At 37.7% G+C, this 56,873-nt stretch carries 46 protein-coding genes, 1 tRNA gene, 3 rRNA genes and 1 pseudogene (2 of these 51 cut by a window edge); 35 read left to right on the top strand and 16 right to left on the bottom strand.

All coding sequences use genetic code 11. From position 1 onward, the window contains the following. The 8 genes from IPK35_21585 to IPK35_21620 form a co-directional block, all read left to right on the top strand. Positions 1-246 carry the final stretch of a gliding motility protein GldL gene (locus IPK35_21585; GenBank protein MBK8055793.1) on the top strand. 342 nt of this gene lie to the left of the window's left edge, so the window shows 246 of its 588 coding nt (coding positions 343-588); the start codon falls outside the window, past its left edge; its stop codon occupies positions 244-246. Positions 247-295: 49 nt separating this feature from the next. Continuing rightward, positions 296-1,846, top strand: coding sequence for a gliding motility protein GldM (gene gldM, locus IPK35_21590; GenBank protein MBK8055794.1), 1,551 nt, complete (start codon positions 296-298; stop codon positions 1,844-1,846). Positions 1,847-1,866: 20 nt separating this feature from the next. Beyond that, entirely contained in the window at positions 1,867-2,682 is an 816-nt protein-coding gene (gldN, locus tag IPK35_21595) for a gliding motility protein GldN (GenBank protein MBK8055795.1), read from the top strand. 300 nt (positions 2,683-2,982) lie between these two features. Then, positions 2,983-4,518 carry a bifunctional phosphoribosylaminoimidazolecarboxamide formyltransferase/IMP cyclohydrolase gene (gene purH, locus IPK35_21600; protein MBK8055796.1) on the top strand — a complete coding sequence of 512 codons (1,536 nt, stop codon included), beginning with the start codon at positions 2,983-2,985 and terminating at the stop codon, positions 4,516-4,518. Positions 4,519-4,532: 14 nt separating this feature from the next. Further along, positions 4,533-5,264, top strand: coding sequence for a type III pantothenate kinase (locus IPK35_21605; protein ID MBK8055797.1), 732 nt, complete (start codon positions 4,533-4,535; stop codon positions 5,262-5,264). Further along, positions 5,248-6,594, top strand: a complete 1,347-nt coding sequence (locus tag IPK35_21610) for a hypothetical protein (GenBank protein MBK8055798.1) — start codon at positions 5,248-5,250, stop codon at positions 6,592-6,594. Before IPK35_21605 ends, IPK35_21610 begins: the two co-directional genes overlap by 17 nt. 36 nt (positions 6,595-6,630) lie before the next feature. Then, positions 6,631-8,040: a hypothetical protein gene (locus IPK35_21615; GenBank protein MBK8055799.1), complete on the top strand. Its 1,410-nt coding sequence runs from the start codon at positions 6,631-6,633 to the stop codon at positions 8,038-8,040. Positions 8,041-8,415: 375 nt separating this feature from the next. Beyond that, on the top strand, positions 8,416-9,855 hold the full coding sequence (locus tag IPK35_21620; protein ID MBK8055800.1) for a hypothetical protein: 1,440 nt from the start codon (positions 8,416-8,418) through the stop codon (positions 9,853-9,855). 238 nt (positions 9,856-10,093) lie between these two features. Here the strand turns inward: IPK35_21620 and IPK35_21625 are convergent, their stop codons facing one another. The 3 genes from IPK35_21625 to dnaN form a co-directional block, all read right to left on the bottom strand. Beyond that, positions 10,094-12,412 (bottom strand): hypothetical protein, encoded by a 2,319-nt coding sequence (locus tag IPK35_21625; GenBank protein ID MBK8055801.1) that lies wholly within the window; start codon positions 12,410-12,412, stop codon positions 10,094-10,096. 100 nt (positions 12,413-12,512) lie between these two features. Next, positions 12,513-13,094: a nicotinate-nucleotide adenylyltransferase gene (locus IPK35_21630; GenBank protein ID MBK8055802.1), complete on the bottom strand. Its 582-nt coding sequence runs from the start codon at positions 13,092-13,094 to the stop codon at positions 12,513-12,515. Positions 13,095-13,101: 7 nt separating this feature from the next. After that, entirely contained in the window at positions 13,102-14,214 is a 1,113-nt protein-coding gene (gene dnaN / locus IPK35_21635) for a DNA polymerase III subunit beta (protein ID MBK8055803.1), read from the bottom strand. Positions 14,215-15,060: 846 nt separating this feature from the next. On the opposite strand from dnaN, the gene IPK35_21640 reads away from it, so the two are divergent. The 14 genes and pseudogenes from IPK35_21640 (at position 15,061) to IPK35_21705 (ending at position 27,524) form a co-directional block, all read left to right on the top strand. Then, complete coding sequence (locus IPK35_21640; GenBank protein ID MBK8055804.1) at positions 15,061-15,555, top strand: c-type cytochrome; 495 nt, start codon at positions 15,061-15,063, stop codon at positions 15,553-15,555. Positions 15,556-15,571: 16 nt separating this feature from the next. Beyond that, a pseudogene (gene nosZ / locus IPK35_21645) lies at positions 15,572-17,561 on the top strand (Sec-dependent nitrous-oxide reductase). Positions 17,562-17,706: 145 nt separating this feature from the next. Further along, positions 17,707-18,720, top strand: coding sequence for a nitrous oxide reductase accessory protein NosL (locus IPK35_21650; GenBank protein MBK8055805.1), 1,014 nt, complete (start codon positions 17,707-17,709; stop codon positions 18,718-18,720). Between the two features lie 9 nt (positions 18,721-18,729). Further along, a complete protein-coding gene (locus tag IPK35_21655) occupies positions 18,730-19,980 on the top strand; it encodes a nitrous oxide reductase family maturation protein NosD (protein ID MBK8055806.1) in 1,251 nt (416 codons plus the stop codon). After that, on the top strand, positions 19,977-20,687 hold the full coding sequence (locus IPK35_21660) for an ABC transporter ATP-binding protein (protein MBK8055807.1): 711 nt from the start codon (positions 19,977-19,979) through the stop codon (positions 20,685-20,687). Before IPK35_21655 ends, IPK35_21660 begins: the two co-directional genes overlap by 4 nt. Beyond that, complete coding sequence (locus IPK35_21665; GenBank protein MBK8055808.1) at positions 20,684-21,451, top strand: ABC transporter permease subunit; 768 nt, start codon at positions 20,684-20,686, stop codon at positions 21,449-21,451. Before IPK35_21660 ends, IPK35_21665 begins: the two co-directional genes overlap by 4 nt. 4 nt (positions 21,452-21,455) lie before the next feature. Beyond that, positions 21,456-21,752, top strand: a complete 297-nt coding sequence (locus IPK35_21670) for a hypothetical protein (protein ID MBK8055809.1) — start codon at positions 21,456-21,458, stop codon at positions 21,750-21,752. A 42-nt stretch (positions 21,753-21,794) separates the two neighbouring features. Beyond that, the gene (locus IPK35_21675) at positions 21,795-22,178 is read left to right on the top strand and encodes a group III truncated hemoglobin (GenBank protein MBK8055810.1); all 384 of its coding nucleotides are present in this window, start codon (positions 21,795-21,797) and stop codon (positions 22,176-22,178) included. A gap of 53 nt (positions 22,179-22,231) precedes the next feature. Continuing rightward, entirely contained in the window at positions 22,232-22,678 is a 447-nt protein-coding gene (locus IPK35_21680; GenBank protein MBK8055811.1) for a cytochrome c, read from the top strand. 60 nt (positions 22,679-22,738) lie between these two features. After that, a complete protein-coding gene (locus tag IPK35_21685; protein MBK8055812.1) occupies positions 22,739-24,076 on the top strand; it encodes a cbb3-type cytochrome c oxidase subunit I in 1,338 nt (445 codons plus the stop codon). 57 nt (positions 24,077-24,133) lie between these two features. Continuing rightward, positions 24,134-24,934 carry a CbbQ/NirQ/NorQ/GpvN family protein gene (locus tag IPK35_21690; GenBank protein ID MBK8055813.1) on the top strand — a complete coding sequence of 267 codons (801 nt, stop codon included), beginning with the start codon at positions 24,134-24,136 and terminating at the stop codon, positions 24,932-24,934. Positions 24,935-24,965: 31 nt separating this feature from the next. Then, entirely contained in the window at positions 24,966-26,729 is a 1,764-nt protein-coding gene (locus tag IPK35_21695) for a VWA domain-containing protein (protein MBK8055814.1), read from the top strand. Further along, the gene (locus IPK35_21700; protein MBK8055815.1) at positions 26,722-27,300 is read left to right on the top strand and encodes a cytochrome c oxidase subunit 3; all 579 of its coding nucleotides are present in this window, start codon (positions 26,722-26,724) and stop codon (positions 27,298-27,300) included. The genes IPK35_21695 and IPK35_21700 overlap by 8 nt, the downstream gene beginning before the upstream one ends. Next, positions 27,297-27,524, top strand: a complete 228-nt coding sequence (locus IPK35_21705) for a cytochrome C oxidase subunit IV family protein (protein MBK8055816.1) — start codon at positions 27,297-27,299, stop codon at positions 27,522-27,524. Before IPK35_21700 ends, IPK35_21705 begins: the two co-directional genes overlap by 4 nt. A 246-nt stretch (positions 27,525-27,770) precedes the next feature. Here the strand turns inward: IPK35_21705 and IPK35_21710 are convergent, their stop codons facing one another. The 3 genes from IPK35_21710 to IPK35_21720 form a co-directional block, all read right to left on the bottom strand. Further along, positions 27,771-28,130: a hypothetical protein gene (locus IPK35_21710; protein ID MBK8055817.1), complete on the bottom strand. Its 360-nt coding sequence runs from the start codon at positions 28,128-28,130 to the stop codon at positions 27,771-27,773. Next, positions 28,127-28,678, bottom strand: a complete 552-nt coding sequence (locus IPK35_21715) for a LacI family DNA-binding transcriptional regulator (GenBank protein ID MBK8055818.1) — start codon at positions 28,676-28,678, stop codon at positions 28,127-28,129. The genes IPK35_21710 and IPK35_21715 overlap by 4 nt, the downstream gene beginning before the upstream one ends. Positions 28,679-29,369: 691 nt before the next feature. Beyond that, complete coding sequence (locus IPK35_21720) at positions 29,370-29,951, bottom strand: sigma-70 family RNA polymerase sigma factor (protein MBK8055819.1); 582 nt, start codon at positions 29,949-29,951, stop codon at positions 29,370-29,372. 221 nt (positions 29,952-30,172) lie between these two features. Between IPK35_21720 and IPK35_21725 the strand changes: the two genes are divergently transcribed. Beyond that, positions 30,173-30,254, top strand: a tRNA-Leu gene (locus IPK35_21725). A 93-nt stretch (positions 30,255-30,347) separates the two neighbouring features. Here the strand turns inward: IPK35_21725 and IPK35_21730 are convergent. From IPK35_21730 to IPK35_21745, 4 genes are all read right to left on the bottom strand, one after another. After that, complete coding sequence (locus tag IPK35_21730; protein MBK8055820.1) at positions 30,348-31,325, bottom strand: group II intron reverse transcriptase/maturase; 978 nt, start codon at positions 31,323-31,325, stop codon at positions 30,348-30,350. Continuing rightward, positions 31,309-31,740 (bottom strand): hypothetical protein, encoded by a 432-nt coding sequence (locus tag IPK35_21735; protein ID MBK8055821.1) that lies wholly within the window; start codon positions 31,738-31,740, stop codon positions 31,309-31,311. Before IPK35_21735 ends, IPK35_21730 begins: the two co-directional genes overlap by 17 nt. Positions 31,741-32,271: 531 nt before the next feature. Continuing rightward, complete coding sequence (locus IPK35_21740; protein MBK8055822.1) at positions 32,272-32,703, bottom strand: Hsp20/alpha crystallin family protein; 432 nt, start codon at positions 32,701-32,703, stop codon at positions 32,272-32,274. Between the two features lie 29 nt (positions 32,704-32,732). Then, entirely contained in the window at positions 32,733-33,164 is a 432-nt protein-coding gene (locus IPK35_21745) for an Hsp20/alpha crystallin family protein (GenBank protein ID MBK8055823.1), read from the bottom strand. 294 nt (positions 33,165-33,458) lie between these two features. On the opposite strand from IPK35_21745, the gene gcvT reads away from it, so the two are divergent. The 8 genes from gcvT (at position 33,459) to IPK35_21785 (ending at position 44,247) form a co-directional block, all read left to right on the top strand. Beyond that, a complete protein-coding gene (gene gcvT / locus IPK35_21750; protein ID MBK8055824.1) occupies positions 33,459-34,568 on the top strand; it encodes a glycine cleavage system aminomethyltransferase GcvT in 1,110 nt (369 codons plus the stop codon). Between the two features lie 27 nt (positions 34,569-34,595). Beyond that, the gene (locus tag IPK35_21755; GenBank protein MBK8055825.1) at positions 34,596-35,099 is read left to right on the top strand and encodes a hypothetical protein; all 504 of its coding nucleotides are present in this window, start codon (positions 34,596-34,598) and stop codon (positions 35,097-35,099) included. Positions 35,100-35,568: 469 nt separating this feature from the next. Further along, a complete protein-coding gene (locus IPK35_21760) occupies positions 35,569-36,939 on the top strand; it encodes a 2-oxo acid dehydrogenase subunit E2 (GenBank protein ID MBK8055826.1) in 1,371 nt (456 codons plus the stop codon). A 26-nt stretch (positions 36,940-36,965) separates the two neighbouring features. Then, entirely contained in the window at positions 36,966-39,089 is a 2,124-nt protein-coding gene (locus IPK35_21765; GenBank protein ID MBK8055827.1) for a PD40 domain-containing protein, read from the top strand. A gap of 634 nt (positions 39,090-39,723) precedes the next feature. Then, the gene (locus IPK35_21770) at positions 39,724-40,275 is read left to right on the top strand and encodes a YraN family protein (protein MBK8055828.1); all 552 of its coding nucleotides are present in this window, start codon (positions 39,724-39,726) and stop codon (positions 40,273-40,275) included. Positions 40,276-40,505: 230 nt separating this feature from the next. Next, a complete protein-coding gene (locus IPK35_21775; protein MBK8055829.1) occupies positions 40,506-41,384 on the top strand; it encodes a hypothetical protein in 879 nt (292 codons plus the stop codon). 26 nt (positions 41,385-41,410) lie between these two features. After that, positions 41,411-41,704 (top strand): hypothetical protein, encoded by a 294-nt coding sequence (locus tag IPK35_21780; protein ID MBK8055830.1) that lies wholly within the window; start codon positions 41,411-41,413, stop codon positions 41,702-41,704. Positions 41,705-41,859: 155 nt separating this feature from the next. Then, the gene (locus tag IPK35_21785; GenBank protein MBK8055831.1) at positions 41,860-44,247 is read left to right on the top strand and encodes a glycoside hydrolase family 95 protein; all 2,388 of its coding nucleotides are present in this window, start codon (positions 41,860-41,862) and stop codon (positions 44,245-44,247) included. 211 nt (positions 44,248-44,458) lie between these two features. On the opposite strand, the gene IPK35_21790 is transcribed toward IPK35_21785, so the two are convergent. Both IPK35_21790 and IPK35_21795 read right to left on the bottom strand, forming a co-directional pair. Further along, positions 44,459-46,531, bottom strand: a complete 2,073-nt coding sequence (locus IPK35_21790) for a S9 family peptidase (GenBank protein ID MBK8055832.1) — start codon at positions 46,529-46,531, stop codon at positions 44,459-44,461. Between the two features lie 55 nt (positions 46,532-46,586). Next, positions 46,587-47,444, bottom strand: a complete 858-nt coding sequence (locus tag IPK35_21795) for a hypothetical protein (protein MBK8055833.1) — start codon at positions 47,442-47,444, stop codon at positions 46,587-46,589. Between the two features lie 108 nt (positions 47,445-47,552). Between IPK35_21795 and rfaD the strand changes: the two genes are divergently transcribed. The 4 genes from rfaD to IPK35_21815 all read left to right on the top strand — a co-directional run bounded on the left by rfaD (position 47,553) and on the right by IPK35_21815 (position 52,199). Next, positions 47,553-48,524, top strand: a complete 972-nt coding sequence (gene rfaD / locus IPK35_21800) for an ADP-glyceromanno-heptose 6-epimerase (GenBank protein ID MBK8055834.1) — start codon at positions 47,553-47,555, stop codon at positions 48,522-48,524. Between the two features lie 20 nt (positions 48,525-48,544). Beyond that, on the top strand, positions 48,545-49,309 hold the full coding sequence (locus tag IPK35_21805; GenBank protein MBK8055835.1) for a prolyl oligopeptidase family serine peptidase: 765 nt from the start codon (positions 48,545-48,547) through the stop codon (positions 49,307-49,309). Between the two features lie 23 nt (positions 49,310-49,332). Next, the gene (locus tag IPK35_21810) at positions 49,333-49,788 is read left to right on the top strand and encodes a DinB family protein (protein MBK8055836.1); all 456 of its coding nucleotides are present in this window, start codon (positions 49,333-49,335) and stop codon (positions 49,786-49,788) included. A 125-nt stretch (positions 49,789-49,913) separates the two neighbouring features. Beyond that, the gene (locus IPK35_21815) at positions 49,914-52,199 is read left to right on the top strand and encodes a TonB-dependent receptor (GenBank protein ID MBK8055837.1); all 2,286 of its coding nucleotides are present in this window, start codon (positions 49,914-49,916) and stop codon (positions 52,197-52,199) included. A gap of 879 nt (positions 52,200-53,078) precedes the next feature. Here the strand turns inward: IPK35_21815 and rrf (IPK35_21820) are convergent. The 4 genes from rrf (IPK35_21820) to IPK35_21835 all read right to left on the bottom strand — a co-directional run. Then, positions 53,079-53,187, bottom strand: a 5S ribosomal RNA gene (gene rrf, locus IPK35_21820). 178 nt (positions 53,188-53,365) lie between these two features. Further along, entirely contained in the window at positions 53,366-54,406 is a 1,041-nt protein-coding gene (locus IPK35_21825; protein ID MBK8055838.1) for a T9SS type A sorting domain-containing protein, read from the bottom strand. A gap of 395 nt (positions 54,407-54,801) precedes the next feature. Next, a 5S ribosomal RNA gene (gene rrf, locus IPK35_21830) occupies positions 54,802-54,909 on the bottom strand. A gap of 145 nt (positions 54,910-55,054) precedes the next feature. Continuing rightward, positions 55,055-56,873 (bottom strand): 23S ribosomal RNA (locus IPK35_21835) (it continues 1,036 nt past the right edge of the window).

Genomic DNA, 56,873 nt, shown 5'->3' on the forward strand with positions numbered 1-56,873 from the left:
CAATCCATGTCCAAAAGTCTTGGCTCATTGAAAGCACTACAGGAAGTGGATTTTACACAAACCGGCGATCAACTTAAAGCTATGAATAACTTTTATTCAAGGATGAATGATGCCATGAATTCACTAAATGCAAGTGTAGAAGATACTAAACAGTATCAGGCGCAAATGTCAAGCCTGAGCAAAAACCTGACGTCACTCAATGCGGTTTACGGAAATATACTTTCAGCATACAATGTTAAAAACTAACATTAATATTGCTTGAATTGTAATTTTTTAATATTAAAAAGAATAAAAAATGTCAATACCTAAGGAACCGCGGCAGTTGATGATCAACGTGATGTACCTAGTTCTGACCGCGTTATTGGCACTGAATGTTTCCGCAGAAATATTTAATGCCTTTGAGATGGTAGATAAAGGCCTGGTCAAAGCAAATGATGCCCTAGATGCATCCAATAAGGATATACCTGCACAGATTAAAAAAAGTGCAGAAAAAGGCCAACAATTTAAAACATATGCTGATAGAGTAGATCAGGTCGCTTCTATTTCAAAAGAAGGATCAGACTATGTTAATGGTATCAAATCCTTTTTGGTGGAGAGTAGTGGAGGATATGAAGAATTTGAAGGAAAACAAGTACTCAAAGCCCAGCGTGATTATGATGTGACCACAAGACTTTTGGTTGATCAGGGAAAAGGAGAGGAATTGAAAAACAAAATGATGGAGATCAAGGATAAATTTCTGGCTTTAGTAGATAAAGAAGATCAGGCAGCTTTTGCCTCAAAAATACCAATTGCCATTGATGAAGAAACTTGGCAAAAATCTACCAATAAAAAGAAAAATTGGTCGGATTTTACTTTTGGTCACATGCCTCTTGGAGCGTGTATGCCCATTTTTAGTAAATTTACCAACGATATCAAAAGCTCAGAAGCCACAGTATTGAACTATCTGGCGAGCAAAGTTGGGCTGACAGAAGAAGTAGTTTTGGATCAGTTCAGAGTCGTGTCTTCTCCTAAAAAATCATATGTGATAAAGGGAGAAAAATTTGAAACCGAAGTTTTCCTTTCAGCTTCTGCAGGTAAAACAAGTAATACAGGTGTAAAAATATCTGTCAATGGCGCAAACTTGCCGGTAAATGAAGAGGGAGCTGCTAAATGGGCTACCACAGCAGGAGAAGTGGGAGTTAAAAAATACGAAGCAGTAGCCAACGTTTTTAATCCGGTAACTAAAGAAACAAAATCCTTCAGACAAACTTTCGAGTATGAAGTAGGAGAAAGGTCAGTGACTATTTCAGCAGCAAAAATGAATGTATTTTATCTGGGCGTTGATAATCCTGTAGAGGTTTCTGCAGCGGGCGTACCTTCAGCCCAGATCAAAGTATCCATGACTGGAGGGGAAATCAGCAGAAACGGTGACGGCACATACACAGTAAGACCTTCCGGAGCTCAGGGATCTCAGGCTGTGGTATCTGTTTCGGCGCCAGGGATGAGTGGTTCAAAAACTTTCAGGATAAAAAGAATACCAGATCCAAAACCACTCTTGGGAGGTAAAGAACAACCTATTAAGATCGGTAATGGGACATTTAAAGGATATAGTGCGTTGATACCAATTTTGGAAAATTTTGATTTTGAAGCTAAATGTAATCTTGGTGGTTTTACCTTAGTACGTGTACCAAAAAGATTAGACGCTGAGTTTGCGCCAAACCGAGGTGCAAGAATTGAAGGTCAGGCTGCTACATTGCAGAGTAAGGCAGTACCGGGTGACAGATTTATTTTTCAAGATATCAAGTGCAAATGCCCTGGTGATGCCGTCGACAGAAACCTTGGACAGTTGGTCTTTGACATTCAATAATTTTAAACACTATTTGTACAATGAAAACTCTAATAAATATCAAATCTGTACTAGCGGCATCATTATTCCTTTCAGGAAGTATGATGGTCGCTCAGACTCAGTTAGCAAAACCTGCACCTGTACCATCTGAAGTTAAGACAGAGTCATCTGTACCTTCTGAAGATATTTTTGTGGATGATATCATCCGCAAGCGTATTGTGGTTGAAAATAAAATCATGGACCTTCAGCCAGTCAGAGAAGCAGATATTGCATGGGAAAGAAGAATTCAAAGAGTCATAGATACCAGAGAGAAGCTCAACCTGCCTTTCAGAAGTCAAGAACTCAATCTATTCAAGGTTTTCCAGCAAATGGTATATGAAGGCAAAATTACAGCATTTACTGATGAGTTTTTTAAGCAGGTTCTCTCACCTGATGAGATAAAAGGTAAGATGTCCAAGCTTGATACACTTATTGATCTTAATCCTGATACTTATGAAGAGCAAATCAAGATTGTTAAAAATGATATCAACTGGGAAAAAATAGAACAGTACAGGGTTAAGGAAATCTGGTTTTTTGACAAACAACGATCTGTAATGGATGTGCGTATATTAGGTATTGCACCTCTATTTGCCAGTGATAAGGATAAGGAAAACGGTATACAGCCATATCCGTTATTTTGGGTCTATTTCCCGGAAGCCAGAGAGCCGATGTCAAAATTTAGAGTGTATAATGAAGAAAATGATATGGCACCTATGTCGTGGTCAGATTTGTTTGATGCACGCGTTTTTTCAAGTTATATCTATAAAAAATCAAACGTCCTGGATTTCAGATTAAAAGATTTTTACACCAGATCCTGAGGATACCAGTAATAGAGCAGGTATCGATATGCTGATGCAATCAGAAAAAATTAAAAACGAACTACTCAATATAGAGCATGATCTCTGGGAGTATTAATCTCATGAAATATATAAATGGGAAGTTGTCTTGGCAGCTTCCCATTTTTGTTTTAGGTAGTTACGTATTATGATAAAAAATAATTTATACTTAAAGTAAATTTGATTGCAAAAATTTAGAATTTTAATTGACACATTTTCAATGAATTAATATCAAATTTTTTCACAATCTAATTTCTTTTGACTATATTTAACTTAACTTAAATTTCAGCAGTGAAAAAACAAATAAAATCTGCCCTTATTTCGGTTTATTACAAAGATGGGCTTGAAGATATTATAAGACAACTGGACGCCCTGGGTGTGACTATCTATACTACAGGAGGTACCCAGACCTTTATTGAGTCATTAGGTGTTGGTGTGCAACGAGTAGAGGACTTGACTGGCTACCCATCTATCCTCGGTGGGAGAGTGAAAACATTGCACCCAAAGGTCTTCGGTGGTATATTGGCCATGCGAGAAGATGATCACATCTCTCAATTGAAGACTTATGATATTCCGGAGATAGATTTGGTTATAGTAGATCTCTATCCATTTGAAGAGACAGTTCTAAGAACATCTGAGGAGGCTACCATCATCGAAAAAATAGACATTGGCGGTATATCTCTCATCAGGGCTGCAGCAAAAAACTTTAAGGATGTAGTTGTCATCCCATCCAAGGATCAATATCCATACTTACTAAACATTCTAAAAGAACAAAACGGATTTAGTGAGTTGGGTCAACGAAAGTATTTATGTGCGGAAGCATTCAAAATTTCTTCGCATTATGATACTGCAATTTACAGCTACCTGGCGGATGACAGTCAGAAAGCAGCATCATTTAAGCATAGCATACTACAGCATGAGTCTTTAAGATATGGTGAAAATCCCCACCAGAAAGCCATGTTTTTTGGAGATTTTAGCAAAATGTTTGATAAACTAAGCGGCAAAGAACTTTCCTACAATAATCTGGTGGATATTGATGCAGCAGTAGCATTGATGAGTGAATTTCAGAATGATAAACCTACATTTGCCATTCTCAAACATACAAATGCCTGTGGTATAGCTACCAGAAACACGATATTTGATGCCTGGAGTGCTGCTTTGGAAGCCGATCCGGTATCTGCATTTGGTGGTATCCTTATTTCCAATCATATCATAGACTTAGCTGCGGCAACATCCATTGACAAGATATTTTATGAAGTCCTGATAGCACCTGATTTTACTGAAGAGGCTAAAACGCTGCTGACAGCAAAATCCAAACGTATTTTGTTACAGCAGAAGTCATATGGACTACAGCCAACAACATTCAAAACACTACTGAATGGTGTCATCTGTCAGGATAGTGATATGTCTACTGAAGATACGTCATCAATGGAAATCAAGACCGTAACAACTCCGTCCCCCTCTGAATTTCAGGATCTTGTTTTTGCACTTAAATGTGCCAAACACCTAAAATCCAATACCATCGTGCTTGCAAAAAATAGTCAGTTGCTTGGTATGGGCTGCGGACAGACTTCAAGGGTAGACTCTTGTAAACAAGCCATAGCCAAAGCATATCAATATGGCTTGGATCTTAATGGAGCAGTGATGGCATCTGATGCATTTTTTCCATTTCCTGACTGTGTCGAATTAGTAAGTAAAGAAGGTATCAGAGCTGTTGTTCAACCGGGAGGTTCTATTAAGGATCAGTTGAGCATCGATTATTGCAATGAAAACGGTATGTCGATGGTTTTTACAGGAATTCGTCATTTCAGACATTGATACCTCAGGATGCAATGCAATTAGTAGCAGATATAGGAAATACAAGACTTAAGCTGGCCATTTTTAAAGATAATGAGATAATATTTCATCAAGTTATAGAAAAAGAAGGTGCGCTCCAACTCTTAAATTCAACTTTGAAAACGCATCATGTATCTGCAGCCATTTTGTGCAATACTTCAGAAGTATCAAATGAGGTAGTCTCTGCATTAAGCGCACTTCCTATATTCATACATCTGGATCATAATACACCTGTCCCGATTAAGAATGAATATGCAGTTCCTGAATCGTTGGGAAAAGACAGATTAGCAGCAGCTGTCGGTGCCTGGAAGTTGATGCCTTCCAGATCAGTCCTGTTTTTTGATATGGGTACATGCATAACGATGAACTTTATAAATTCTGAAGGTAGGTTTTTAGGAGGTAATATAAGTCCGGGTATCAGAATGCGACTTAAGGCCATGCATTTTTTTACTGATCGCTTACCCTTAGTACCGATGGAGTTACCAGATGAGCTGCTTGCAAAAGAAACTGTTAAATCTATCCAAAATGGAGGAATAAAAGGAGCGTTGAGAGAAATTGACTCGTTTATAGAAGAAATAAGAACAGAATATGGCGAAATTGTGATAATTTTAACAGGCGGAGATGCAAATTTGTTTGTAAGTTACACAAAAAATAAGATATTTGTCGCCCCGTATCTTGTTCTGCAAGGTTTAAACGAAATATTAAATTATAATGTTAATAAGAATTAGTGTTTTTTTGGTCATCATTTTATGTGTCACCTCCCTTCCAGGATATGCACAAAAGAATGACAATAGTCCATATTCCAGATATGGTATAGGTGACCTGACAGACCCAAATTTAAATCATACCAGACAAATGGGAGGTTTGGGAGCATCTTTTATGGATGGATTTCACATCAACCCTGTGAATCCTGCAAGTTATGCATTTCTCAATTCCACCGCTTTTGATGTGGGTGTTTTTGCCAAAAGAACAGAATTAAAAGATAGTAAAGCAACAAATGCTTTTTGGAGTGGTAATCTGGAGTATTTATCTCTTGCTTTCCCACTTAGAAACCCTATCAATGAGATCTATGACAATGTAAAGAGAGATTATAAACTCGCAATGGCTTTTGTCTTAATGCAACACTCTTCTGTAGGTTATGACATCGCTGCTACAGATTCAACATTAGCAGGACAAAACTTTATCAGAAATTATCAGGGTACAGGTGGTTCATACAAAGCTATGTGGGGAAATGCTATAAGATACAAAAATCTGTCTTTGGGAGTGAATCTTGGGTATCTATTTGGAAAAATGAGATACGAAAACAGAGTACAATTTGACAATACAGAATATGCCTATTCGGATCTTTATGGCAATGACTACAATATGCGTGGTTTTCTGTGGAGTGCCGGCATGATGTATTCTGACATTTTAAATAAAAAAGCATTAGAAAGCAATAGAGCCATTGCTTTAAAAAGAATTTCACTTGGATTTCATGCCAATTCCGCAACATCATTCAATACAGATTATACTGTCAATCACATATTGTTACAACAGTTGCCCGGCAATATTTTTAATACAGATACTATAAGGTTGGAGGATTCTATTGCTGGAAAGGGTAAGCTACCTGCAGAATTTGGGATTGGAGCCACTTACTATTCAGGAGAAAAATTTTCGATAGGTTTCAATTACAATACAGCACTTTGGACCAATTACTTCAATGAAGCAAATGGCGATAAAAAAGGAGCCCTTAAAAACACTCAAAGAGTCAGTGTAGGTGGTCATTTCAGACCTGATTACAAGTCCTTCGACAATTTTTTTGAAAGGGTTTATTATAGATATGGTGTATATTATGCATCAGACCCAAGAGTGGTAAGGGGAACACAAATCGAAACATATGGTATAACTTTTGGCTTTGGCTTGCCTTTTGTTTTTCAGAGGAAAGTATCTCATATGAACCTTGGCTTTGATCTTGGCATGAGAGGCAACAACACTCCAATATCTGAAAAATTTGTTAAAATTTCCCTTGGTGTAACTTTTAACGACGATGAATGGTTTTTAAAACGAAAATATAATTAATTTCACAAAAACAATTAACTAAAACACCTGCTTATTATGAACAAACATTTATTTTCTCTGACCTTACTTGTAATTGTGGCTGTAAATATATCTTACAGTCAGTGTGAAACCTGGGTAGGAAAACCAACACAGACAGACGCAGAAAATGCACACTCTATTTATAGGCAAGCACTGAAAGCAAAAGATTACCCAACGGCTTTTGAAAACTGGCAAACGGCTTATAAACTTGCCCCTGCTGCTGATGGTAAACGAGATTATCACTATACAGACGGAGTGGTCTTGTATAAAGATCTTTTGACAAAAACGACTGAAGATAAAGTGAAAGCCGAATATCACAATAAAATTATTCAACTGTATGATCAGGCGATAGCATGTTATACCTCAAAAGCGATCACTACTAAAAACGCCACGGATGAAGAAATGAAGTGGAGGATAGGATATTTGTATGGTAGGAAAGCAGCAGATATGTTCTACATCATCAACGCTCCTTATGAAGACGTGCTTGTTGCATTAGATAAGACCATAGAGTATTCAGGTGACAAGACAGAGTACACCATCTTTGACCCTTATGCACGAATTGTTGTATATGAGTTTAAAGAAAAGAGATTTCCTAAGGAAAAAGCAGTTTCAATATATAAAAGAATGCAGGAAATAGCTGAATACAATATCTCCAACAATGAGAAATTGTCAGAAGGTTATCAGCAAGCAAAAGCAAATATGGAAGGTACTTTTTCTGAAATAGAAAAAGACATCTTTGATTGTGCATACTTCAAAGAGAAACTCATACCTGAATATGAAGAAAATAAAGAAGATGCTCAGACCTTAAAAAGAGTACTTGCAACTCTGAAATCACAGGGATGTGCCAATGATGACCATGATATCATAAGACTTGATGCTGAGTGGAAAAAATATGCCACCACAGAGAATGCAAGACTTCAGGCCGAGTTTGAAGCCAACAATCCTGCAGCCGGCGCAAAAGCTGCATATGATGCAGGAAGATATCAGGAGGCCATCACTAAGTATAGACAAGCCATCGAAAGCGCCACTGACAATGATACAAAAGCTACAATGATGTTTGCTGTGGCTTCAATCGAATTTAGAAAACTCAATCTATACAGTCAGGCAAGAAGTACGGCTTATTCAGCTGCAAAATTAAAATCAGGTTATGGAAGGCCTTATCTTCTGATAGGAGATATGTATGCTAAAACCGCAAGATCCTGTGGTGATGCCTTCAATCAAAGACTTTGTATACTAGCAGCAATGGATAAATATAATCAGGCGAAATCTGTTGAACCTTCGATTGCGGAAGAAGCAAACGATAAGTTATCTCACTTTTATGGGTCAGTTCCTGATAAATCAGAAGCATTCATGCGAGGATATTCAGAAGGTCAGTCTCTCAACTGTGGTTGTTGGATCGGAGAGTCAGTGAGACTCCGTGTCAAATAAATAGTTACTACAACAGCATAAAAAGGGTAGTTTGATTACAGACTACCCTTTTTTATTTTGTGGTTAGAATATGTTTAAATTTTTATGTTTGAGCAAAAGTGAGGAAATTTAATTTTGGACAATGCATATTTTGCAGTCGTTGCCGGTCAAGACGATTTTCTAAAAAAATGCCTTGATCGGGACAGAAGCATCACGATAGCTCAAGCGTAGCTTGACACTGTACGGCGAAAAATATAATACTGGCTAAAATATAATTTACCACTTGTAGCCAAATGATAGCAGTTTAAATGTACTCTTAATTGTTATGATTGCGACTTTCTTGTTTATGTGACATGCTATTAATATTTTTGTCTTAAATTAAAAAATGATAAAATTATGTCAAAGGAAATAATAAGATTTTTATCCGTGGTTTCTTTTATTTGGATCGGTTCATGTACGCCAAAAGTAACTGAAGTAAAACCTGCTGAAACTTCAGTGGTCACTCCTGTAAAAAAAGAACCCAAAGGCCCATGTATCACTTTTGATGATTTAGAGCCTCACGAGAAAGAGACGGCTGAAAATTCCTTTGTTCTTTATAAAGATTTTTTAAAAGCAAAAAACTATCAGGAAGCTATGCATTACTGGAAAATAGCCTACGCAATGGCACCTGGTTCCAACGGAAGGGCGAAAAACCACTTTGAGGATGGTGCGTCTTTATACAAACAGTTGCATGATAATACCAATGATATGTTTCAGAAACGAAAATATGTTGATACAATCATGTCTATTTATGACAAAAAGAAGCAATGCTTTGGAGATGAGGCGTATATCAATGGCATCAAGGCATTTGATTATTATTACAATTATCCTGGCTATGTGGATGATGAGGCCATTTACAATTTATTTAAATCCAATTTTGATATCAAAGGGAAAAATGCTGATTATTTTGTGGTAAATCCGTTTACAAAGTTACTTTTTGACAGAGTCGTGGAGGGCAAAGTTTCTCAGGATGAGGGTAGGAAATATGCTGATTTGATATTCAAAACTGTAGAAAATGGATTATCGACATGTAAAGGGAAAATATGCGAAGCATGGCATGTAATTGATGAATATGCACCTGCAAGATTAGAGGGATTGGAAGGATTGGATGGATTTTACGGATGTGAGTATTATACAAAAAAATATTATCCCATGTTTAAGGCCAATCCTGACAGTTGTGATGTCATCAACATGGTTTATGCCAGACTGCTGAGAGGTGGGTGTTTAGGTACAGATGCTAAAGTCACAGAACTCAAGCAGGTAAAAGCAACCAAATGTTATGTAGCACCACCTGCATTGAGTTGTGCCGCTCAAGGAAATGAAGATTACTCACAGGGAAAATATTCGAATGCTGTAGAATCATATCAAAAATGTATCGATCAGAGCAATGATAATGATACCAAAGCTAAATATATGCTTCTGATCGCAAAAATTTATTACAGAGATTTGAGAAATTTTGCAAAATCCCGAAAATTTGCTCTTGATGCTGCAAAGCTAAAGCCAGGTTGGGGAGAACCATATATGCTGATAGGCAATCTCTATGCATCCAGCGGACCTATGTGTGGTACCGGGAGAGGATGGGAGAGTCAGGTCGTCACCTGGCCGGCAATAGATATGTGGAATAAAGCAAAGAGTGTAGACCCTTCAGTCGCTCGGGAGGCCAGTGCACTGGTAAGCAGATATTGGCAATTTATGCCATCGAAGGAAGATATATTCTTCAGAAACCTTAAAGCCGGAAGTAGTTATTTTGTGCCTTGTTGGATTCAGGAAAGTACATCCATCAGAACATCTGATTGATAGCCTTTCGGTTGTCAAAGTCTTATCTGACTTTGATGGAACCTATGGTACAGTCTTTGACCGGTTGAAAAGAGATACTCTCCGGTCATGAGACCGGCAGATAACTGACCTAACGTCTAAGACTTTGGACAACAGCATTTTTCCTGATACTGAATAGACAATGGAATTCAAAACTACGCTTCCTGATTTTCAAGAATTTTGGTGTTCTTAAAATATTGAACCAAATAAAGGTAACCCACTACCGTACAATCAGAATTTTTGTCACATAGGCATCTGGTGATGCAGATATGTTTTCACTGGCGCTAAAGACAAGGTAAACTCCTGATGCGGCATTTACTCCATTGTAGTCTTTGCCATCCCAGATAGCCTGACCACCCAGTGCTTTTGTTTCATAGACCAATTTGCCGCTGATATCTGTGATTTTTACATTGGCATCTCTGACCAATCCTTTGATGGCTATAGGTCCTTGATAGTCCGGTCTGACAGGATTAGGATATGCATATACATCGTCAGTATGAGTACGTGACCAACCTGATGTTTGGGTTTTATAAGATTGGATGCCTGCTGGTGTGATGATAAACATTTCTCCGGTTGCCGGATTAAAACCAAGATCAGAAATTTTATTGTCTATCAGCGGACTGTTTTTTGTATCAAATTTCATTTGAGCTGTGATGCCATCAGGGGATTGGACAAAAATGCCATTTCTGGTACCAAGCCATTTTCTGTTGGCTCCATCCACCTCGATACTCAGGATATCTTCATCTCTGAGTAGAGGTGCCGGAATTCCTTCGACCACCACTTTTCTTGTATTGCCTTTACAGTTTTCACCAAAAGGGTCGCCGCAGTCAAATATTACAGGCCCCTGATCGGTACCGACCCATACACTTCCATCATGATCTACCATGATACTATTGACCTTGGAGCCTTTGATTTCACTGTTGGTTCTGCTGATAAACCGCATTTTGTCATCAGTAGGATCGGCAATCTTCGGGCCTTCATTATAGACCAGTACTCCACCTCCTACACCAGCTACTACGATCCATTTGTTGCCCGATTTATCTATGGCTATTTCAGCCAGAGACTTAGGGCCGGGCACCTGAAAACTATGCCATGTATCCTCTTTTGTTTTTACAACTAGGGGCTTTTCTGCCCCAAAGTTAGAGATCCACAAATGGCTGTTTTTGTCAAATGTTAGTCCGGCAATCCTGGTCCTGGCTTCATCACCGATGACTTTACCAAGGATGCTATTGTCTTTATTCCAGTGTTTTATCTGTTTTGTTTCTTCATTATAAAGCATGATACCATTAAAGTAGCTCCCCAGGTAAACTTCTGGTGCAGAAGGATGAGGAGCAAGAGAGAAAAGATGAAAAAACTCCTTATTAAAAATATCAGGTATCTCTTTATCTCCAAAATTTTGCCATTGATTGTCTTCCAAAGTGTAAAATCCGTACCTGTTAAATTTGTAGGTATAATCATCTGTTACACCTCCTGAACCAAAGTATGCTTTATTTTTTTTAAACCTTACGTGACTTGCCTCATTGCTAAATGGTACATGATACTGCAGTCTTTTGCATGATCCCGTGGTTTTGCCTTCGGTATAGCGGATAGGATCCCACATGTCGGCATACCATACCCGACCTTTTTCATCCTCTACAGCATATACTCCTCTATTGACACAATCCGGAGCCCTTTCGGATTTGATTTCATCCTGATTGATAAATATTGTTTTTGTATTAAAATTTTTTTCGACACCCACCATGATCTGTGTGCCATCATCGGAGATATATTTTATCACTTCTGATGCATCAGGAGGAGTATATACAACTTTAAATTTTCCATCTGATTCCGATTTGTACACCTTATTTTCGATCAGTGCATATAAGCTATTAAACTTGACCGCCAGTGATCTGACATCATATGACTGAGGCAAACCTTTATCGGGCGGTATTTGTTGCCAAATGCTAAAATCCGTAAGATTGGTACCTCTCCTTGTTACACTATAAAGACCTTCTTCTGTACCAGCATATACCATTCCATTGAAAATGGCTACCGACAAGACTTTGAGCTGTGTAAATGTGGTCGATGGGAATTCCAATTTTCTAAGATCTAATCCTAAAACTCCGAAATCTGTCGCAATAAATGCATCCCCGGTATCTGAAATGAAGATATCATTTATTGTTTTACTACCCAGGATGGAAGTATTGAGTTTTATAAATGGAAGATTGTATATTTCACTTTCACTTTTTATGACATCTATTGTATTGTCGACGTATACTATGATCAATTGTTTGTTGGCTTTGTCGTAATACAGCTGACTTACATTTACGTCTGTGATGCCATCTTCTTTAGATATAAATTTTACTGAAAGGTCATCTTTTGAAATTGTAAACATCCCTTTATCTGATGCATAGATGATGTTTTTGTCGCTTTGAGTGACTCTTTTACCTTCCCTATAGGAAAGATGAGACCTCCACTGGCCGATAGAAAGATTGGACTGAGCAAATGTGGAGACCGACCCAACTATCATCAAAAAAAGAAATAAAAAGCGGTAGGTCATAAAGTGGACGAGGTTTAGTTTAAATAGTTAAATCATAATGTAAAAATGATAAGTTTTATTGTCTATTTTTACTTAAGTATAAAGATTCTTAGCAAAAGTATTATGCTTTTCTATACATCTGAGAGTGTTGCAGATAGTCGAATACAGCATCCGGAACGAGATATCTGATAGATTTTTTGTTTTTTAAAGCATCTCTGATAAATGTGGCTGAAATATCCAGGAGTGGTGCTTCTACGACTTTAATATTTTCCAAATGGTTATATTTTGAAATATCCGAATCCGATCGTTTGTACACAAATATTTCATAATCACGGAGAAGTTTTTCGGCATTTTTCCATTTTTCGATACTTTCCAGACTATCTCCACCCATGATCAGAGCAAAGGTTTTGTCGGGATATTTTTCTTTTAGAAAAGCAAGGGTATCAATAGTATATGAAGGCGTCGGCAAAAAAAACTCTACATTGGAAGCTTTTATTTTGGTATTGTCTCCTATAGCAAGCTGCACTAAATGAAATCTGTCATTATCATTTGCCAGAGAAGTTTTGTTTTTCAATGGATTGTGCGGACTGACCACCATCCATATCTGGCTTAAGTCGGTATATTCTGCCAGATGGTTGGCTATGATCATGTGCCCAACATGTACTGGATTGAATGAACCAAAAAACAAGCCAACCTTCGTCATACACGGATTAGTTACCCATCATCACCGGCATCACCAGCATAAGAAGGTTTTCATCAGCTTCCTGATCGGTCGGTACGAGGATACCGGCACGGCTTGGGGTAGAAAGCAGCAACTTCACTTCATCGGTTTCAAGGACCATCAGCATCTCACTCAAAAACTTAGCATTGAAGCCAATGGTCATGGGATCGCCTGAGTAGTTGCAACTCAATTGTTCTGTGGCTTCATTGGAAAAATCAAGATCCTGAGCAGAAATGGTCATGCTCTTTTCAGTAAGGTTGAGCAGTACCTGATTGGTCGATTTATTGGCATAAATGGCGATCCTTTTGAGGGAATTCAGGAAATCTTTTCTATTGATGAAAGTTTCAAAAGGATTTTCCACAGGAATGACTGCATTGTACTCCGGATACTTGGCATCTATCAACCTGCATATGATTTTTGTACGGCCAAAGCTGAAGAAGATATTGGCCTTGTTGAAGCTGATTGTCACATCACATTCTTCAGAAAAGGCATTTTTGATCAGATTTAGTCCCTTTTTGGGCACTATCAGTGATCTTGCTATATCTGTTTTAAGGTTGCCAACTGTATATTTTACAAGTTTGTGGGCATCGGTGGCTACAAAGTGCATTTTTGTAAAATCAATCTGGATCAACACACCTGTCATAGCGAGTCTGAGCTCGTCATTACTAGTTGCAAAAACAGTATTTAGTATGCCTTTTTGTATTTTTTTTGAAGGCAAAGTGAGAGTCTCGACATCATCTTCCTCAGGAGGTGTAGGAAAGTCATCAGCCTGATCACCAGACAATTTATATACTCCAAATGCTGACAATATCTTCACACCTCTATTTTCGTCCACGGCGATAGTGATTGGTTGTTCCGGCAATGCTTTTAACGTTTCAAGCAGCATTTTGGCCGGTATGGCGATGATACCATCCTCATCAGATGTCACATCTACGTGAGTAACTATGGTGGTTTCAAGGTTGGTGGATGTGATGGTGAGCACATTGTCCTTTACATCAAACAAATAGTCTTCCATAATCGGAAGGACAGGATTTGGGTTGATGGCTCCGGATGCTATATTTAGTTGTTTTAATAAATCTGCTGATGATACTTCAAATCTCATTTTGTCCTCTTTTTAGTTTGCCGACATGACCATTATTCTGTATGTAACGTAGAAGAAAGGGAAATGTCTTCATTTTAGGCCACAAATATATGCATTATCTATAAAATACCATAATCATTTGAAACAGAATGTTTGGTTTTTATCTTTGAATGATCAGCAAAGCAAATAGCAGCCTAAAAACATTCACAACATCAATCTTACACTCGACCTGAATATAAATACCGCTTATAATTTTCAATAAGAAAAATCTTCTTTATAGACCCTAAGTTTTATAGGTCTATATAATTCAATGGTAATTGTTCAAATGTCCTGATTAAAAATACTTTATGACACACTTCGTGTTACCGCTTTGGGTATACATTAACTTCGTCCTTCATCAAAATCAACATGTTGTTTTAGTCATTCTTCGCAAACCAGTTTATCTAAGAGTTTAAATTTTGTTTTTGGATAATAAAATGAACTTATATTGAGAGAAAAAAGGCAAATTGTGCATTCCTCTGCGGCAGATGTGCAATTCGACCTGCCTGACTCCGAACTTAAATAAATTTTGCTTTAAAATTCGTCAGGCGGTCAAAAAATTTAACCAATTTTGCTGCCAAAACAAGACATTTTATCGCTAAAGGATAAATTTTAAACATACTCTAAAGTTTACCTAACCAAATCACACTATGTCCTGATCCTTTATCACCCGATCTGTCAATTCTATTTCATTTGGTTCGCACTCAGATTCCAAATCCATTCCGGAAATTGGTCAGAAGATAAAGAAACTTTCATTCTTTATGACTACAATCATAAATGATTTTATATGCAAATCCCACCTTTGTGCCAAAATAAAATCATTCAAAAATGCGAAACTTTAAAATTCTTTTGGCCTTTGTTGCATTTAGCTTTTTTATAGCTTGCGGTGGAGGCAATCAAAAAACAGAAACAACTTCTGAAACTCCTGCAGCATCTGCGACTGAAACTCCTGCAGCCGATGCCACAAGTTATGATCCCAAACGCGGAGAAGGAAAATTTGACGAAACCAACGTTAAGGTCGATGCCACATTAAATGCGACAATGGCAGCCGCAGGCGAAAAAGCAGCGGGAGTCAAATGTACATCATGCCACAAAATGACAGATGAAAGATTGGTAGGGCCAGGCTGGAAAGGAGTCACTCAAAGACAAACACCGTACTGGATTATGAACTTCATTACCAATCCTGATCCAATGATCGATAAGGATCCTGAACTTCAGGCTCAATTGGAACTTTGTCTCGTGCGTATGCCCAACCAAAGCCTTGCTGACGAAGAAGCCAGAAATATTCTGGAATTTATGCGTAAAAACGATGGTGTAAAATAATAAAAACCAAATATTTATGAAAACCAATAAAATAATTTTATTAGCCCTTGTGGCCTTCATGACCATGTTTATCATGTCATGCCGCCCTAAAAACGCTGGTACAGCAGTAAAAGGAGATTCTGCTGTAAAGTCTTTTGTAGCTCCCGGCCAATATGATGAATACTATAACTTTGTGAGTGGTGGATTTAGCGGTCAGATGTCTGTTTACGGCCTGCCTAGCGGAAGATTATTCAGAGTGATACCGGTATTTTCTGTAGACCCTGAAAAAGGTTGGGGATATAGCGAAGAGACCAAACCAATGCTAAATACTTCACATGGATTTGTTCCCTGGGATGATCTCCATCACGTAGAGTTGTCTCAGACTACAGGTGAGATCAATGGAAAATGGGCTTTTGCCAATGCCAACAATACTCCGAGACTGGCGAGGGTCGATCTCAAAACATTTAAAACTGCTGAAATCATAGAATTGCCCAATAGCGGTGGAAACCACAGCTCCCCTTTTGGTACTGAAAATTCTGAATATATTGTAGCTGGTACTAGATTTAGCGTGCCCTCTGACTATGCTGACGGTGATGTTCCAATTGATTCTTACAAGAAAAATTTTAAGGGACACATCAGCTTTGTAAGTGTAAACAAAGAATCCGGTCAGATGGATATTGCATTCCAATTGAAAACACCGGGTGTCAATTTTGACCTTGCACGTTGCGGTAGAGATAAATCTCACGGATGGTTTTTCTTCTCTTGCTACAATACTGAACAAGCCAATACGCTCCTTGAAGTCAATGCGTCACAAAAAGATAAAGACTTCATCATGGCTGTCAACTGGAAAAAAAGCTGAAGAATATCTCAAGGCCGGTAAAGGTGTAAAACAAAAAGTAAAATATGCCCATAATGTTTGGGATGAACACTCTCATACAGCTACTTCTACTATCAAAAATGAAGTAACCGTTTTGGATGTTGCTGCACTGAAAGACATTTGTTATATGATCCCATGTCCTAAATCACCTCATGGTTGTGATGTGGATCCTACTGGTGAGTACATCGTAGGTAGTGGAAAATTAGCGGCTGTGATTCCTGTGTTCAGCTTTGATAAACTTCAGAAAGCCATTGCTGCAAAAGCATTTGACGGCGAATACGAAGGTATTCCTGTAGTAAAATACGAAGAAGCTTTATACGGAGAGGTTAAAAAACCAGGTCTTGGACCATTACACACTGAGTTTGATGGTAAAGGATTTGCTTATACTTCTTTCTTTGTATCATCTGAAGTGGTCAAATGGAATATCAAGGATCTTGCTGTGGTCGATAGAGTACCGACATTCTACTCAGTAGGACACCTTTGTATCCCTGGTGGAAATACAAGAAAACCATCTCCAAAATATCTGATTGCTTACAATAAAATCACAAAAGACAGATATCTGCCTACCGGACCTGAATTGACTCAAAGTGCACAATTATTTGACATCAGCGGTGAGAAAATGCAAATGATACTGGACTTCCCAACCATAGGAGAACCTCACTATGCACAGGCAGCACCTGCGGACATCATCAGAAATAATGGTCAGTTGAAAATTTATCCAATTGGTGAAAACAAACACCCAAGAGTCGCCAAAGGAGAAGCTGAAGCCAAAGTGGTGCGCGAAGGCAATAAAGTACACGTTTACATGACTGCTATCAGGTCTCACTTTGCACCGGACAACATTGAAGGTGTGCGCATGGGCGATGAAGTGTATTTCCATGTTACCAACCTTGAGCAGGACTGGGATGTTCCTCACGGATTTGTTATCAAAGGAGCCAACAATGCAGAATTGCTGATCATGCCGGGCGAAACCACCACCTTAAAATGGGTACCTGACAGAGTAGGTATCTTCCCGATGTATTGTACTGACTTCTGTAGTGCGCTCCATCAGGAAATGCAGGGATACGTAAGAGTATCTCCGGCAGGAAGTAAAACACCTTTGACATTCCACGTAGGAAAGCAGGCTCCTGCTGAAAAACCTGTTCAATAAAACTGGTTTTAACAGTTTATAACTAAAAAAAGGGGGCAGCGGGAATCATCTCTCTGCCCCTTTTTTTTGATAAAAAAGATTTAACTTTCAAAACAACAATTCTTACTTTTTGAAACAATCTTTTTAAAAATTTAAATACATAATCATGACATCTTTATCTAAATCATCAGTCATCATGCTGATACTGGCTGGTATTTGTATTCTTTCAGCGGTTTATTTTCCTATCTGGCGTATAGAACTGGATGCACCACAATATCCTGAAGGTCTTGCTTTGCTGATTTATGCTAATAGACTCGGTGGAGAAGTCGAAATCATCAATGGTCTGAATCACTATATCGGTATGAAAACACTGCATGCAGAGGAGTTTATTGAGTTTACAGTCCTGCCTTATATCATTGGCTTTTTTGGAATATGGGCTATTGTAGTTGGTTTGTATTTTAAAAGCAGAAGGTCAGTGTTGATTTTGTTGATTACATTCGCACTTTTTGGTATATTGGCCATGTACGACTTTTGGCGATGGGAATACGAGTATGGTCACAATCTGGATCCCACAGCTGCGATTATAGTACCGGGCATGGCATATCAGCCACCATTGATAGGATTCAAACAATTGCTCAACTTTGGGGCGTTTTCTATTCCGGACCTAGGTGGATGGATGATGTTAACTGGCGGTGTTTTAATAGGATTGGTGTATGTTTTGGAAGCCGGATTACTCAATAGATTTTTTAAAAAAAATATCAAAACTATGCTCTGGATCCTTCTTTTAGTAACTATGATGTCCTGTAGTCCTGATGGTCCAGAACCTATCGTATTACACAAAGATACTTGTGCCTACTGTAAAATGAATATATCCGAGGGCCACTTCGCTGCTGAACTTATCACCAAAAAAGGTCGCGTTTTCAAATTTGATGATATCTCTTGCCTGATCGAATTCAAAAAAGAGAACCCTGACAAAGAAGTCAAGAGCCATTATGTACACTATTATCCCGGAAACAATGAGTTGATACCAGCAGAAACTGCCCATTACATTAAAGGTGGAACACTCCGAAGTCCCATGGCTGGAAATATAGCAGCTTTTAAGACCGAAGCAGAAGCTAGTGAGCACATACAAAAACTGAATGCAGAAAAAACTGACTGGAACACTCTTTTCAAAGATTAAATAATATTAATGTCGTTTATCGTACATAAAATAATTCTCTTGTTTTTACTACTTGTCACCATGACACAAGTGGCAATGAGTCGCATTATCCATGTAGGTCCCGGCAAAGAGTTCAAAAATATCAGACCTGCATTGCTTGTCGCAAAAGACTATGATACCGTTTATGTGTATCACAGCCAGTACAAAGAAGGGAATATCGTCATCAACAAAAAGATAGTGATGATAGGTGTAGAACTGCCTGTCATAGACGGAGATAAAAAATATGAAGTAGTATCTATAAAATCAGATGATGTAGTTTTTAAAGGATTTCAGGTCCAAAACTCAGGATTTGCTACCCTCAATGATCCGGGCGGTATCAAAGTCTATGATGCATCTGGTGTTGTAATCGAAAATAATGTATTGGACAATAACTTTTTTGGGATTTACATTCAATTTGGGAAAAACTGCATCATCCGCAATAATCGGGTAAAAGCTTACGGTGTCGAAGAACAACAAATAGGAAACGGAATCCACTGCTGGAAATCAGATAGCTTACAAATCATCGGCAACTATATACAGGGCCACAGAGACGGTATTTATTTTGAATTTGTGACTCACTCCATCATCTGGCGCAATATTTCAAAATTTAACATCAGGTACGGCCTGCATTTCATGTTTTCCAATGATGATGCTTATATCAATAATTTCTTTGAAGCCAACGGTGCCGGAGTAGCAGTGATGTACACCAAAAATGTCATCATGTATAGCAATACCTTCAAAAACAGTACGGGTGATGCGTCTTATGGTATCCTGCTCAAAGAGATTTCGGATGCAGAGATAAGAGGCAACAGATTTATCAATAATACTTCAGCGCTTTTTCTGGAAGGAGCCAATCGGATACTGATCCACAAAAATGTGTTACAAGGCAACGGCTGGGGTTTAAAGATTCAGGCCAACTGCATGGATAATACCATCACAGAAAACAATTTTACCGGCAACACTTTTGACGTCAGTACTAACGGTTCTTTGGTGCTCAATACTTTTAATAACAACTACTGGGACAAATACGAAGGATATGATCTGGATAAAAACGGCATTGGAGATATACCCTTTCATCCGTTGAGCCTGTACTCTGTCATCATCGAAAACAATCCTATAGCCATGTTATTGTACCGGAGTTTTATGGTCACTTTATTGGAGCGAACAGAAAAGCTCATCCCGAGTATCACTCCAGAAAATTTCAGGGATGACAGGCCTGTTTTAAAACCTTATGATTTATGATCCAACTCAATAATATATATAAAAGTTTTGGCAAAACGCAGGCCTTGAAAAATGTCTCGATGCATCTGTCAGCAGGCAAATGTTTCGGACTGATCGGTCCTAATGCCTGTGGCAAAACCACCATCATCAAGAGCATTCTTAGTATGGTGGTACCCAGTGCAGGAACTATCCTGTTTGATGACAAAAATATCCAAGGTGAAGTCAGCTATAAAAATCATATCGGCTACATGCCACAGATAGGCAGATATCCTGAAAATATGAGTATCAAACAAGTGATCGATATGATCAGAGACATCAGAGGATATCAGGGCGTAGAAGACAGAGAGTTGTACGATGCATTTGGTATTGAACAATTTGGTGATAAAAAAATGAGAACATTGTCCGGCGGTACTACGCAGAAGGTGAGCGCCACTTTGGCCTTTTTGTTTGATCCGCCTGTACTTATCCTGGATGAACCCACTGCAGGTCTTGATCCCATATCATCAGAACTATTGCGCGAGAAGATCATCAAAGAGCGTGAAAACGGTAAGCTTATCTTGATCACTTCGCATTTACTCAGTGAGTTGGATGACCTACTGACAGATATCATTTTTATGCAGGAAGCAGAAGTTCTGTTCAATAAGTCCGTTGATGCCCTTTTTGAAGAAACTGGGGAGGAAAGAGTATCCAAAGCCGTCAGCAAACTTCTAAAAATAAAAAGAGCATGAAGGGAATAACGAAGTTTGTGATTGCTGATATATTAAAAAATCGTATTATCCTGTTTTATGCATTGATATTGGGAGTATTTTCCTGGAGTATCTTCAGCCTTGAAGACAATACATCCAAGGGTATCATGTCCCTCCTTAACATTATACTGCTGACGGTACCACTTGTCTCTATTATTTTTTCAAATATCTACATGTACAATAGTGCCGAATTCATAGAACTGCTCGTAAGCCAGCCGGTAAAAAGATCAGCTATCTGGACTTCGCTGTTTATCGGCCTTGCCATAGCGCTCAATGTATCATTTCTGGTAGGCATAGGTATTCCTGTGTTGCTGTTTGTTCCCTTTATGACTGGTATGACCGTCATCGTCACAGGTATGCTGATCACGACTATATTTGTATCCATCGCCATGCTTTGCTCCATCCTTATGAGAGACAAGGCACGTGGCATAGGGCTTTCGATCATGATATGGTTGTTTCTTTCGCTTATTTATGACGGATTGGTGCTATTTTTTATGTTTCAATATGCAGACTATCCCATCGAAAAGCCCATGGCTATATTTTCAGCGCTAAACCCGATAGACTTGGCAAGAATTCAGGTACTCCTTCAGGTGGATGTCGCTGCACTCATGGGATATACAGGTGCGATATTCAAAAAAATGTTTGGAACCATGACAGGGTATCTGATATCTCTGATAATGATGCTACTTTGGATTGTGATTCCATTTTTGATTTCATTAAAATTATTCAATAAAAAAGACCTTTAATACGATGATAATTGAGGAAATACAGGAAAAATTAATGTCCGCCTCCAAGCCGGTAGCGAGACTTTATTACAAGAGCGGAGATGTGAAGACCATTTTCATCGGCTTTAAGAAAGATATGGTATTGGATCAGCATAAGACCCATCTACCTGCTCGACTGACAGTGATCACCGGCAAAGTGACGTATGTACAGGCAGGTGAATCGACACCATTGAACCAATACGAATACAAAGATATACCTGTAGATATCATGCATGAGGTGCATGCTGATGAAGACAGTTTGTGCATGTTGATACAAGGATAAAATTAAAACAAAAGATGTTTTCGGCATATAAAATCAAATTAAATGAAGAAAAAAGATATTGTTAATCGAGCCGATATAGAAATACTTGTCAACAATTTTTATGACAAAGTCATGAAGGATGATCTGATAGGTCTTATGTTTGATCATGTAGACTGGACAAAACACTTGCCTTTGATGTATGATTTTTGGGACAATGTACTTTTTCACACAGGCAATTATACCGGCAATCCCATGGGAAAGCACATGATAGCTCATGCCCGAAACCCTATGACGGCTGTTCATTTTGACAGATGGTTACTGCTCTTTTTTGAAACTGTAGACGAAGGTTATTCCGGCAACAATACACAATTGATCAAGGAAAGGGCCAAGAGCATTGCTACCATCATGCAGATTAAGTTATTTGGTAACGAATTAATTTTAAAATAAAACAAAACTCAATAAGGCAATTTTGCCAATTTAACCAATCAAAACTTTTCATTATGTTATCAAAAAGTCAGGCAAGAACATTTTTTCTTGGAGGCACTATTGTGTCTTTTGCTGTTTTTCTTGGATTGTCATGGCATAGTTTAAGTACTGAAGTGCCAAAACAAACCAATGAAGAAAATTTAACTCCGGAAGTTGTCAGAGGCAAACAATTGTGGGAGAGTAACAACTGTATGGGGTGTCATACTATTCTTGGTGAGGGTGCGTACTATGCGCCGGAACTTACACGTGTTATTGACAGGAGAGGTGATGCTTATGTCAAGACGGTACTAATATCTAAAGTACCTTGGGCCCCAAGGGGTCGCAAGATGGTCGCCTATGCATTTCCAGAAGATCAGGCCAACGACCTTGTGGCTTTCTTTAAATGGATTAATGAAGTGGATTTAAATGGTTTCCCACCAAAACCAAAATATAAGATGACACAAAATACTGATTCTAAATAATTCGTGCAATATCTTAAATTGATAAATGCACATTTTAATAACCAACTAAAAATAAATAAAATGAAATATAAATCACAAAAAGTTGCATACTGGTTTTTTGCACTTTCCATGTTATTGTTGTCTCTTCAGATTATATATGGGTTTATAATGGGATTTGCTCATATGGGATACGACAATCTTCATGATTTCATACCATTTAACACAGCACGTGCTGTACATACCAACCTTCTCGTGGTTTGGTTACTATCAGGGTTTATGGGTGCCGCCTATTACATCATACCGGAAGAGGCTGAAAATGAATTGGTGAGTGTAAAGTGGGCCTATATCCAGCTTATATCTTTGGCCGTAGTCGGAGTAGTTGCGATCATAGGATATCATTTCAATTACTGGGAAGGTCGAAAATTTTTGGAGATACCAAGACCTTTGGATTATTTAGTCGTAGTCAATGTTCTCCTATTTCTCGGCTTGATTCTGGCAACTCTTTTCAAAGGTAAAAAAAGAACCACTACTTCTTTGGTACTCACCATGGGATTGTTTTTCGCTGCCTTACTGTACCTCCCGGGTATGATATGGTTTGACAATCAGACTATGGATTCATTCTTCAGATGGTGGGTAGTGCATCTTTGGGTAGAAGGTGTATGGGAACTTATCATGGGTGGTATTTTGGCATTCTTGCTGATAAAAATTACAGGAGTGGACAGAGAAGTAATCGAAAAATGGCTTTATGTCATCGTCGGTTTGACATTCATCTCAGGTATATTGGGTACAGGTCACCATTATTACTATATAGGCACACCAAGGTATTGGCTGATCATCGGAGGTATATTTTCTGCTTTAGAACCATTGGCATTTTTAGGAATGGCACTTTTTGCCATAGCTATGTACCGCAAGGGTGAAAAGAAACATCCTAATAAAATCGCATTAATGTGGACGCTGGGTACAGCCATAGTTTCATTTGTAGGAGCAGGATTACTTGGATTGGCGCATACACTTCCACAAGTCAATATGTGGACACATGGCACCCTTGTCACTGCTATGCATGGGCACCTGGCGTTCTGGGGAGCCTATGGCATGATTGTGCTGGCCATCATTTCTTATACTATGCCCAATATGACCGGTCGCAAATTTTATGACTCTAATAACGGGTTGATGGCATTTTGGCTGTCAAACATCGGAATGATAGGTATGACCACCGCTTTTGCAGCAGCAGGTGTGGCGCAGGTGTATCTGGAAAGGATCATGGGTATGGATTTCGGAGAGGCTCAAAAGGAAATTGAGGTTCACTTTATGATTCTGGTATTGTGCGCATCGCTGTTTACAGTAGGCATTGTATATTTTATATATGAATTTATAAAGTATGGCCGACCTACAGACGAAGCTTTAGAACCACATCAATAACCACTACAAAAGCCACCATTTATGATGGTGGCTTTTGTTTTAAAAAATAAATATAAAATGGTATTAGAAGAAACTTTGCCCAAAACAAAGGCACCATATTACAAACAAACAGGAAAAGAACTTGAAATTTTTGACAAAGTGTGGGCCAACAGGTTACCATTGTTGTTAAAAGGCCCGACCGGCAGTGGAAAGTCTAGATTTGTCGAATATATAGCTCATCAATATCAAATACCGTTGATTACCGTGAGCTGCCATGAAGAAACTTCAGCTACTGACCTTATAGGAAGGTTTATCATAAAAGGAGCTGAAACTGTATGGATAGATGGACCATTGACCATTGCTGTCAAGAGCGGATCTATTATGTATTTGGATGAAATTGCCGAAGCCCGTCCGGATGTCATTGTAGCAATCCATTCTTTGACTGATCACAGAAGGCAGTTGTACATTGATAAATTAGGTCAGACAATTGAAGCACATGAAAATTTTTTGCTGATAGCTTCATTTAATCCCGGATACCAGCGAGGATTTAAAGAATTAAAACCATCCACGAGGCAGAGATTCGTTTCTATACCTTTTAATTATCCTGAAAACAAATTGGAATCAGAGATACTCAGCAATGAGACGGGTATTGATACTGCTACAGCAAATAAGTTGGTCAATATCGGTACCAAAATAAGAAATCTTAGAGAATTAGGGTTGACAGAAACGGCGTCTACCAGGTTACTTGTTGATGCGGCTAAACTTATAGTCAGTGGATTGCCTAAAAGACTTTCCGTAAGGCATGCGATCATAGAACCACTCACTGATGATCCGGATATTTCCCAAGCTCTGGCAGATGTTTGTGATTTGCTGATATAGAAGTGATTTAAAAAAATATTAATAACTTAACATGGATCTGGACGAAATTCTTTTTACCAAATTTTCAAAATATTTCAAGAAAAGAAATAAAGAGAAAGATCCGTTATCGTACAGAAGGGTCTATCTTCAGGATATCATTTCAAAACTGACCCTTATATCGAGGGCTTTTACAGGAAATAACATTGAAATATTTCCGGCAGAAATGGAAGGTGGTTATAAAGACCTTAACTTTTTTCTTCCCAAGTCCATGGACATCTTTGAAGACCCAAAAGATAACCTGAAGTTTTATTTTTTCAGGGTAGTCTATCTGACCATACAGCAAAAAGAATCATTAAACTGGTCGAAAGATGATATCGATCCCGATCTGGTCACATCAAGAATCAAAGCAAAGGAAGCATCCATACAAGTGCTTCATATTATGGAAAAAGACTACCCGCAAGTGATGGACATTTACCAGAACATGTTTTCATTTCTAGTCAATAATACAAAAGATCATGACCTCCCTTTGTATTGGCTTTATGGCAAATGGATGAAAAACAGCATATCTGCTGATGGGACAAAATCAGAAAATGGTATACCTGCAGCTTATACAAAACCTGAATCTATAAAGCCTGAAACTATCCTTAAAGCAAGGGCTGTTGAGGAAATCAAAAGCATTCAGGTGGACAAAAAACAACAGGAAGACTATGTACTTACCCACAATTTTGAAAAAGTGGAAACGGCGGAAGAGTTTGATGGTACTTGGAGGGATTTTGATGGAGATGACGACCTTCAGGATCATCAGGAAGCCTTGGAAGAGTTAAGTATGAAACTTACAGTAAGGGTTGATGATCAGGTACATTCGGTCTATCAGGCAGACTTTATTGAGAATACTTCCATCGCAGAAAGCTCTGACAAAACCGACCATCATAGCTTTGTTTCATTACCGGAATGGGATTACAGATCCAAGTCCTATAAAAAAGACTACTGTAAGGTATTTCCTACTTTTTGCATGGAGAAAAATGCAGCATACTACACTACTACTATTAAAGAGTATGGCAAGGAACTCACAGCAATGCGCAAAATGCTCACAAATTACAATAATAAAAGAAAACAATTAAGGCGGCAGACCGATGGACAGGAATTTGATTTAGACGCAATAACTGATCTTTATGCTGATGTTCATTCAGGCAAAACACCTTCTGATCGTATTTATTTATCATCTCAAAAGAAAGAAAAGGATCTTTCAATCCTGCTATTGCTGGATAGTAGTTTGTCGAGTGATGGCTATGCTGCAGGAAACAGAGTCATTGATGTGGAAAAACAGGTATCTATTATTTTTGGAGAAATATTGAATGAATTTTATGTTGATTTTTCAGTTGCTGATTTCCACTCATCTACCAGAAACTTTATTACATATCGCACTTTAAAGGATTTTGATGAATCATGGAATAGTGGCAAAATGAATATCGGGGCATCACAACCATCAGGATATACTCGAATAGGAGGAGCACTGAGATATGCAACTGCGCTCCTCAATAATCGACAAACTTCCAATAAATGGATCATTCTGCTGTCGGATGGAAAACCCAATGATTATGACAAATATGAAGGAAAATATGGTATTCAGGATGTAAAACAAGCTCTGCGTGAAGCCAATGAGTCTCATGTCAATTCGTATGCTCTGGCTATAGAAGCACAGGCTAAATACTATTTACCTCAAATGTTTGGACAAAACCATTACCAGATACTTTCATCACCCCAGGAATTAATTTCTTCCATGGTAAGATTGTTTGAAAAAATTAACCATGGATAGTAGTCAAAAAGCAAATTTTTTCTATCCACCCGGTGGAATTCTCATATGGATCATAGTGTTTCTGGAGCTTACTGTATTTTTTGCTGGTTTGATTGTAATGAAAAGTATGTCTCACGATCAGTTGGATATGTTTAAGCAATCAACATCTGAACTAAACTTAGTCGCAGGATCAGTCAATACCAATATTCTCTTGATTGGCGGTTATCTCATCACAAAGTCTTTAAGCAGCCTGGATAATCAAGAGGTGACAAAACATAAAAAATATCTTCTCGCTACCATCATCAGTGGCTTGGTTTTCACCTTCATCAAAGTGATTGAATACAGTGAAAAAATCTCACATGGTTTGACAATTTCATACAACACTTTTTATACATTTTACTGGTTGATTACTGCATTTCATTTGCTTCATGTATTGGCTGGTGTTGCCATTCTTATGTATTTCTATTATAAAGATACTGATCAAAACAGAAAGGAATATTCTGAAAATTTAGAGGCCGGAGCGGTTTTCTGGCATATGTGTGACTTAATTTGGGTATTGGTATTTGCTGTTATTTATTTATACTGGAGATGAAGCTGACAAATTTTGTAATTTTGATTATATTGATATTATTGACATTCTTGTCGGTATTTTCTGTTCAGTTTGATCAGGTGCCTGGACTATTGCTTGTTACAGCAGGTCTAAAGTTTATTATGATCTCATTCTATTTTATGGAGATAAAGGATGCAAATATTGGCTGGAAAACGATTATTTTTGGATATATTTTATTGTTCAGTTTAGTATTCTTACTAATATGATTAATTGCATCTTCATTTAAGCTGTAACATAGTATCTTGAAAATCAAAAACAACATTTATAAAAAGATTTGGTGTATTAGTTTTACTTTATCACCTTCAAAAATCAATGTCAACTACACATTTCATTAAAATGTAATAAATGTCATAGTTGTAGTGAAATGTATTGGTTAAATTAAGGTCACAACTGTTGGGTTAACCCAACAGTTTCCAATCAACCGCAAGTCTGTGTTATTTGACAAAGGTGTATTAGTCAGAATCAAAATCTACTAATTCAGAACTTACAACAAGGTGGTCAATTTCTGAGCGATCTGTTTTGTTTTTTATGTATTTCAAAAGAAAAGAAGAAGCTGTTATACCTAACTCATAACCCGAATATCTTATATGAGAAATTTTAGGAAACAGCTGAGTAGTTAAAACACCATCACTGATTGTAATTAAGCTAATATTTCCGGTAATCTGTCTGTTTTTCAAAAGAATCGGATAGGTAATTAATAATAACTCGTCATTCATGATAAATATTCCATTGTATGGGGTACTTCTCAATTTATTTTCAAGCTTATTTAGATCGGGTTCATTAAATACAATATCATACTCCGAAAAAATCACATTATGCTCTTTTTATCCTTTTTGATGAGGAATTCTGTTGCGCGATAAGCGGCAGTTTTGTTGTCAATAGACACTGTTGAATAAGGAGCAACATAATCGCTGGAATTATCAATAATCACAAATGGAATACTGGCATCAGTTAATTGTCTCAAATGATCTGTGTAACTGCTGGCCAGACCAATAAGGACACCATCTACCAACCAGCTCATACAATGATTAATTATTTCTTTTTCTTTGTTTAAATCGAGATCTGAAAAAAATACAATCATTCCATAGCCCTCCTTTTTTAAATGTTCATTTATGGCATCCAACAAGTTTGGTATAAAGAACATATTATATGATGGCAATATCACTGCAATGAGTCCTGAGCTTCTTTTCCTGAAAAATCTGGCGTGTAGGTTAGGTTGATAATTAAATTCTATGGCAGCAGCTTTTACCCTTTCTCTGGTTTCAGGCTTGATGTCAGGGTGATCTGCCAATGCTCTGGATACAGAAGAAGGGTTAAGAGAAAGCAATTTTGCTAATTCCTTAATGCCGAGGCGTTTCATTGGGGTTTATTGTTATGATCCAAGTATAAACGGACACTGACTCAAAAATAAATATTCATCAAAAGATTCAGTGCCATATTTTTTAGTCAAAATAAATTTGCGAGCAAAATTGATTTGATTTATCTCTTCTAAAATTTAAAATATTAGAGTTTAAATTTTTACCATTTGGCTCTCAGCGGAATATTTAAACATTCTATTTAAAATCAAACTCTCCGACTATTCAAATACTTTAATTATAATTTTGTAAAATTAAAAATTGTAAATCATTAATAAGTACAATTGATGAAAATATTTTATTATTATTTTGACTCAATGTAAAATATAAGTCTAAAGTTGACAAAATACCTGCTATAATATAATGTAAAACTAAACTCCAATGAAAGGCATGAAATTAAAATGAATATAGTATTCTATAGTATTCTATTAATCTATCTATGTATTTATAGCCTTTATACCAAATAATAGATGGTTGATTAATTAATAAATCGATTGCGGAACCGATTGCAGAAAAATTTAGACTTTTAAGAAGCTTAGGATCTAATTATGGCTTGATGCAGTACAAATACCATTATGTGATATTAGAAATTTTTCCAATAAAAAGGAGCGGCAATACATGATTACCACTCCTTTTCTGACAAACAAAACTAATTTATTTGGCTTATACGCCATCTTTTTGAAGGAAATGCAACGATTATTGAATTACCATCTCTTCTTCTGTAACCATTTTTCGGAGATTGATAAGCGCATATCTCATTCTACCTAAAGAAGTATTAATGCTTACTCGTGTCATCATGGATATTTCTTTAAAACTCATATCTGCATAATGACGCAGGATGACTACTTCCCTCTGTTCATCGGGAAGTTGATCGATAAGATCACGAATTTTAGTGTGCACCTGACTCTTGATGATGGATTTTTCCATATGATCATCTTTACACTCCAAAACACTAAAGATATCGAAAGTCTCCGTATTGGAAATTTTGGACATTCTTTTGGATTTGCGGAAATGATCTACGCACATATTGTAAGATATACGCATCGCCCATTGAAGGAACTTTCCTTCATTATTGTATTTTTCTTTTTTTAGTGTATCTATAATTTTAATAAATACATCCTGAAAGATATCTTCAGCAAGTTCAGTGTCTTTGACAAACAAATAAATGGAAGTATAAATTTTATCTTTATACCTTTTTAAAAGTACTTCGAAAGCTGAATGATTACCACAAAGATAACTGGAAATAAGTTCCTGATCGTTTAACATCTTAAGCTGCATACCTACACTATGATTTACGGATTAATAAATTTTCTTATTTTAGTGTAGAGTTTAGACTATAAGCGCTTAAATTTTTTGATGTTAATGAATAAAGAATTTCAGAAATAATGCACAAAGATAACACACTTTTTCAACTTGTCAATAGTTTATAAAAAAAATGTGAGAATTTTTCCTATTAATAGGTTTCAAACAATAAATTTTTTACTTTTGCAAGCTTTCAGGCCGAAGTGGTGAAACTGGTAGACACGCACGTTTCAGAGGCGTGTGACGCGAGTCATGCGGGTTCGAGTCCCGCCTTCGGCACAAATCGAGTAAGAGACAAAGGTAATTAAAAAAATAGATTACCTTTGTCGTCTTCTCACACCACCGTATGTACTTACGTGTACGGCGGTTTCTTTAGGTGGATTTGTGCAGATGGTTGTAGTTGGAGACTAAATCGTAGTATCCAATCTTTGTAAACCACTCGTTATTCATCCCGATATTGGTGCCTGGAGTGTTTGATAGACGCCACCAGCCTTTGCCACTTAGGGCTGTCAGCCAGCTCAATTTCTCACTTACGCCTTGGCTCCTTAGGAATCTGACAATACCAATCTTGCGTTTGCATTGTTTTATCCTAAAGCATCTTATTCGTCTTTTCAGCCAGCTGTTGATTCTTTCTATCTTCGATTTCATTTCTGATCTCTTGAAGTATTGTAACCAACCACGCAATAAGCTATTTACTTCCTTTATCAACTGATCCAGACTGATCCCACGTCGACGTGATGTCAGATCTTTTAGCTTCGACTTAAGTCGTAATTCGCTCGGCTTACTTAGATAAAGGCGACCACCACCACCTAGACTATGACCTAAAAACGCTACTTCATGTACTTTCCGTACTCCGCTCTTTTCTACATTTACTTTCAGACGCATTTTCTTAGTTATGTATTCGCTAATGCTAACATATACCCGTTCGGCACTTTGTTTACTTCTTACAAAGATCAAAACGTCATCTGCGTATCTTACATAACTCAGTCCACGCCTAGCCAGTTCTTGGTCCAGTTCATCTAATACGATGTTGGATAACAACGGACTCAGTGGGCTTCCTTGTGGTGTCCCCTTTATCCGTTGATGCGATACGCCACCTAACAGTATGCCACTACGTAGTATCTTTCTGATTAGGTCTAGTAATCGTTTGTCACCCATCCGTAAACTCAGATGCCACATCAATCGGCTATGATTCACTTCATCAAAGAATTTCTCTAAGTCGATGTCGACTACTCGTGTCTTCCCTGTTTTAACGTGTGACTGGGCTAACTTTAGTGCGCTCTCTGTTCCACGGCCTGGCCTAAATCCATGGCTGCTTTCCGTAAATGTAACTTCATAATACCTTACCATCACTTGGCTGATGGCTTGCTGTACAACTCGGTCTTTTACCGTCGGTATGCCCAGTAGCCTTTTGCCCCCTTTTGGGTTTCGGTATCTCTACTCCACGTACTAATGAAGGGCGATAGTCTCCGTTTAGGATTTCTGTCTTTAGTGCTCCATGGTGCGTTCTAAACCATTTTCCGAACTCCTTGACATCTATTCCATCTACTCCCGGACTACCTGCGTTCGTTTTCACGTGTCGGTAGGCTTTTACTAGATTCCTTAGCGACGCTATCTCTTCCAGTACGTTCATCGTCTGTTCTCTCTCTTGCCAGCATCTGGAAGTCCACTTCGGACATACCTTTCCACTTCCGTCGTACCATACGGGTAGTTCATCATTGAATAGGCTGCTATTATTTCCTTCTCCCTGTCCAGCAGGTTGCATCGGTTTAGCATTTTCCTTGTCCTTAATCATTGGCCTTTACCATTACTTTCAAAAAATTAACATCCTAAAGATTCGATCCTTCGCTCCACATCCATTACAGATGATTCTTCACTACTATGATCTCTGCTGACTTCCTTTAAATAGTCCTTTACTTCCCTTGCGCTTTGTTCCGTCTCAGGTCGCTATTTATAGGATCTCCCAAGGTAAGTTCAATCTCTTTCCGTGTAACTGACATATTTTACTACCATTGTTTACGTCCGACTATTGGGCTTCGCAATCTATTGCTCACTTACCCACAATGTAAGCCTTATAATATGTTTCTGTTCGTTCAATCACACTCTTGCCGCCTGCTTCCTTCAGATTCTCAATTACTCAAGACACCCTTGCTATTGGCTAACGATTCCTATCGGCTGGCTCGTCGAGGACTTTCACCCCTTAGATATTAAACATGCTTGGCGCACAAATAAAAGGGCTGTTATTATTTTAGCAGCCCTTTTTATTTGTTAATCAACCCCGGATTTTATTTGATTTCTATAGTGGCAGGAGCTTTAGGTTTTGCCTCTTCCTTTTTGGAAGTACAAGCTTAAGGATGCCATTATGATACTCCGCTTCAATTTTTTCAGTTTCGATTTTGTCAGAAAGGTGAAATGATCTTTTGAAAGATTGATAATTGAACTCTTTTCTTGTCCATTTGCCTTCTTCTTTATCTTCGGTCTGAGCTTCTTTTGAAGCTGAAATGATCAATTGATCTTTCTCTACAGCAACATTAAAGTCTTTTTTATCAAGACCTGGTGCTGCTACTTCCAGTATCACATTGTCATTGTCTTCAGAAACGTTGACAGAAGGGGTAGTGACTGCAAAATCAGAACCTACAAGATCTGAAATACTGCGATTAAATACATCGTCCAACAAATTTGTGAACGATTTGCCCTGCAAGAATGGATTTACTTTTACGATATTCATGATATTAAGGTTTTAATGGTTAACGATAATTATTTTACTGTGATATTGATGGCTGGTTTTACTTCAGCTTTTGGTATGTGGATATACAGGATTCCGTTTTCTGACTTTGCTTCAATTTTTTCAGTCTGTACGTTTTCAGGAAGATAAAAAGTTCTTTCAAAATTTGAAAAATCAAATTCTCTGGTGGAAAATTTAACTTCACCACTTGTCTCTTTTTTACCTTTTATGGTAAGTTTTGACTTGTCCAGAGAAATTTCTATTTCAGATTTTTCATATCCGGGTACAGCAAGAGATATACTGTATTCTTTCACAGTCTCTATCACATTTGCATACACAGGAGATGTCACGTTCCTCTTTTCATCCATTAAGTTGTGCAATGGCGAGTTGAATAAACCTCCCAAAACTCTGTTGAAGTCATTAGAAGGATGATTACATAAAGGTTTGAATACTATATTTGTCATTTTTTTTGTGTTTTAAGATTTTTTGAATTAAGATATCACATTTCCTTGTACAATTTATATTCCAAGCCATTTGGAAGGTCTTTTTGACGGTTTTTACCATACTCAAACTGTCATTATGTCTTATCATTGTAATGTCGTATGTCATAATGGCATATTTTTGATTTTCTTTTTGATACAGTACTATTTATAATTTTTACAATCAGACTTACTTTAAGTCTTGTTACTTTTCTTTTTGATAAAATCTTTAGAAATTCAAAACTGAATCCTATATCTTTGGGCTATTAAATCATCACCATGAAAAACACACCAATCACGCATATCCATGAATCTCTCGGAGCGAAAATGGCCGATTTTGCCGGATACAATATGCCTATACAATACACATCCATCACTGACGAACACCACAGCGTAAGAAATAATGTTGGGATATTTGATGTGTCACACATGGGTGAATTTATCGTAAAAGGAAAACAGGCTCTGGATCTTGTACAAAAAGTGACGAGTAATGACGCATCCAAACTTGGAATCGGTGAGGCGCAGTATAGTTGTCTGCCCAATCTCACCGGCGGTATAGTTGATGACCTGCTGGTGTACAGACTCGGAGAAGATATGTGTAATGAAGGGGAGCAGGCATTTATGCTGGTAGTCAATGCTTCCAATATTGAAAAAGACTGGAACTGGATCTCAGGATTCAATCAATTTGATACCAGACTCATAGACATTTCTGAAAAAACCGGTCTACTGGCTGTCCAAGGTCCAAAAGCCATTGCAACATTACAAAAGCTTACTGACATTAACCTATCCGCAATAAAATACTACGATTTTACCAAAGGAAAGATAGCCGGTATCGACAATGTGTTGATTTCAGCCACAGGATACACCGGCAGTGGCGGTTTTGAACTATATGTAGCCAATGAATATACTGAAGTACTTTGGAATGCGGTGATAGAAGCTGGAAGTGAATTTGACATCAAGCCATGTGGTCTTGGAGCAAGGGATACACTGCGGCTTGAGATGGGATATTGTCTTTATGGCAATGATATAGATGATACCACATCTCCGCTGGAAGCAGGTCTGGGTTGGATCACAAAACTGAAAAAAATTCACCCTTTTAATGGAGCGGACCTTATGCTATCATTAAAAGAAAGAGGTCTTTCGAAAAAACTGGTTGGCTTTACCATGGAAGAACGTCGTGTGCCCCGTCATGGCTACCTGATATTTGACAGCAATGAAAATGAAATCGGCGTAGTCACATCCGGCACACAAGCTCCATCTCTGGATATTCCGATCGGAATGGGCTACGTTCCCACTGCTTTCAGTACACTGGGGACAAAAATATTTGTTCAGGCCGGCAAAAAATTGCTGGAAGCTCAGGTTTGTGCCCTGCCGTTTTTGAAAATATAGTTTTATCACAAAAGTAAAGATAAAGTCATGACTCTTGGCCAATTTTTTGAAGTAGTATCGGAGCAACCTTCTATTGTTCTTTTTTATTTTTTTGCTTTGCCTTTCACGGCTTTTCTGGCCATCTTATTTGGTAGCGGTGAGGGTCATCTTTCTCCCTGGAAATACATGTATACTGCCCTCGTATATCTGGCATGTATTCCGGGTATCTTTGCCCTGACGCTCAATGCTTACATGTTTTTATTTGAAAGACAACCGGTGATGCAGACCAATCTCTTTACACAGGTACTGCCGATCATCTGTATGCTGATCACCTTATGGTTGATAAAAAGAAATGTAAGCCTCAAGGATGTTCCTGGCTTTGACAAAATAGGGAGCCTGTTTTTTATCATCACAGTACTCATATCAATGATGTGGATACTGGAGAAGACCCACATTTTTGTATTTACATACATGCCCTTCTATCAGTTTATCCTGTTTTTTATAGGCTTTCTGGTACTGATTAGATTGGCATGGTCAAGGATGATGGGTTGAGTATGTAGTACTATTCCCGTTTATTCTTCTAATGACCAATAGGTCAAAGGGTGCATCAGTATAATACCAAATAACAAACAAGATTCGTACTTTACCAAAATTAATGGTGTGAGCGTCAAAACTAATAGAACCCACTAAATATTTGGATTACGTACAGAATGGTCACAAAAGATTTACAGATGTGATTGTTCAATATCTAAAATCGTCATTTTCAAAAAAAGTGATTTTGACCATTTTATGTAAATGAAACAAAGGTCGTCTTACGCTATGGATTGGAAGCTCAGAAATGAAAAACTGCCAAAAACTGACCCAAACTGACAATAATAATTGTATTTTTGTCTTTTATACTAAACAGAAAATTGAATGAGAAAACTTTAAATCATAATTATTTAATTTACAATACATTATGATTTAAAAAAAATCCAGAATATTTTCTGTCCACTATAATATCCTAACCTGAAGTTTTAAGATGGCCAGAATAGAGTTGATAATGCCCAAAATGGGAGAAAGTATAACTGATGCCACTATATTAAAATGGCGTAAAAAGGCCGGCGATCCGGTCAAAATGGACGAAGTCATACTTGAGATTGCCACTGACAAGGTTGATTCAGAAGTTGCCTCTCCGTCAGATGGAAAAATTACTGAAATTCTGTATAACGAAGACGCTGTTGTCGATGTAGGAAAAGTGATTGCCATCATTGAGACTGATGTAAATGCTATCGTCAGTCCAAGTCCTGCTACTGAGCCCGTTTCTATTGATTCTGATACACAAGTGACTCCTGATGACAATCTTATGGCTGAGAATGTGATCATACCACCATCAGTTGAAGATGTTAAAGTACAAGAACAAAATATCCCAAATCAGGAACAAATACCAATAATTGGTGAGGCAGACCACGATTCTGCGCAAAGATTCTACTCGCCACTTGTCAGGAGTATTGCCAAAGAGGAGAAAATTCCGGTTGAAGAACTGGATAAAATTTCAGGTACAGGAGCAAACGGAAGATTGACAAAGTATGATATCATCTCCTATCTGCAAAATAGAGATACTAATGCTTCATCATCAGTTACTTTTACTCAGCCCGCACATCAAAACCAAGGAGAAAGTAAAAAGCCCGTCACTACTTCAGGAAATGTCGATATTGTAGAAATGGACCGAATGAGAAAGCTTATTGCTGATCACATGGTCATGTCCAAACAAACATCTCCGCATGTCACTTCCTTTGTTGAAGCGGATGTGACCAATCTGGTTCAGTGGAGAGAAAAAAATAAAGGTAAGTTTAAGGATAAATATGGAGAAAACCTGACTTTCACACCTTTGTTTATCGATGCTGTGGTCAGGGCACTCAAGGATTTTCCTATGGTCAATATTTCACTTGATGGCAACAGGATTCTTGTAAAAAAAGACATTAATATCGGCATGGCTGCAGCATTGCCCAGTGGCAATCTTATAGTTCCGGTAGTCAAAAATGCGGATTTGCTTAGTCTGGCCGGACTTGCAAAAACAGTCAATGATCTTGCCATCAGGGCGAGAGAAAACAAGTTGAAACCTGAAGAAATCAAAGATGGTACTTTTACAATAACCAATGTAGGCACCTTTGGCAACCTTATGGGTACACCTATCATCAACCAACCACAAGTTGCAATATTAGCGACAGGGGCCATCTGTAAAAAACCTGCTGTTCTCGAAACAGAATTTGGGGATGTAATTGCGATAAGACATCTTATGTTTTTATCACTATCTTATGATCACAGGATAGTAGATGGTGCCCTGGGTGGGGCTTTCTTAAAAAGAATCTCAGATTATCTTGAAAAATTTGATCAGAATACAGCAATATGAAATTAAATCATATCATAATAACTTCAATGTTTACCCTGGTTTTTCAACTTGGTTTTGCTCAGTCTGACCACAAAAAGCAGGCTTTGTTATACTTTGAAGCAAAAAGGTATTATGATGCAATTAAGGAGTTTGATGCTTACAAGAAAACAGAAAAAGACCCTCAGCTTGTTATAAAAAGAGGATTGTGCCATCTTAACACCAATAATCCGGATGGCTGTATAAAAGATATGGTGGCGGCTGAAAAACTAAATTCTATTGACAATAAAAGATACAAATACATTGCCATGTGCTATGTGGCCAAATATGAATATGCAGAAGCAGCAAAGTTTTTTAAATCTTACCTCAACACCCTTAATATTTCATCGCCCGAATGGAATGAAATCATTCTGCAAATTAAAAAATGCGGATTTGCTGCCAATTATAAATACAGACAGCAAAATGCTTATGTCGAAAATTTAGGTTCAGATGTCAATACCCGATTTGATGAATTTGGTCCGGTACAGAGTCCAACACGACCGGAAAGATATTATTTTTCATCAGCCCGGGAAGGTACTTCGGGAGGACTAAGAAATGCTGATGGACTATATGATGTTTTGCGTGGACACTATTCATCTGATATGTACATGGTAGATTTGATAAATGGTAACTGGTCTTCAGTCCTGACTTTTGGTGCATTGAAGAACTCACCTCAACATGATATTTTACAGGATTTCAGTCAGGATGGTTCAGTATTATTTTATACAAAATGTAACGCTGCATCTAAGTGTGTCTTGTTTACAGATACTTTCAATGTAGAGAATATTCCATCGCAATTATCACCAGAAGATAATGGATTTCCATTTGACGCTTCAAAAGGTGATAAAGACTTGTTTATATTTAATGACAGTCTTATACTTTTTTCATCGATCAAAGAAGAAGGTGAAGGTGGCTATGATATTTACTATACTTTAAAAAAAGATAACATCTGGCAAACACCAGTCAATTTCAGATATCCGATAAATACTTCTGCCAATGAAATCGCTCCCTTTTTAATAAAAAATGGATCTGTACTGTACTTTTCTTCAGATAAAACTGAAACTTATGGTGGATATGATATTTTCTCAGCCACCTTTACCCCTGATGGAAAACTGGATCAGGTTTCTAACTCCGGATATCCGATCAATAGTCCAGGAAACGATATTGATGTAGAAGTATCTCACGACGGCATGTTTGCACTTTTCGCGTCAGACAGAGCAGAAGGGTATGGAGGTAAGGACCTTTATACGGCATATTTCAAAGAGCAGATCACCGGCATGCTGGAAACTGTGGAAAACCCTGCATTTATATCAGTTTTTGAAAATAATCTTTCATCCACTGATGTAAACGCACCTATCGAGATTGCACAAAAAGCAGCTATACCACAGAGGGATTTTGTTTGTAAATCCATATATTTTGCCCAGGATGAAGATGTTTTAAGCACTTTTAATCAAAATAGTTTAAAGGCTCTGGCTGATCTGATGCTGATTTATCCTGAATTAAAAGTACAACTTTTCAGCCATTTTACATCAGAAGGAAAAAAAGACTTTGATCTCTATTTTTCAATAAAACGAGCTGAAAAAGCAGCAGAATTTCTTGCAAAATCAGGAATAAATGAGCGACGTATTCACATGTTTGGATGCGGGGCTAACTATCCTGTTGCTGCACCGTTTGTCAATAATATTCCTTCTACTCTTGCTGATCGTACCAACCGAAGGATTGATTTTAATATTTTGCATACAGAAGATACAAATCTGAAAATCATGTATGACTTTCCTGCTGTTGCCGGCCAATACAGGGATAGTTTATGGGATAATTTTATCACCAACAATCAGGTTGTAACTTTCAGAGTACACTTTGCCAATGTGGTTCAGATGCTAAAAAATGAAGTCTTGAGTTTAAGTAATGATATCATTGTGGAAAAAGGCCTTGTGGACAAATCTTATACATATAGTATGGGGAATTACACATCTTATGATGATGCTTTAAAAATGCAAAATTTCCTTAGAACCAAAGGTTTTGAAAAGGCCCGGATTATGCCATACTTCAAGGGCACCTTGGTAAGCAGACTAGACCTCATAAAACTTAGTGCCCAATATCCTGACATTGAAAAGTTTCTTTCTTCAGGTGAGTAATTGAGTCTATTCCGAAAACAAATAATTTATGACAATCAACCGTTTTCACCCAACTCATTAAGTACCATAAAAAAGGCTCTTGAATAAACAGGCGGATAAAATTAGTACCAAGCCGAAAATTGCTGATTTTAGTACATAATACATTTAGTACTCAAAGAACGAACTTGTCCCCTCCATTTTACGGGTGACTGAATGGTTGCATAGCAAATTGAGTGAACGATTTCACTCAATAATGAAGGAACCACAAACATCGGCTTGTGGACACATTTATGGTGGGTAAATTTAGATGAATTAGTTGAATGATGATTTATTTGCGATCTACACGTGTGTATAACAAACTGCACAAATACTTAAATTCCCTCTCTACCCTCATTCCCTAAAGAGCCTGTCAAGCTACGCTTGAGACGACCCACGCCATTGCTTTCAATATTAGTGCTGGTCTCCCCTTTGGGGGTAAGTATAGGCAAATGTAGCAAGTTAATTTTTTTCAAAAAAAAGTGCAATATGTTATACACACGACCTAAACACTAAAAATAAAGGGTTATTTCTGAAAAGTGGTAAGTCACAAATATTCAATTCCACCTGTGAAACTTTTATTTTCTAATGATTGTTTATATTTCGTAATAGCCGAAGCATGGAAGTCGAAATACAGGAAATAAAACAATTGCTAAAAGAATTGGTACTTTCTCAAAAGGAAACAGATATTAAGTTTAAAGAAACGGATAATAAATTTAAAGAAACGGACAAAAGAATAATAGCCGCTTTTGACCTATTCGAAGGACAAAGGGGAAAACTTATGGAAAGTCTTGTGGAAGGTGATCTAATAAAATTACTCCAAACAAAAGGTATCAATGTTCATGATACTTCTATGCGCAGAAAAGGTAACTATGAAGGAAATAATTATGAGTTTGACATCATAGCCCACAACGGTACCGAAATAGTCATCGTAGAAGTAAAAACTACATTAAAAACACAAGATGTAAAAGCTTTTGTACAAAAACTCAAACAAGCCAGAGTTTGGCTGGATGAGTACAAAAACTATACGGTGTATGGCGCAATTGCTTTTCTGAGAGCTGATAGTGGAAGTGAACTGTTTGCTCAAAGTGAAAAACTATTTGTAATCAAAGCAACAGGTAATTCCGCAATGATTATTAACGCAGATGATTTTGTGCCCCAGAAATTCTGATGTTTTAAAATTATTTTAAATAATTAAAACTATAACCTATAAATTTACCGACGAGAATTTTTTTCAGATAATTGTGTCGACATTATAAAGACGATGTTTTACATGTCTTTATTTTATTACGACGATAATTGTTCATGACGATAAATGTCCTGATTTTAAAGGGTGTATCCCATTTTTGCACAAAATATAGAAAAAAGTAATATATTTGTGTGAACCAAAAAATAATTCAAATGGACCGGGCTAAATTACTTGAGAAGTTTAGCCAACTTTTGGATGAGATAGAACTTAAAGAACAGACAGCTGAGAATTTTTATGATTTTGAAAAATTTTGTGTTGAACAACTTCAGGAATTAAACAGGAATGTTGTTGAACGAAGTATTGGGGTAGAGAAGGAAAACTACCGTAAAAAAAAAACAATAACAGGTTATTATGGAGAGATGAATTTAAATAAGCATCATCGTTTTATAACAAGTATAACGGGATGCAAAATGAGTCCATTACTGAAAGATATAGTATGTTATGTTGGCCAAAGTGAATGCTATGAAAGTTCATCAGAAATGCTTTTCAAAACCCTTTGTATTCATATTGATAATAATAAAGTACATAGGTTATGTACAGAATTGGGAGAAGAGTGTACGAACTGGTTAGAAGCAGACCGTACCGATGCTGAACTAAAGGAGGATATGGACGATAAAGGAGAAAAAGTTTTATACTCCCATTGTGATGGTGGGTTTGTATTAACGAGGGAAGAAAAGTGGAAAGAAGCCAAGGTTGGCAGAGTTTACACATCTGATAAGCTGTTGAAAATCAATCCTAAAAGAGGAGTCATAGAAAAATCATGGTACACATTTCATATCGGAGATCATAAAACCTTCAAACAAAAGATGGAGGAATATTTAGATGATTATGAACACTTAAAAGAACGACTAGTGTTTATAATAGATGGGGCAACCTGGATACATAATTGGATAGATACTAAGTATCCCGCATCGCTACAAATCCTTGATTTTTATCATGCATATGAAAAGATATGCTTATTCTCCACCAAGGTGATTAAAGAGAAACCGAAGCGAAAAAATGGCAGGAAGAAATACATGAGGTACTATTAAAAGGAGGATGTAATCAAGCGTTGGAAATGATAAAGAAAGTGGAATGTTCGTCAAAAGTAAAAGCACTTGAGCAGGAGAAATTATTGAACTATTTGGAGCGCAATGAATCAAGAATGGATTATCCGTTATACATCAAAAAAGGTTTACAAATAGGTAGTGGAGCAATGGAAGCCGCTCATAGAACGCTGGTACAAAAACGATGTAAACTTTCAGGTCAAAGGTGGACAATAAAAGGTGCTACCAACATAATAAATCTTAGAAATTTGAATATGAACAATAGATGGATAGTTCTTCAGGAGTATTTAAAAAAAACAGGCTGATGCAAAAATGGGATACACCCATTTTAAATCACTTTAAAGACAAGATACGCTTCGTCCCTACTCAAAATGGATACAATAGTAGATGAATTTTTCGCAAACCAATTTATTTTGAGTGTACATTGAGATGTATTTATAAACTGAGTAAATAATTAAAGGTGTGTTATAAATTGCTGATATTTAGTATTTATTATTTTGTTTTTAACATAGGTAATGCACTTCAGGCACAACAGGACAATATCTTATTGTATCGTCAACCAGCCAAGACCTGGCTGGAAGCACTTCCCTTAGGAAATGGTAAAATTGGGGCAATGGTATATGGCAATCCTGATATCGAGCACCTTCAGCTCAATGAAGAAACCCTTTGGGCAGGATGTCCTGAAGATCCAATCCCAAACAATGCAAGGGAACATTACGCTAATTTTCGACAACTCAATTTAGAAGGTAAATTTGAAGAAGCACTGGATTACGCAATGAAACATCTGGCTATATCTCCAACTTCAATCAGATCATACCAACCTCTTGGTAATTTATTTATATCTTTTGACAAACACAATAAGGTAGAAAACTACAAACGAGAGTTAAATCTTCACACCGGTGTTACCACCATAATATATACTATCAATGGTAAAAGGTTTGTGAGAGAATCTTTTATCTCAGCCCAATACAATACCTTATTTTACAAATTTAAAAGCTTGGATAAAGAAAAGACGACTTGCGAAATCTGGTTTGAAAGAGAGAAAGATATAAAACAGAATAAGATTATTAAAAACAATTTGCTTGTAATAGATGGACAAATTTTTGATGACCCCAATGGATATGATGACAATCCTGACGGATCAGGCAAAGGTGGATATCATATGAAGTTTGCTTCAAATATTTATGTCAGGAATAGTACAGGCAAACTGCAAAAAAATGGTCAAAAGTTGATTATAACAGATACGGATGAATTTGTAATTATGGTCACTGCAGCCACAAACTATAATGTGGATATAATGAACTTTGATGAAAATATAATGCCACTGGGCATTTGTAATAAAACTATCAGAAATGTCTCAAATAAGAATTATACATCTATAAAAGCCCAACATATCTCTCGGCATTCTTCAGTTATGAATCGAGTTAGGTTTAATATTACTAATGGTGATGTAGATACAATTCCCACAGACAGACGATTTTTGTATCTTAAAAATCATAATGAAGATGCATTCCTTACTCAGTTGTTTTTCCAATTTGGAAGATATTTGTTGTTGACAAGTTCAGAAGAAAATTCAAAACTTCCTGCAAACCTACAAGGCATCTGGAACGATAAGATGTGGGCGGCGTGGGAGTCAGACTTTCATTTAAACATCAACTTACAAATGAATTATTGGCTAGCTGAAAACTGTAATCTTTCAGAAACACTCAAGCCTTTGTCCAAATTCATGCAAAACTTATCAAAAAAAGGCAAAAAGACAGCGTCTGCATTTTTGGATACAGAGGGATGGTTTGCCGGTCATGTTTCTAATGCATTTGGTCGCACTACTCCAAGTGGATCTACCAAGAGATCACAAGTAGATAATGGGTATTGTTTTCCATTGTCAGGAGCTTGGATGTCATTGACTCTGTGGCGTCATTATGAATATACACTTGACACCCTCTATCTTAAAAACACCGCATATCCAATACTGAGCGGTGCAGCTAAATTTGCTCTGGATATATTATCAGAAAATGAAAAAGGTGAATTAGTGACATCACCTTCCTATTCACCTGAAAATACATATATCCATCCTACGACTGGAAAACATTTGAGAAATACCTTAGCTGCAGCTTTGGACATACAAATCATTAAAGATCTCTTTGATGCCTGCCTTAAATCAGAAAGTATCTTACAACAAAAGACACAGCTGAGCGAACGAATTTCTCAGGCTATTCAAAAATTGCCAAAAACAAAAATTGGGAAGGATGGGACTATTCAAGAATGGTATGAAGATTACGAAGAAGCAGAAATAGGACATAGACATGTGTCACATCTATTTGCATTGTACCCATCTAATCAAATAAATAAAAACACTCCTGAGTTATTTCAAGCTGCTAAAAAAACTATAGAAAAACGATTGTCTGCCGGAGGAGGCCAAACAGGCTGGAGTCGTGCTTGGATGATTGGCTTTTTTGCACGATTGCATCTCGGTGACGAAAGTCACTCACATATCTCTGCGTTGTTAAAAGAGCTTGTTGCTCCAAATTTATTTAATTTACATCCTCCCGGCATTTTTCAGATTGACGGAAATTTAGCTGCCACTGCAGGTATTGCAGAGATGTTGTTTCAATCTGCTGAACCAGGTGTCATAAATATCTTACCGGCATTACCATCAAAATGGAAAGATGGCTATATCACTGGATTGAAGGCAAAAGGAGGTATTACATTAGACATTTACTGGAGTGATAATTTATTAGACAAAGTGCATATCAAATCACAAATTGACCAGAATGTTGATTTGATTTATAATGGCTCAAAAGTAAAACTCAAATTAGATAAAAATACATTGAATACTTTTAAGCCTTAAAAAACTATTGAGATAGACTCACTAATTGAGACAAAGATGGTCTAAGTCTTTGACTTCGATCTCAAATGACATAAAATAATCAATCTGTTATGAAATTTAATCCTGTCAGGCTATATAGACTGATTCATTAATTATAGGATTGTAGTTGCATATATCTACCTTCAGCAGACAGAAACTGCGAGCGCATCCTTTCAAATATTAGCACCATTAATTACTTCTTTTTCAGCATTCTTTCCATAAACTCAAAGGTGGATTCATAAGCCTTTAGCCAGTTTTTATGCAATAAGAAGCTGTGTACTTCATCAGGTAACACCACTTGCTCAAAATACACATTCTTTTTCCTTAGCAATTCTGCCATGCGCACCGTTTCTGTAAAATTGACATTGCGATCATCATCTCCGTGAATAAAAAGCACAGGTGACTTCCAACCAACGACAGAGTGTTCCGGCGATGATCTGAATGCTAATGCTTTAAAATCAGGCATTTTTTCAGGAACATAAGAAGGTACAAAATTGCGGATACCTTCATTCCAATCATGAACTCCATGTATGTCCACGCCACAAGCAAAAAGATCAGAAGCACGGGATAAAGCCATAGCAGTAAGATATCCTCCATATGAACCACCCCAAAGTGTGATTTTGTCAGGATCAACATCACCCCTGCTCTTCAGATATAAACCGGCACCTAAAACATCATAAAACTCACTTGCTCCTGTGGCTCCATAATTTTGAGCTTCCCTGAAGTTGAGTCCGTATCCGATTCCACTTCTGAAATTTAAAGAAATGACGATATATCCTTTACTGGCAAAATACTGATTGAGCGCATAAGCATGTGAGTAATATTGTCCATAATTAAACCCCAACAACATTTGCCTTCTCGAGCCACCGTGAAGAAATATGACTGCGGGACGTTTGTCACCTTCCTTATTTACCGCCGGTATAAATAATTGTGCTGGGACTTTCATACCATCAGTTGCAGTAATCCGGATTGCAGTTGGTATGACCAATCCTGATTTGGGAAACGATTGCGGGAACGATTTCTTTGCAAGATCTTCTGTCTTTTCATTGTTTTTCATAATGGCAGGCCACGCAGGTTTGGTAGCTGTTGAATATAAATACGCAATACCCTGAGAAGTATGGACAGGCGACCATTCTATATTTCCGGTGGTCATCTGGGTGGAATGATGAGTATTGAAGTCGTACTTCCAGATGTGTCTCCTATCGATATCACCTATATTGGTAGTATAATAAAGCATGGAAAGATCCGGTGAAATTTCTGCGTTTTCAACTTCACCTTCACCTGAGGTGAGATGTTTTACTTTCTTTGTATTGATGTCCAAAGCGTAAAGCTGCTGCCAACCGTTTTGTTCCCAGGGAAAGATCAATTGATTACTTTTTGCCCAAATAAGTTTATTGGCATTGACCGGAAGTTCCCCATATAAGACACTACCTTGGCCAGGCTGGGCTTTCCAGAATTCTTTGGTTTCTCCGGTTTCAATGTTGTGAATTCTGATTGACCAGAGGTGACCTTGCCGTTTAGGTGCAAATAGTAATTTATCTTTTTCAAACGGAGATCTGATGAAAGCCAAACTCACACCATCAGGACTCCAGGCTGGTTCACTGTCCAAATCAATAGAAGGGTCGACATACACCACTTTATTAGATTTTATATCAAAATAACCAATAAAAGCATGATCTCCTCTATTGGCAACAAAGGCTATTTTAGATCCATCCGGCGACCATCTCAGACTCTGCACTCCGCTTCTTAAAAAAAACAGTTTGACAGCTTCCGGTTTTTTCCCAACGGGTGATTGCCAGACTTCTCCTTTATTTAAATATATGAGTTTTGATCCATCCTGAGAAAATGCAGGAGATATACCATTTCCGATTTTCTGAAGACTGTCTGTCACTAAGTCAGCAATCCAGATCATCCTATCAGCAGAAGTCATTAATTGAGCTGGATTTGCAGGCTCTCCTTTGCTGTTTGGAGCATTTCCTCTTACAAAAACCAAATGGCTGCCATTTTTGGAAAGTTGCAGACTGCTTATTTCCAGACCTTCATCCCCAACAAATGAAGTCAGTTTTTTAGCTTCAAAACCCGGAGCTTTGGCTATAAAGATATTTCTTTCTCCCTTGTCATTGAATACCCAGGCAATCGTATTACCATCTCCAGATCCTATGAGGTTGGTGGGAAAAGGCACAGATAAGAGATTAGGAATATCTATCTGAGTAAAAACAGATTGAATGGAGAAAAGCCAAAAAATGATAAAAAATAAAACGCGCATTATGATAATGTTTTTAAAATTAACGGATTAAAAATGTTAGGTTAGGGACATACTCTTACTTCAGTAATATCTCGAGCATGTCTATTTGCTCTTTCACCCGGCCCATTTTAGCTTCTGCATTGACATAGCGTTTACCTTTTCTGTATGCATATACTGACATAGAGCCATCATCCACAGGATCGTCGTTTTGTAGTACTACCGTATATCTTTTTTCAGAGAGCATCTTAAAATCATTTCTTTCAGTTACTATAAAAAACTCACTGTTATTGACCATAGGATTGATGTAAATATCCGAACAAGACTTATTGCTTTCACCGGACTGGTCAAAACTTTTAATGTACGAATTGACACTGAAAGATTCCGGTTCGAGCTTATGCCAGAATAACCATTTGGTTTTTACTTCTGCCGGAGTGTTTTTGTTATTATGTATGGCTACAATATAGGGTAAATCATGTACTTCTCCCCAAATCTGAGTAGCCAGGTTTTTTACAATATCGATGACATTTTGATCTACTCTTCCATTTCCTTTTATGACGCGGATGGTTTTAAACAATACCCTGTCATCGACAGAATATATGCGGTTTGGATCAAATTGATATGTTGACTTTGCGTGAGTGAATATGACGTTTCTGTTTTTTGTACCATCTGACGAATGCATGAGTGTAACTAATCTACCACCATGTTTTGCGAGGATTTGTTTTCCCGCTTCGAGAGCTGCAACTTCATTTTCATGCACATGGGCAAAAACAATGTCTTTTCCCGGCTTCTCAAAGATTTTGAGATAGACAGTCTGATCACCCAATCTTACAGATTTTGTCCTTTCCTTCAGCTCTTGTGAATAGACCAAATGGATTGATGAACAAAAAAGGGTGATAAGTACAATCAAATACTTTAAATAACGATGTGTGGTCATATGCGGATGTTGAAATTAATAATACCTGCAAATATATTCATTAAGAACTCTTTTTGTTGGATTTCTTTTCAAAAAGCTATCTTTGTGTTTATATCAATTTGAAAAGGGATGGTAATTCTTACAGGAGTATCAGGTTTTATAGGTTCTTGTTTTCTTACAAAGCTGAATGAATCAGGTTTTAACAGAGATGTCGTAGTAGTGGATGATTTCTACAAACTGTATAAAGATAAAAATACTGACGGAAAAGCTGTAAGAGAATGGATGCACAGAGATATTTTTTTAGATTGGTTTGAAAAGTCCTCGCAAAAAGTAGATGCAGTAGTTCATCTCGGTGCCAGAACTGACACTACTTTGATGGATTGGACTATTTTTGAGTCGCTCAATCTTGGCTATAGTAAGCGTATCTGGAATGTATGTGCTGAAAAGGAAATACCCTTGATATACGCTTCAAGTGCGGCAACATATGGAGATGGCAGCCATGGATTTAATGACTATCATGAAGGAATTGCTCAGCTTAAACCATTAAATCCATATGGAGACAGCAAACATCAGTTTGATCTTTGGGTCTTAGCTCAGAAAAACAAACCACCTTCCTGGATAGGCTGTAAATTTTTTAATGTCTTCGGTCCCAATGAATATCACAAAGCCCGTATGGCTTCTGTAGTATTTCATACCTATCAACAAATCAGATCGACGGGAAAAATGAAGCTCTTCAAATCTCATAGACCGGATTTTAGGGACGGTCATCAAAGCAGAGACTTTATATATATCAAAGATATTCTGGACATGCTTTTGTTTTTTATGCAAAATCCCAAATCTGAAAACGGCATTTATAACTTTGGTACCGGAAAAGCACGCACATTTCTGGATCTGGCCGGAAGTACATTTGAAGCTTTGGGATTAAAAAGCAATATTGAATTTGTGGAAACTCCCGAAGACATCAGAGATACGTATCAATATTTCACAGAAGCATCTATGGACAAAATGCGGAAAGCCGGATACAATAAAGAATTTTGGTCTCTTGAAGACGGGATTAAAGACTATGTTCAGCATTATCTTACTTCAGAAAAGTATTTTTAGTCCTTAAAGGTAAAATCAGTATGAAAATAGAAAATTGTTTTTTTATTTTATTTATTCTTTTTGTAACCAGTTGCACTACTGTCAAACATGCAGGATTGTCTGCCCGAAAGCTAAAAACCGAATCAAGTTGGGATCTTCCCTACAATATCTTTTATCCTAAAAATTATGGTGAAGTTAAAGCACCTGTTTTCATTTGGCTACATGGTGCAGGAGAGCGGGGTGATGACAATGTATCCCAACTCATTCATGTGGTCCCCTATCTTGCTTCTGATATCACACAAAGTAAATTTCCTTGTGTTGTTGTCGCTCCTCAATGTCCAAAGGATGGCTATTGGGCACCAATCAAAAGAGAAAAATGGGAAATCATAAATGGTGGCCAGGTGACTCCGGCGATGTCAGGGGTATTCGCATTGATAGAAAAATTACTGAAAGACCCATATATTGACAAATCAAGAATTTATGTTGGAGGCCTTTCGATGGGTGGTTTCGGGACATTAGATCTCATAAGTCGACGTCCCGAACTTATCGCTGCTGCCATACCGATATGCGGTGGCGCAGATCTGCAAAAAGTGGCTAACATAACAAATGTACCATTGTGGATATTTCACGGTGCAAAAGATGATGTAGTACCAGCTCAGTTTTCGAGAGACCTTGTTGAAACTTTGCAAAAAGAAGGTGGTGACCCAAAATATACAGAATATCCTGATGGCGGCCATGATGTTTGGAACAGAGCAATCAGAGAACCGGAATTGCTCCCATGGTTATTCAGTCAGCAGAAAAAATAATTAAAACCAAAAAATTGAAAACGATGAATCCAAATCTGAGTATCATATTGCAAAACAGAAAAGCTTGTAAGAAAATTCTTGATTATCTAACAACCGAACAAGTCAATGAAATACCTGAAGGCTTCAACAATAATATAGTATGGAATTGTGGCCACATCATTGTCGTGCAGCAGATGTTGACATATGGTCTGACCGATATTCCAATGTCTGTCCCGGATGAAATGTTTAAAGAATTCAGACCTGGCTCAAAACCAGATAAATATTATGAACAAGATGAAGTTGAAAATATAAAAAAATTGTTTTTTTCGACGCATGAACAATTCATGGATGACTTATCTGCCGGAAAAATGAATACGATCAAACCATTTATGACTGCATTAAAATTTGAAATTACAGATATAAACACAGCCATATCTTTTGATCAATACCATGAAGCATTACATATGGGGTGTATCCTTAGCCTCATGAAAAGAGTGTGACTCTCGCTTCAGAAAAATAATATGACCAAAATCATATTATTTTTAATTAGATTTTATCTAAATAAGCTTGGATAAATAATAAGTGATGTTTACTTTTGCGCTTAATTAGATTAAATCCAAATAATATGAAAGCTTGTTTTTTCTTTTTCTTACCATTCTTTTTTCCGTTTCACACCTTCGCAGGAGCATATTCTTGGGAAAATCCTTTTACAAAATTTCCGGGTGATACTACCTTCTATATTGTTGATGACACTCTGAAACTTTTACAACTCGAGCCCATATCTATCATAGGTGAAAAAGCCAGATCCATTCCCGGTTCAGGCCAATATATCAGCAGCAGAAAACTTGCCATCATCAATCAACCCAACATCAATCAGGTACTACGCACCATACCAGGAGTCAATATCAGAGATGAAGAGGGATTCGGTCTGAGACCCAATATAGGGCTGCGTGGTACTTCAGTTAACCGAAGTTCCAAAGTGACATTGATGGAAGATGGCATCCTGATGGCTCCAGCACCTTATTCCGACCCGTCTGCCTACTACTTTCCCACTTTTGCGCGTATGCACGCAGTAGAGGTGCTCAAGGGTAGCAGCCAGATAAAAAATGGTCCTTACACCATAGGTGGTGCTGTCAATCTTATCTCTACTCCTATACCAGACACATTTAAAGGATTTGCACAGCTTTCATACGGAAGTTTTGGCACTAATCAACAACGATTGTGGGTGGGAGATAGCAGGAAAAATTTTGACTATGTTTTTGAAGTCAACAGGCTCGCGAGTGATGGATTTAAAGAGCTGGATAATGGAGCAAATACCGGTTTTGACCGAAGAGATATCATGGGTAAAGTAAGATGGCATACAGATGAAAATGCCAGGATAAAACAATCATTCACCTTAAAATTTGTAAATACCACTGAAATCGGAAATGAAAGTTATCTGGGGCTTACCTACGAGGACTTCAAAAAAAATCCACTTAGAAGGTATGCAGCCACACAAAAAGACCTTCTGGATATGAGACACCAGCATATCACACTGCAACACACTATCATACCAAGAAAAGACCTGTATATCAATACCACAGTATATCATACCAGAACCTTCAGGGATTGGGCAAGAGTCAATACCATAGGTGGACAAAGTTTAAACAATATTCTGGCTAATCCAACTACACTCCTTTTACCTTATCAGATCATGACTGGTGGTGCAAATGGAAATATTGATTATCAGAGTGCCGCCAGAACATACTTTGCCAAAGGCATCCAATCCAATGCACAGTATTTTTTTAAAACAGGCGAAACAGATCATAAAATCCAACTGGGCATCCGACATCATACAGATCAGGCAGACAGATATGCTACCAGATCAGTATATAGCATGACCAATGGTACCATGATATTAACTTCAGCGGGTATATTGGGTAACCAGGAAAACCAAATCAGAAATGCATCAGCCACATCTGCTTATTTCAATTATGATCTGATCTACAAAGGATTGAAACTAAGCCCGGGAGTAAGATATGAAAATATAAGATTTGATATCCAAAACTATGGCAATGCCGATAACGGACGACAAGGTGCAGCGTTAAAATCTGCTGAAAATAATATGGCAATCATCCTACCTGGTTTTGGGGTGAACTATGACATCAATGAAAAAATGAATTTATTTGGCGGAATACACAAAGGATTTTCGCCTCCGGGCATGCCATCAACCACATCTGTAGCAGGTCAGGCCCAAGTAGAAACTGCTGTCAATTACGAACTGGGATACAGATATGACCATAAGGCGTTAAATTTACAAGTGGTCAGTTTCTACAGCGACTATGACAATATCCTGGGATCAGACAATGTATCCGGAGGTGGTGCAGGTACCGGGGACCTCTTCAATGCAGGCAATGCCAAAGTCTCGGGTTTGGAGTTGAGCTTAGGATATGACCTGGTATTTGATGAAAATGAAAATACCAGACTACCCATCAACATAGCCTACACGTATACAAATGCAAGATTTGAAGAAACGTTTGTCAATGCAGGTGGTGACTGGGGCACCGGTACGATTAATGGAGATGATATGATTCCATTTATAACACCACATCTATTGGCTGCAAGCATTGGCTTTCAAAACCAAAAATTCAACGCTACACTTTCAGCAAGATATGTAGGTACTACCCGTACCAAACCGGGTCAAGGCGAACTCCTGATACCCTCAGAGTCAGTAAAATACAATGAAGTCAATGCCATCAATTCATTTCTGATTGCAGACCTTTCAACAAATTATGCGATCAAAAAAACATTCGGGATATTTGCAACTATCAATAATCTCACCAACAATAAAAGTATAGTAGCCAATCTTCCCAACGGATACAGACCTAATATGCCTATAAGTTTCATATTGGGAGCGAAAGCTAATTTATGAACTCAAACAAATAAATTTTGGGGCTATTATTCAAATTAATTTATAATGGCTTATTTCATTTTTTTAGCTTCACATTCAAAATCATCATTTATTTTTTGATGATCCAGCCTATATTCAGGATCATATTGCATCGATTCTAGAAACTACGACAGACAAACGAAATTTAATAATATAAAAATCTTATAATTAATTCTACTTTGTTAAATTATCCGGACTTTCTGGTTGATTGGAAACTGTTGGGTTGACCCAACAGTTATGACCCAAAATAACCAATACATTTACCGGGTCCATTACATTTTGATGAAAGTGTAATGGACTTTGATTTTTGAAGGTGACAAAGTATAATTAAAAGAGAGGGTTCCCACCCACTCTTTTTGGAATCACACCAAAGACTTTTGCTCATAAAGTGGGAACCATTATAAAATTAACTTTACTAGATTCTTTTCTAATTTCTAATAGTTCACATTTATCTAATTTTCTATCAATAGTTTTAATCGATCATTTATTTTTGGGAGTTAACTTACTATATATTTGCTTAGCAACGGTATACTCTTCAAATAAAATTGAATTAGCAATGAGGTCTCTTCCAATAAATTGCGATTACGACTATAACGTTTATACCGTTGATCTGCATTTAAAAATCCTTCTCTCTCTGTAATCTCTAAAAAAAATAAAAGCATATATTTTATTCAAAATCTTTGCAATATCCCAAAGCTAACAAGTACATAGAAATAGAGATATTTAACATGAAAAGTGTCCATTAATCACAGGAGTACTTTCATCTGATTCTGCAGAAACTGATTGGTATAAAATTTTAACATCATTATGTGCCATAAAAAGGAGAGAGCCGTACAACTTTCGCTGGACGGCTCTCATAAAAAAAGGCGGCGACCTACTCTCCCACTTTCGCAGTACCATCGGCGCTGAGGGGCTTAACTTCTCTGTTCGGAATGGGAAGAGGTGGAACACCCTCGCTATAACCACCTATATCTTTAGGCTTTCTCTCACACTTATCCATGTTCCACCCAAAAGTAGGTAGAAATGACGCATATGAAACGGTAATGATCGACCAAAATTGAAAATTCTTTGAAAATAAATATGTTTCTTATTTAAGAAACTATTATCTTAGTCAAAACGTATTTTAGCCTTTAACAGCTAAAGGATGTTCATTTTTTTATAAATTTACTTGCCACTCCATTCGTGAAAACCACGAAATAAGTGCCTGGATTAAGGAAACTTATATCTAAAGTTTCATTATCATGGGTAGTAAATTCTTGTATCTTAACTCCTGAAAAATTAAATATTGTACCAGACATTTTCTCAACGACACCCTTTATTGAAATAAAATCACTAGATGGATTTGGAAAGATTTCAAAGCTTGGATTTATTACATTTGAAATTGAAACTATTTGATTAGAATATTTAAGAATTAGATTATTTTCAAAATCAGAAATATACATGTCATTTCCTATAAATTCGATATCACCCCCAGCAACATCTACGTCAATATTCTTAACGGTCGGAGTTGAAGAGGTAATGTCTATCATAGAAATTTTTCTGCTCTGATACTCAAAAAAGTACAATTTGTTTCCTTTTATTTTCATTCCACCTAATGGTCCACTTATATCATTTATTACAATAGTGGGTTTAGGATTAACTTGAGTTATATCAATTTTTGAAATCTTATTTCCACTAAACTCTGAATAGAATAGATCATTTCCGTTAATTTCTAAGCCATAAGGTGTATTTAACCCTGAAATTACTGTAGTCGGTATTGGATTAGAATGGGTGATGTCAATCTTACTAATCTTTCCAGCATTAAATTCAGAAAAATATAAATCATTGCCGTTTAGTTTAAGGTATTCTGGGGTATTTAATCCTGAAACTACGATTGTTGGTTTCGGAAAGGTTTGGGTTAAATCAATTTTTGAAATTCTATTTTCGTAATATTCTGTGAAATATAAAAAGTTTCCAACTACTGTTAAAAAGTTTGGCCTAGAGAATCCACTAATAATTGCAACAGGGATTGGATTTTGAATTGTTAAATCGATTTTTGTAATCTCGTTATCATCTGCTTCTGCAATAAATAAGTAATTATCGCTGTTTACAATACCCAAAGGATTCTTTACCGCGGTTGTAATTGTGTCTTTCTGTCCATAAGTGTTAACAGAAATCGTCGTCAAAATAAGTAGTACTAAATTTTTCATATCTATTTTGTTCAATATTTGATGACTCCCATTTTTCTAATAACTGCCATTTTCCCTCCAAAATTAGGTAAAACCAACTAATATTGAGATGTTTTATGGGGATTTTTATTTTGCTATCAGGACATCTACTAATGGTGACATTGTAAACTTCCATCATTGTTGCCGAATAGCCAAGGTAGCTGATGTATCAGCATAACCATAAAAAATCATCTACCCGCTTTTGACTCTCTAGAATTTCTCTATCCAACAGAGTGGATAGTATTCCGCGCACTACTTTTTTTTACTTTCGCTTTTCCCTTCACATGTGACTATTTTCAACTTCCATCATCTAAAATTTTGCTTTTCGCACTAAAAAGGAGAGAGCCGTACAACTTTCGCTGGACGGCTCTCATAAAAAAAGGCGGTGACCTACTCTCCCACTTTCGCAGTACCATCGGCGCTGAGGGCTTAACTTCTCTGTTCGGAATGGGAAGAGGTGGAACACCCTCGCTATAACCACCTATATCTTTAGGCTTTTCTCTCGCTTATCCATGTTCCACTCCAGATAAGTATTTCCTCTATTATTTCTTTTTTCTTCTTTTCAATGACAGTATGGAGAAAAAGTTTCGATTCACAGTCCGTAAAAATCTTTGCTCTTTTTTGTAAAAAAAAAGGAAGCATTCGGGTAATTAGTACTACTCGGCTCCATACATCACTGCACTTCCACCTGTAGCCTATCAACGTCGTCATCTGCAACAACCCTTTTAGTCTTGCGACAATGGAATACTCATCTTGAAGTTGGCTTCGCGCTTAGATGCTTTCAGCGCTTATCCTTTCCATACATAGCTACCCAGCGGTACACCTGGCGGCATAACTGGTACACTAGAGGTATGTCCAACACGGTCCTCTCGTACTAGTGTCAGATCTTCTCAATATTCCTACGCCCACAGTAGATAGAGACCGAACTGTCTTGCGACGTTCTGAACCCAGCTCGCGTGCCACTTTAATGGGCGAACAGCCCAACCCTTGGGACCTTCTCCAGCCCCAGGATGTGACGAGCCGACATCGAGGTGCCAAACCTCCCCGTCGATGTGAGCTCTTGGGGAGATAAGCCTGTTATCCCCGGCGTACCTTTTATCCTTTGAGCGATGGCCCTTCCATACGGAACCACCGGATCACTTTAGCCGACTTTCGTCCCTGATCGACCCGTCGGTCTCCCAGTCAAGCTCCCTTATACTAATACGCTCTTCGCATGATTACCGACCATGCTGAGGAACCTTTGCAAGCCTCCGTTACTCTTTTAGGCGACCACCCCAGTCAAACTACCCACCACACAATGTCTGGCGCTTGTAGCGCCATTAGAACCTAAGCATAAGAAGGGTGGTATTTCAACGATGGCTCCAGAAGGACTAGCGTGACAACTTCATAGCCTCCCACCTATCCTACACATCTTATACCCAAGCACAATGTGAAGCTATAGTAAAGGTTCACGGGGTCTTTTCGTCCCACTGCGGGTAACCGGCATCTTCACCGATACTTCAATTTCACCGAGCTCATGGCTGAGACAGTGCCCAGATCGTTACACCATTCGTGCAGGTCGGAACTTACCCGACAAGGAATTTCGCTACCTTAGGACCGTTATAGTTACGGCCGCCGTTTACTGGGGCTTCAGTCAATACCTTCGCTTGCGCTAAGCACCTTCCTTAACCTTCCAGCACCGGGCGGGTGTCAGACCCTATACATCATCTTACGATTTCGCAGAGTCCTGTGTTTTTGCTAAACAGTCGCCTGGGCCTTTTCACTGCGGCTCCATTTTTACACGGAGCGCCTCTTCTCCCGAAGTTACGAGGCCATTTTGCCTAATTCCTTAGCCATGATTCACTCGAGCGCCTTAGGATACTCTCCTCGACTACCTGTGTCGGTTTACGGTACGGGCTCTGTATACCTGAAGCTTAGCGGTTTTTCTTGGAAGCTTACTTGGGGACATTATCAGGGTCTTGCATGCAAAACCCTGTACTATCGTGCCTCAGATCATCGGCGGATTTGCCTACCGAATCAACTCCTACACACTTCAACGAACAATTCCGTCTGTTCGCAGTCCTTACGTGTCTCCGTCACCACATCGCAGTATACACAGGTACCGGAATATTAACCGGTTTCCCATCGGCTTCGCCTCTCGGCTACACCTTAGGCCCCGACTAACCCTGATCTGATTAGCATAGATCAAGGAAACCTTAGTCTTACGGCGGGAAGGGATCTCACCTTCCTTATCGTTACTTATGCCTACATTTTCTTTTCTAAGCTCTCCAGCTCACCTCACAGCAAACCTTCGCCGACCTTAGAATGCTCCCCTACCATCCGCCTACGGCGGATCCAGAGCTTCGGTAACTATCTTGATGCCCGATCATTTTCCGCGCAAGAACGCTCGACTAGTGAGCTGTTACGCACTCTTTAAATGAATGGCTGCTTCCAAGCCAACATCCTAGCT

The sequence above is a fragment of the Saprospiraceae bacterium genome (assembly GCA_016713025.1).
GTDB lineage: Bacteria > Bacteroidota > Bacteroidia > Chitinophagales > Saprospiraceae > OLB9.

Coding starts and splice junctions, on each gene's coding strand:
- gldM (MBK8055794.1), top strand. CDS start 296: ATGTCAATACCTAAGGAACCGCGGCAGTTGATGATCAACGTGATGTAC.
- gldN (MBK8055795.1), top strand. CDS start 1,867: ATGAAAACTCTAATAAATATCAAATCTGTACTAGCGGCATCATTATTC.
- IPK35_21605 (MBK8055797.1), top strand. CDS start 4,533: ATGCAATTAGTAGCAGATATAGGAAATACAAGACTTAAGCTGGCCATT.
- IPK35_21610 (MBK8055798.1), top strand. CDS start 5,248: ATGTTAATAAGAATTAGTGTTTTTTTGGTCATCATTTTATGTGTCACC.
- IPK35_21615 (MBK8055799.1), top strand. CDS start 6,631: ATGAACAAACATTTATTTTCTCTGACCTTACTTGTAATTGTGGCTGTA.
- IPK35_21620 (MBK8055800.1), top strand. CDS start 8,416: ATGTCAAAGGAAATAATAAGATTTTTATCCGTGGTTTCTTTTATTTGG.
- IPK35_21625 (MBK8055801.1), bottom strand. CDS start 12,412: ATGACCTACCGCTTTTTATTTCTTTTTTTGATGATAGTTGGGTCGGTC.
- IPK35_21630 (MBK8055802.1), bottom strand. CDS start 13,094: ATGACGAAGGTTGGCTTGTTTTTTGGTTCATTCAATCCAGTACATGTT.
- dnaN (MBK8055803.1), bottom strand. CDS start 14,214: ATGAGATTTGAAGTATCATCAGCAGATTTATTAAAACAACTAAATATA.
- IPK35_21640 (MBK8055804.1), top strand. CDS start 15,061: ATGCGAAACTTTAAAATTCTTTTGGCCTTTGTTGCATTTAGCTTTTTT.
- IPK35_21650 (MBK8055805.1), top strand. CDS start 17,707: ATGACATCTTTATCTAAATCATCAGTCATCATGCTGATACTGGCTGGT.
- IPK35_21655 (MBK8055806.1), top strand. CDS start 18,730: ATGTCGTTTATCGTACATAAAATAATTCTCTTGTTTTTACTACTTGTC.
- IPK35_21660 (MBK8055807.1), top strand. CDS start 19,977: ATGATCCAACTCAATAATATATATAAAAGTTTTGGCAAAACGCAGGCC.
- IPK35_21665 (MBK8055808.1), top strand. CDS start 20,684: ATGAAGGGAATAACGAAGTTTGTGATTGCTGATATATTAAAAAATCGT.
- IPK35_21670 (MBK8055809.1), top strand. CDS start 21,456: ATGATAATTGAGGAAATACAGGAAAAATTAATGTCCGCCTCCAAGCCG.
- IPK35_21675 (MBK8055810.1), top strand. CDS start 21,795: ATGAAGAAAAAAGATATTGTTAATCGAGCCGATATAGAAATACTTGTC.
- IPK35_21680 (MBK8055811.1), top strand. CDS start 22,232: ATGTTATCAAAAAGTCAGGCAAGAACATTTTTTCTTGGAGGCACTATT.
- IPK35_21685 (MBK8055812.1), top strand. CDS start 22,739: ATGAAATATAAATCACAAAAAGTTGCATACTGGTTTTTTGCACTTTCC.
- IPK35_21690 (MBK8055813.1), top strand. CDS start 24,134: ATGGTATTAGAAGAAACTTTGCCCAAAACAAAGGCACCATATTACAAA.
- IPK35_21695 (MBK8055814.1), top strand. CDS start 24,966: ATGGATCTGGACGAAATTCTTTTTACCAAATTTTCAAAATATTTCAAG.
- IPK35_21700 (MBK8055815.1), top strand. CDS start 26,722: ATGGATAGTAGTCAAAAAGCAAATTTTTTCTATCCACCCGGTGGAATT.
- IPK35_21705 (MBK8055816.1), top strand. CDS start 27,297: ATGAAGCTGACAAATTTTGTAATTTTGATTATATTGATATTATTGACA.
- IPK35_21715 (MBK8055818.1), bottom strand. CDS start 28,678: ATGAAACGCCTCGGCATTAAGGAATTAGCAAAATTGCTTTCTCTTAAC.
- IPK35_21720 (MBK8055819.1), bottom strand. CDS start 29,951: ATGCAGCTTAAGATGTTAAACGATCAGGAACTTATTTCCAGTTATCTT.
- IPK35_21730 (MBK8055820.1), bottom strand. CDS start 31,325: ATGGTAAGGTATTATGAAGTTACATTTACGGAAAGCAGCCATGGATTT.
- IPK35_21735 (MBK8055821.1), bottom strand. CDS start 31,740: ATGCAACCTGCTGGACAGGGAGAAGGAAATAATAGCAGCCTATTCAAT.
- IPK35_21740 (MBK8055822.1), bottom strand. CDS start 32,703: ATGAATATCGTAAAAGTAAATCCATTCTTGCAGGGCAAATCGTTCACA.
- IPK35_21745 (MBK8055823.1), bottom strand. CDS start 33,164: ATGACAAATATAGTATTCAAACCTTTATGTAATCATCCTTCTAATGAC.
- gcvT (MBK8055824.1), top strand. CDS start 33,459: ATGAAAAACACACCAATCACGCATATCCATGAATCTCTCGGAGCGAAA.
- IPK35_21755 (MBK8055825.1), top strand. CDS start 34,596: ATGACTCTTGGCCAATTTTTTGAAGTAGTATCGGAGCAACCTTCTATT.
- IPK35_21760 (MBK8055826.1), top strand. CDS start 35,569: ATGGCCAGAATAGAGTTGATAATGCCCAAAATGGGAGAAAGTATAACT.
- IPK35_21765 (MBK8055827.1), top strand. CDS start 36,966: ATGTTTACCCTGGTTTTTCAACTTGGTTTTGCTCAGTCTGACCACAAA.
- IPK35_21770 (MBK8055828.1), top strand. CDS start 39,724: ATGGAAGTCGAAATACAGGAAATAAAACAATTGCTAAAAGAATTGGTA.
- IPK35_21775 (MBK8055829.1), top strand. CDS start 40,506: ATGGACCGGGCTAAATTACTTGAGAAGTTTAGCCAACTTTTGGATGAG.
- IPK35_21780 (MBK8055830.1), top strand. CDS start 41,411: ATGATAAAGAAAGTGGAATGTTCGTCAAAAGTAAAAGCACTTGAGCAG.
- IPK35_21790 (MBK8055832.1), bottom strand. CDS start 46,531: ATGCGCGTTTTATTTTTTATCATTTTTTGGCTTTTCTCCATTCAATCT.
- IPK35_21795 (MBK8055833.1), bottom strand. CDS start 47,444: ATGACCACACATCGTTATTTAAAGTATTTGATTGTACTTATCACCCTT.
- rfaD (MBK8055834.1), top strand. CDS start 47,553: ATGGTAATTCTTACAGGAGTATCAGGTTTTATAGGTTCTTGTTTTCTT.
- IPK35_21805 (MBK8055835.1), top strand. CDS start 48,545: ATGAAAATAGAAAATTGTTTTTTTATTTTATTTATTCTTTTTGTAACC.
- IPK35_21810 (MBK8055836.1), top strand. CDS start 49,333: ATGAATCCAAATCTGAGTATCATATTGCAAAACAGAAAAGCTTGTAAG.
- IPK35_21815 (MBK8055837.1), top strand. CDS start 49,914: ATGAAAGCTTGTTTTTTCTTTTTCTTACCATTCTTTTTTCCGTTTCAC.
- IPK35_21825 (MBK8055838.1), bottom strand. CDS start 54,406: ATGAAAAATTTAGTACTACTTATTTTGACGACGATTTCTGTTAACACT.